General features: G+C 28.0%; 53 protein-coding genes (2 of these 53 cut by a window edge). 36 read left to right on the top strand and 17 right to left on the bottom strand.

What is annotated here, in order from left to right; genetic code table 11:
- Nucleotides 1-71, top strand: partial view of a hypothetical protein gene (locus tag MPF13_RS06295; protein WP_249981491.1) — the 3' end only. It extends 439 nt beyond the left edge of the window; only the last 71 of its 510 coding nucleotides appear in the window; its start codon lies off the left edge, out of view; it ends in the stop codon at nt 69-71.
- On the opposite strand, the gene MPF13_RS06290 is transcribed toward MPF13_RS06295, so the two are convergent.
- Together MPF13_RS06290 and MPF13_RS06285 are read right to left on the bottom strand one after the other, a co-directional pair.
- Nucleotides 68-1,087, bottom strand: coding sequence for a threonine aldolase family protein (locus MPF13_RS06290; protein ID WP_249981490.1), 1,020 nt, complete (start codon nt 1,085-1,087; stop codon nt 68-70). The genes MPF13_RS06295 and MPF13_RS06290 overlap by 4 nt on opposite strands.
- A gap of 14 nt (nt 1,088-1,101) precedes the next feature.
- Nucleotides 1,102-3,513, bottom strand: a complete 2,412-nt coding sequence (locus MPF13_RS06285; RefSeq protein ID WP_249981488.1) for a zinc-dependent metalloprotease — start codon at nt 3,511-3,513, stop codon at nt 1,102-1,104.
- A gap of 86 nt (nt 3,514-3,599) precedes the next feature.
- Between MPF13_RS06285 and prfB the strand changes: the two genes are divergently transcribed.
- From prfB to MPF13_RS06270, 3 genes are all read left to right on the top strand, one after another.
- Entirely contained in the window at nt 3,600-4,691 is a 1,092-nt protein-coding gene (gene prfB / locus MPF13_RS06280; RefSeq protein ID WP_249981487.1) for a peptide chain release factor 2, read from the top strand.
- Nucleotides 4,692-4,802: 111 nt separating this feature from the next.
- Complete coding sequence (gene arsC / locus MPF13_RS06275; RefSeq protein ID WP_249981486.1) at nt 4,803-5,144, top strand: arsenate reductase (glutaredoxin); 342 nt, start codon at nt 4,803-4,805, stop codon at nt 5,142-5,144.
- 96 nt (nt 5,145-5,240) lie between these two features.
- The gene (locus tag MPF13_RS06270; protein ID WP_249981485.1) at nt 5,241-7,703 is read left to right on the top strand and encodes a TonB-dependent receptor; all 2,463 of its coding nucleotides are present in this window, start codon (nt 5,241-5,243) and stop codon (nt 7,701-7,703) included.
- A 162-nt stretch (nt 7,704-7,865) separates the two neighbouring features.
- Here the strand turns inward: MPF13_RS06270 and MPF13_RS06265 are convergent, their stop codons facing one another.
- Nucleotides 7,866-8,039, bottom strand: a complete 174-nt coding sequence (locus tag MPF13_RS06265; protein ID WP_036821348.1) for a hypothetical protein — start codon at nt 8,037-8,039, stop codon at nt 7,866-7,868.
- A 161-nt stretch (nt 8,040-8,200) separates the two neighbouring features.
- Between MPF13_RS06265 and fumC the strand changes: the two genes are divergently transcribed.
- Together fumC and MPF13_RS06255 are read left to right on the top strand one after the other, a co-directional pair.
- Nucleotides 8,201-9,598: a class II fumarate hydratase gene (fumC, locus tag MPF13_RS06260; RefSeq protein WP_249981484.1), complete on the top strand. Its 1,398-nt coding sequence runs from the start codon at nt 8,201-8,203 to the stop codon at nt 9,596-9,598.
- A 90-nt stretch (nt 9,599-9,688) separates the two neighbouring features.
- Nucleotides 9,689-10,162: a nucleoside deaminase gene (locus MPF13_RS06255; RefSeq protein ID WP_249981608.1), complete on the top strand. Its 474-nt coding sequence runs from the start codon at nt 9,689-9,691 to the stop codon at nt 10,160-10,162.
- A 162-nt stretch (nt 10,163-10,324) separates the two neighbouring features.
- Here the strand turns inward: MPF13_RS06255 and MPF13_RS06250 are convergent, their stop codons facing one another.
- Both MPF13_RS06250 and MPF13_RS06245 read right to left on the bottom strand, forming a co-directional pair.
- Nucleotides 10,325-12,802 (bottom strand): polysaccharide biosynthesis tyrosine autokinase, encoded by a 2,478-nt coding sequence (locus MPF13_RS06250; protein ID WP_249981483.1) that lies wholly within the window; start codon nt 12,800-12,802, stop codon nt 10,325-10,327.
- A gap of 5 nt (nt 12,803-12,807) precedes the next feature.
- Nucleotides 12,808-13,602, bottom strand: coding sequence for a polysaccharide biosynthesis/export family protein (locus MPF13_RS06245; RefSeq protein WP_249981482.1), 795 nt, complete (start codon nt 13,600-13,602; stop codon nt 12,808-12,810).
- An 85-nt stretch (nt 13,603-13,687) separates the two neighbouring features.
- Between MPF13_RS06245 and MPF13_RS06240 the strand changes: the two genes are divergently transcribed.
- The 4 genes from MPF13_RS06240 (at nt 13,688) to secA (ending at nt 18,969) form a co-directional block, all read left to right on the top strand.
- The gene (locus MPF13_RS06240) at nt 13,688-14,464 is read left to right on the top strand and encodes an O-methyltransferase (RefSeq protein ID WP_249981481.1); all 777 of its coding nucleotides are present in this window, start codon (nt 13,688-13,690) and stop codon (nt 14,462-14,464) included.
- A gap of 50 nt (nt 14,465-14,514) precedes the next feature.
- The gene (locus tag MPF13_RS06235; RefSeq protein WP_249981479.1) at nt 14,515-15,087 is read left to right on the top strand and encodes a cob(I)yrinic acid a,c-diamide adenosyltransferase; all 573 of its coding nucleotides are present in this window, start codon (nt 14,515-14,517) and stop codon (nt 15,085-15,087) included.
- Between the two features lie 170 nt (nt 15,088-15,257).
- Nucleotides 15,258-15,479 (top strand): DUF2795 domain-containing protein, encoded by a 222-nt coding sequence (locus tag MPF13_RS06230; protein WP_015479930.1) that lies wholly within the window; start codon nt 15,258-15,260, stop codon nt 15,477-15,479.
- Nucleotides 15,480-15,627: 148 nt separating this feature from the next.
- The gene (gene secA, locus MPF13_RS06225) at nt 15,628-18,969 is read left to right on the top strand and encodes a preprotein translocase subunit SecA (RefSeq protein WP_249981477.1); all 3,342 of its coding nucleotides are present in this window, start codon (nt 15,628-15,630) and stop codon (nt 18,967-18,969) included.
- Nucleotides 18,970-19,096: 127 nt separating this feature from the next.
- On the opposite strand, the gene MPF13_RS06220 is transcribed toward secA, so the two are convergent.
- From MPF13_RS06220 to nadC, 9 genes are all read right to left on the bottom strand, one after another.
- Nucleotides 19,097-19,375, bottom strand: coding sequence for an STAS domain-containing protein (locus MPF13_RS06220; protein WP_249981475.1), 279 nt, complete (start codon nt 19,373-19,375; stop codon nt 19,097-19,099).
- A 186-nt stretch (nt 19,376-19,561) separates the two neighbouring features.
- Entirely contained in the window at nt 19,562-19,732 is a 171-nt protein-coding gene (locus MPF13_RS06215) for a hypothetical protein (protein ID WP_249981473.1), read from the bottom strand.
- Between the two features lie 26 nt (nt 19,733-19,758).
- Nucleotides 19,759-22,821, bottom strand: coding sequence for a DUF8693 domain-containing protein (locus MPF13_RS06210; RefSeq protein WP_249981471.1), 3,063 nt, complete (start codon nt 22,819-22,821; stop codon nt 19,759-19,761).
- Nucleotides 22,822-23,049: 228 nt separating this feature from the next.
- Complete coding sequence (gene folE, locus MPF13_RS06205; protein ID WP_502924168.1) at nt 23,050-23,739, bottom strand: GTP cyclohydrolase I FolE; 690 nt, start codon at nt 23,737-23,739, stop codon at nt 23,050-23,052.
- Nucleotides 23,740-23,815: 76 nt separating this feature from the next.
- A complete protein-coding gene (hisS, locus tag MPF13_RS06200) occupies nt 23,816-25,180 on the bottom strand; it encodes a histidine--tRNA ligase (protein WP_249981468.1) in 1,365 nt (454 codons plus the stop codon).
- A gap of 98 nt (nt 25,181-25,278) precedes the next feature.
- Nucleotides 25,279-26,217: a YihY/virulence factor BrkB family protein gene (locus MPF13_RS06195; protein WP_249981466.1), complete on the bottom strand. Its 939-nt coding sequence runs from the start codon at nt 26,215-26,217 to the stop codon at nt 25,279-25,281.
- Nucleotides 26,218-26,270: 53 nt separating this feature from the next.
- A complete protein-coding gene (locus MPF13_RS06190; protein ID WP_249981464.1) occupies nt 26,271-26,633 on the bottom strand; it encodes a four helix bundle protein in 363 nt (120 codons plus the stop codon).
- Nucleotides 26,634-26,734: 101 nt separating this feature from the next.
- Nucleotides 26,735-27,307 (bottom strand): pentapeptide repeat-containing protein, encoded by a 573-nt coding sequence (locus MPF13_RS06185; protein WP_249981463.1) that lies wholly within the window; start codon nt 27,305-27,307, stop codon nt 26,735-26,737.
- Entirely contained in the window at nt 27,308-28,168 is an 861-nt protein-coding gene (gene nadC, locus MPF13_RS06180; protein WP_249981462.1) for a carboxylating nicotinate-nucleotide diphosphorylase, read from the bottom strand.
- Between the two features lie 61 nt (nt 28,169-28,229).
- Here nadC and rlmH point away from each other — a divergent pair, with 61 nt between their 5' ends.
- From rlmH to MPF13_RS06115, 13 genes are all read left to right on the top strand, one after another.
- Complete coding sequence (gene rlmH, locus MPF13_RS06175; protein ID WP_249981461.1) at nt 28,230-28,703, top strand: 23S rRNA (pseudouridine(1915)-N(3))-methyltransferase RlmH; 474 nt, start codon at nt 28,230-28,232, stop codon at nt 28,701-28,703.
- A 58-nt stretch (nt 28,704-28,761) separates the two neighbouring features.
- A complete protein-coding gene (locus MPF13_RS06170; protein WP_249981460.1) occupies nt 28,762-29,343 on the top strand; it encodes a non-canonical purine NTP diphosphatase in 582 nt (193 codons plus the stop codon).
- Nucleotides 29,344-29,367: 24 nt separating this feature from the next.
- Entirely contained in the window at nt 29,368-30,396 is a 1,029-nt protein-coding gene (locus tag MPF13_RS06165) for a FecCD family ABC transporter permease (RefSeq protein ID WP_249981459.1), read from the top strand.
- Nucleotides 30,397-31,194, top strand: coding sequence for an ABC transporter ATP-binding protein (locus MPF13_RS06160; RefSeq protein WP_249981458.1), 798 nt, complete (start codon nt 30,397-30,399; stop codon nt 31,192-31,194). It abuts the gene before it with no gap.
- A 56-nt stretch (nt 31,195-31,250) separates the two neighbouring features.
- Nucleotides 31,251-32,285 carry a M28 family metallopeptidase gene (locus MPF13_RS06155; RefSeq protein WP_249981457.1) on the top strand — a complete coding sequence of 345 codons (1,035 nt, stop codon included), beginning with the start codon at nt 31,251-31,253 and terminating at the stop codon, nt 32,283-32,285.
- 236 nt (nt 32,286-32,521) lie between these two features.
- Nucleotides 32,522-33,502 carry a hypothetical protein gene (locus MPF13_RS06150; protein WP_249981456.1) on the top strand — a complete coding sequence of 327 codons (981 nt, stop codon included), beginning with the start codon at nt 32,522-32,524 and terminating at the stop codon, nt 33,500-33,502.
- Between the two features lie 473 nt (nt 33,503-33,975).
- Nucleotides 33,976-34,572, top strand: a complete 597-nt coding sequence (locus MPF13_RS06145) for a hypothetical protein (protein WP_249981455.1) — start codon at nt 33,976-33,978, stop codon at nt 34,570-34,572.
- 107 nt (nt 34,573-34,679) lie between these two features.
- Complete coding sequence (locus MPF13_RS06140) at nt 34,680-35,963, top strand: T9SS type A sorting domain-containing protein (RefSeq protein WP_249981454.1); 1,284 nt, start codon at nt 34,680-34,682, stop codon at nt 35,961-35,963.
- A 181-nt stretch (nt 35,964-36,144) separates the two neighbouring features.
- The gene (locus tag MPF13_RS06135; RefSeq protein ID WP_249981453.1) at nt 36,145-36,594 is read left to right on the top strand and encodes a DinB family protein; all 450 of its coding nucleotides are present in this window, start codon (nt 36,145-36,147) and stop codon (nt 36,592-36,594) included.
- A 282-nt stretch (nt 36,595-36,876) separates the two neighbouring features.
- The gene (locus tag MPF13_RS06130) at nt 36,877-38,427 is read left to right on the top strand and encodes a hypothetical protein (protein ID WP_249981452.1); all 1,551 of its coding nucleotides are present in this window, start codon (nt 36,877-36,879) and stop codon (nt 38,425-38,427) included.
- A gap of 329 nt (nt 38,428-38,756) precedes the next feature.
- Complete coding sequence (locus MPF13_RS06125) at nt 38,757-40,838, top strand: NACHT domain-containing protein (RefSeq protein ID WP_249981451.1); 2,082 nt, start codon at nt 38,757-38,759, stop codon at nt 40,836-40,838.
- Nucleotides 40,839-40,842: 4 nt separating this feature from the next.
- Nucleotides 40,843-41,715: a RelA/SpoT-related domain-containing protein gene (locus MPF13_RS06120; protein WP_249981450.1), complete on the top strand. Its 873-nt coding sequence runs from the start codon at nt 40,843-40,845 to the stop codon at nt 41,713-41,715.
- Nucleotides 41,716-42,034: 319 nt separating this feature from the next.
- On the top strand, nt 42,035-42,586 hold the full coding sequence (locus tag MPF13_RS06115) for a heme-binding beta-barrel domain-containing protein (protein ID WP_249981449.1): 552 nt from the start codon (nt 42,035-42,037) through the stop codon (nt 42,584-42,586).
- Here the strand turns inward: MPF13_RS06115 and msrA are convergent.
- A complete protein-coding gene (msrA, locus tag MPF13_RS06110; RefSeq protein WP_249981448.1) occupies nt 42,583-43,230 on the bottom strand; it encodes a peptide-methionine (S)-S-oxide reductase MsrA in 648 nt (215 codons plus the stop codon). The genes MPF13_RS06115 and msrA overlap by 4 nt on opposite strands.
- A 292-nt stretch (nt 43,231-43,522) precedes the next feature.
- Here msrA and dnaX point away from each other — a divergent pair, with 292 nt between their 5' ends.
- A complete protein-coding gene (dnaX, locus tag MPF13_RS06105) occupies nt 43,523-45,208 on the top strand; it encodes a DNA polymerase III subunit gamma/tau (RefSeq protein ID WP_249981447.1) in 1,686 nt (561 codons plus the stop codon).
- Nucleotides 45,209-45,213: 5 nt separating this feature from the next.
- Here dnaX and MPF13_RS06100 read toward each other — a convergent pair whose 3' ends face one another.
- A complete protein-coding gene (locus MPF13_RS06100) occupies nt 45,214-47,028 on the bottom strand; it encodes a cation:proton antiporter (protein WP_249981446.1) in 1,815 nt (604 codons plus the stop codon).
- 126 nt (nt 47,029-47,154) lie between these two features.
- Here MPF13_RS06100 and MPF13_RS06095 point away from each other — a divergent pair, with 126 nt between their 5' ends.
- The 4 genes from MPF13_RS06095 to MPF13_RS06080 all read left to right on the top strand — a co-directional run bounded on the left by MPF13_RS06095 (nt 47,155) and on the right by MPF13_RS06080 (nt 51,298).
- Entirely contained in the window at nt 47,155-47,988 is an 834-nt protein-coding gene (locus MPF13_RS06095; RefSeq protein ID WP_249981445.1) for a universal stress protein, read from the top strand.
- Nucleotides 47,989-50,178 (top strand): SulP family inorganic anion transporter, encoded by a 2,190-nt coding sequence (locus MPF13_RS06090; protein ID WP_249981444.1) that lies wholly within the window; start codon nt 47,989-47,991, stop codon nt 50,176-50,178.
- Nucleotides 50,179-50,181: 3 nt separating this feature from the next.
- Nucleotides 50,182-50,763 carry a MiaE family protein gene (locus MPF13_RS06085; protein WP_249981443.1) on the top strand — a complete coding sequence of 194 codons (582 nt, stop codon included), beginning with the start codon at nt 50,182-50,184 and terminating at the stop codon, nt 50,761-50,763.
- A gap of 103 nt (nt 50,764-50,866) precedes the next feature.
- A complete protein-coding gene (locus MPF13_RS06080; protein WP_249981442.1) occupies nt 50,867-51,298 on the top strand; it encodes a DUF4268 domain-containing protein in 432 nt (143 codons plus the stop codon).
- 213 nt (nt 51,299-51,511) lie between these two features.
- Here MPF13_RS06080 and MPF13_RS06075 read toward each other — a convergent pair whose 3' ends face one another.
- A complete protein-coding gene (locus MPF13_RS06075) occupies nt 51,512-51,850 on the bottom strand; it encodes a DUF4870 domain-containing protein (RefSeq protein WP_249981441.1) in 339 nt (112 codons plus the stop codon).
- Nucleotides 51,851-51,952: 102 nt separating this feature from the next.
- Between MPF13_RS06075 and mnmE the strand changes: the two genes are divergently transcribed.
- The 8 genes from mnmE to MPF13_RS06035 all read left to right on the top strand — a co-directional run.
- On the top strand, nt 51,953-53,347 hold the full coding sequence (gene mnmE, locus MPF13_RS06070) for a tRNA uridine-5-carboxymethylaminomethyl(34) synthesis GTPase MnmE (protein WP_249981440.1): 1,395 nt from the start codon (nt 51,953-51,955) through the stop codon (nt 53,345-53,347).
- A 221-nt stretch (nt 53,348-53,568) separates the two neighbouring features.
- Entirely contained in the window at nt 53,569-53,934 is a 366-nt protein-coding gene (locus MPF13_RS06065) for a helix-turn-helix domain-containing protein (RefSeq protein WP_249981439.1), read from the top strand.
- Nucleotides 53,935-53,937: 3 nt separating this feature from the next.
- Nucleotides 53,938-55,032, top strand: a complete 1,095-nt coding sequence (locus MPF13_RS06060) for a site-specific integrase (protein ID WP_249981438.1) — start codon at nt 53,938-53,940, stop codon at nt 55,030-55,032.
- Entirely contained in the window at nt 55,032-55,982 is a 951-nt protein-coding gene (locus tag MPF13_RS06055; RefSeq protein ID WP_249981437.1) for a DUF6617 family protein, read from the top strand. Before MPF13_RS06060 ends, MPF13_RS06055 begins: the two co-directional genes overlap by 1 nt.
- Before the next feature lie 157 nt (nt 55,983-56,139).
- A complete protein-coding gene (locus MPF13_RS06050; RefSeq protein ID WP_249981436.1) occupies nt 56,140-56,442 on the top strand; it encodes a helix-turn-helix domain-containing protein in 303 nt (100 codons plus the stop codon).
- Nucleotides 56,439-56,732 (top strand): helix-turn-helix domain-containing protein, encoded by a 294-nt coding sequence (locus MPF13_RS06045; protein WP_249981435.1) that lies wholly within the window; start codon nt 56,439-56,441, stop codon nt 56,730-56,732. The genes MPF13_RS06050 and MPF13_RS06045 overlap by 4 nt, the downstream gene beginning before the upstream one ends.
- Entirely contained in the window at nt 56,719-57,627 is a 909-nt protein-coding gene (locus MPF13_RS06040) for a BT4734/BF3469 family protein (protein ID WP_249981434.1), read from the top strand. Before MPF13_RS06045 ends, MPF13_RS06040 begins: the two co-directional genes overlap by 14 nt.
- A protein-coding gene (locus MPF13_RS06035; protein WP_249981433.1) for a DUF3987 domain-containing protein crosses the window boundary here: on the top strand, nt 57,624-57,671 show its start. 1,722 nt of this gene lie beyond the right edge of the window; only the first 48 of its 1,770 coding nucleotides appear in the window; it begins with the start codon at nt 57,624-57,626; its stop codon lies beyond the right edge, outside the window. The genes MPF13_RS06040 and MPF13_RS06035 overlap by 4 nt, the downstream gene beginning before the upstream one ends.

Below are 57,671 nucleotides of genomic sequence, written 5' to 3'. Positions count from 1 at the left end.
ATGTACTTTATGATGAAAATAAAAGTGTTTATGCATCTGCTTTTTCACCAATTGTAAGATTCTATTTTTAAAAGTTTTTCAATTCTTTTAATAACACTTCATGCATTTCATTTGTATAATCTAAATGTGTAACAATTCTTATTTTACCTTCTCCCATAGGTGTTAGTAAAATATTTTTTTCTTCCATTTTTTTTATAAAATTAGAATCACCTATTTTCTCATCAACATAAAAAATTACAATGTTTGTTTCTATAGGTTCAATTTTAGTTACATAAGGTAGCGATTCTAAAACAGCACCAATTTCTTTAGCTTTTAAATGATCTTCTGCTAATCTTTCTACATGTTTATCTAAAGCATAAATTCCTGCTGAAGCTAAATATCCAACTTGCCTCATTGCTCCTCCAAATAATTTTCTAATCCTTAAAGCCTTTGCAATATGCTCTTTAGATCCTAATAAAATAGATCCTATTGGAGCTCCCAAACCTTTAGATAAACAGATAGAAATAGTATCAAACAAAGATCCATATTGTTTTGGAGATTCATTTTTTGCTACTAAAGCATTAAATAAACGAGCTCCATCTAAATGAAATGCTAAGTTATTTTCTTTCGCAATTTTTTGTAGTTTTTCTAATTCTGAAAAATCCCAACAAGCTCCACCTCCTTTATTTGTAGTATTTTCTATACAAACTAAACTAGTAAAAGGTACATGAATATCATTTCTACCAGCAATAGCTTCTTCTAACTGTTCTGTAGTAAACATACCTCTATTACCATCAATTAATTTACAGGTTACACCTGCATTAAAAGCAGCTCCTCCTCCTTCATAATTATAAACGTGAGCAAATTTGTCACAAATTAATTTATCTCCTGGTTGTGTATGCAATTTAATAGCAGTTTGATTTGCCATGGTTCCTGAAGGAAAAAATAAAGCATCTTCCATACCAAACATTTTTGCTGCTTTTTCTTGCAGTTCTGTTGTTGTAGGGTCCATTTTAAAAACATCATCTCCTACTTTTGCATTCATCATTGCATCCAACATTCCTTTTGTTGGTTTTGTTACTGTATCTGAGATTAAGTCAATTATCATGTTTATTTCTTTTTTTAATGAGATCCTATTGGAGAACCATCAGGAATCTGAGGTGCTTTAGATTTTTTAAATGATGATGGTTTTTTAATAAAATCATCAATCATTTTCACCATTGCAATATCATATATTTTTTGAATCCCTGTCGATTTTTTATTTTTTAAAATCGATTTTATTTCTTCTAGTTTATAAAAAACAATTGCATTTACTTGTTTATACTGATTTTTATAAGCTCCTAAATAAAATAATTGTTCTAAAACCTTAGTATTTATTACATTTTGTAATTCTTGATAATAAGCATCCTTATGTATTTTTTTGATAGATTTTACAACTAACTCGTCAATCAATTCAACCAAACCAAGTTGCCTTTTATTTAAACTTTTATGTGAGATTAATCTTGAAGCTCTTTGAGGATTTAATAATAAATTCAACGTCAATTCACTTGAAGTTTCTACTGCTCCAAAAGGATCAAACTCAACACCTAAATCACTTTTAAAAGACTCTCTACTCCTTCCATAACCAATTGCTCTTGGTGGAAATAAGTTTAATTTATCTTTAGGAATTGCAATTTCATTTACAGCAATAGTTTGTAAAACTGCTTGTAAAGCAATTCTTTCTATAGAACCATCTACTCGTTTTACAACTGTTTGGTTTCCTCCTTTTACTGCATAATTATACTCTAAACCACCAATTAATTTAACTGTTGCTTCTGTTTGAAATCTATGTAAAAAATACAAAGGAACAAATACATCTTCTAAAACAGAATAAGGTTGACCTGTTTTAATATTATCTAAAGAAAAATTTGTAATTGCAGTTTTTCTGATTTTTAAAATATTATACAATTCATCATAAATATTAGCTCCATTATCCCATAAATGCGCAGAAATACTTGCACTTCCTTGAGACCTTGCATCAGCATCTGATAAATATTTTAATCCATTTGCAAAGGCGTTATCTAAAATTTTATTCAATTCAATTTCTTCATCCTTTAAAAAATCTTGATAAAAATAAGCGACAGTTACCTTATCCCAAACTCCAATTTTGGTATCATATGCATTAGAAAAATCAATTTTATTATTCTTTAAACTAAATTTTGGATGAGGATAATCCATTACTGAAGCTCTACCATTTGTGCTTGCAGCAAAATTATGTGCAAACCCTAATGTATGACCAATTTCGTGAGCAGATAATTGTCTGATTCTTGCAATTGCCATTTGAAGTGCAAATTCATCATTAACAGTGTTATTCTTATATGGAGCTTGTAATGCTTGTGCAATTAAAAAATCTTGACGAATTCTTAAACTTCCTAAACTAACATGCCCTTTAATTATTTCTCCTGTTCTTGGGTCAGAAATACTTCCTCCATAACTCCAACCTCTTGTAGAACGATGCACCCACTGCACCATATTGTAACGAATATCTAAAGGATCTGCTCCTTCTGGCAACATTTTCATTTGAAAAGCATCTTTGTAACCTATGGCTTCAAAAGCTTGGTTCCACCAACGTCCACCTTCTAATAATGCAGAACGAACTGGTTCTGGTGTTCCTCTATCTAAATAATAGATTATTGGTTCTTTTGCTTCAGAAACTTTTGCTTTTGGATTTTTCTTTTCTAAACGATGTCTATAAATAAAACGCTTTTTAATTGGTTGGTTTACTGGTGTTGCATAATCTAAATAAGACATTGGGTAACCTCCAGAACGTGGATCGAATTTTCTTGGTTTATAATTATTATCTGGTAACTCTACAAAAGAATGATGCTGATGAACAGTTACCAAACTTCCATCAGGAGTTACACTCCTAATATTATAACCTTTAGGTGAACCTTTAAATGTTAAAAGCACATCAAACTCTACGTTTTTGGGAAATGCTTTGGTTCTTTCAATATTAAAAGCAGATTTACTTTTATCTAAATTATAACTACCTTGTTTGTTTCTGGCTAAAGACCTAGAAACTCCATGTGCATCTCTTATAAAAAATGAAGTAGCATCTATTAAATAACTTCCTTTTTTGGTTTCTTTAATAACAAAACCATGCAAAACAGATTTTGCAAAAGCCTCTTTTACAGATTGTTTTTCTTCTTTGTTATTGGTAATTGCTCTAAAATTTTGATTTGGCTGAATTAATAATAACTTATTACCAGCTTTTTTAAAATACACTACCACTCCACCTCCTAATTGCCCTCTATCTAAACCAATATCATTAGAACCAATTCCTTCTGATAAAGAGCGTACATATAGAAATTCTTTGTTTACATCATCTATTTGTAAAAATATTTTGTCTTTTGTTGCATCATAGTAAAAAGTAAAATAGCCTTCGTATTTTGTAATTCCTTTATGCAATTTTTTTCCAGATTTTTCTAAAAAGAATTGTGAAAATCCATCAAATGAAACAGCTATTAAAAACAGAATTAGTAGTAATTTTTTCATGATTGTTATATTTTGTATAAATCTATGAAATAAGCATAGGTTTTAAAACACAAAATATTAAAAATTCGGTTATTTTTGTTCAACTTATGATTACACAAGACCAACTTAAAGATATTGCTAAGAGAATTGAAAAATTAAAATCTTATTTAGAAATAGATAAAAAATTAATTGAGATAGCTAATGAAGAAGAAAAAACTGCAAATCCAGATTTTTGGAACAATCCTAAAGAAGCAGAAGTAGTCTTAAAAGAATTACGTTTTAAAAAGAAATGGGTAGAAGACTATAATAAAACTATTACTTTAAATGAAGATGTAAACGTACTCTACGAATTTTATAAAGAAGGTGAAGTTGATGAAGCAGAGGTTGTTGAACAGTTTGAAATTACAAGTACTTTTTTAGAAGATTTAGAATTTAGAAATATGCTTTCTGAAGAAGGAGATTCTTTGTCTGCAACCATACAAATTACTGCAGGTGCTGGAGGTACAGAAAGTTGTGATTGGGTAGAAATGCTTTCTAGAATGTACACAATGTGGGCAGAAAAACAAGGTTTTAAACTTAAAACTCTTAATTATCAAGCAGGAGATGTTGTTGGAATTAAAACAATTACAATAGAAATTGATGGCGATTATGCTTTTGGATGGTTAAAAGGAGAAAATGGTGTGCATAGATTGGTGCGTATTTCACCTTTCGATTCTAATGCTAAACGTCATACAACTTTTGGTTCTGTTTATGTTTTTCCTGTAGCAGACGATTCTATTGAAATAGATGTAAATCCTGCAGATATTGAAATTGTAACTGCTAGATCTAGTGGTGCTGGTGGACAAAATGTAAATAAAGTAGAAACAAAAGTTCAGTTAACTCATAAGCCTACAGGAATACAAATTTCTTGTTCTAATTCTCGTTCTCAACATGATAATAGAGCTACAGCAATGAAAATGTTAAAATCTCAATTGTATGAAATTGAGTTACAAAAACAACAAGCTGCAAGAGATGATATTGAAGCAAGTAAATTAAAAAATGAATGGGGAAGTCAAATTAGAAATTATGTGATGCATCCTTATAAATTGGTAAAAGATGTTAGAACTGCCCATGAAACAGGTAATGTAGATGCTGTTATGAATGGAGATCTTAACCCTTTTTTAAAATCTTATTTAATGTTGAATGGTCAAAAAAAATAAATTAGTTTGCAAATAAGTTTAGCCCTGATTGAAATGGCATCCTTTTTTAATTTTTCTTTAAAAAAGATATAATGAAAAGCAGGAAATAGCTACAAATAAATAATATTAAAAATGATAAAAATATACCACAATCCACGTTGTTCTAAATCTAGACAAGGAGTTGCAATTTTAGAAGCATCTAAAAAAGAATTCGAAATTGTTAAATATTTAGAAGAAGTTCCAACAGAAAAAGAGCTTTTAGAAATTATTAAAATGTTAGGCATCTCTCCTATTCAATTGGTTAGAAAAACAGAAAAAATTTGGAAAGAAGAGTTTAAAGGAAAAGAATTATCTGATTCAGAAATTGTTAAAATTATGATTGAGAATCCTAAATTAATTGAAAGACCAATTGTAATTAACAACAAAAAAGCTGTTATAGGAAGACCTCCAGAAAATATAGCAACTATTATTTAAAAAAAAATCTTTTTTTCTTTAACTTTTATTTAACTAATCCTTCTTAAACTTAACAAGAAATTTGCAGTCTTAATTGAATAACCATTCAAAGACAGCATGAAGAAAATTACACTATTATTATTTTGTTTTTTAACATCAACTTTTTTACTAGCTCAAAAACCTGGTAATAAACCAGGAATTACTATTTCTGGAAAGGTAGTAGATGCTAAAACCAATCAACCTTTAGAATATGCAACAATTGTTCTAAAAAACACCAAAACCCAAAAAATATCTGGAGGTATTACCAATGAAAAAGGTACATTTAGTTTACAAATTCAAAAAGGTAATTATGAAATTAGTGTAGAATTTATTTCTTTTAAAACTATAAAACTTCCTACTCAAAGTATTACATCAAATAAAAATTTAGGAACTATAAAACTAGAAGAAGATGCTAGTAGTTTAGATGAAGTTGTAGTTATTGCAGAAAAATCTACAGTAGATATTAGATTAGATAAAAAGATTTACAATGTAGGTAAAGATATGACTGTTAAAGGTGGTACAGCATCTGATGTTTTAGATAATGTACCTTCTGTAGATGTAGATGCTGAAGGAACTGTAAGTTTACGTGGAAGCGAAAATGTACGTATATTAATAGATGGAAAACCATCTGCTTTAGTTGGTTTGTCTGGTACAGACGCTTTAAGACAATTACCTTCTGATGCTATTGAAAGAGTTGAAGTAATTACTTCTCCATCTGCAAGATATGATTCTGAAGGAACTGCAGGTATTTTAAACATTATTTTAAGAAAAGGAAAAGCATCTGGTTTTAATGGTTCTGTTAATGTAACAGTTGGTGATCCTAAAAACTATCAAGGAGCTGTAAACTTAAACTTAAGAACCAAAAAAGTAAACATTTTCTCTAATTTTGGATATAGTGACAGAGGTGGCCCAGGAGTTTGGAACTCTGATGTTACTTATTTATCTAATGGTATAATTGATAGTACTAGAATTGAAAATAGAGATAATGATAGATTTAGAAAAGGTTTTAACGGAAGTTTTGGGTTAGAATATTTTTTAAATAAAAAAAGTTCTATTACTGGTACTGTTTTTTTAAGAGATACTAATGGTAATAACATTTCTACAAATAATATAAGTTCTTATAATCCTTCTAATGTTAACTTATACAATTCTACTCGTATTCAAGATGAAGGAGAAGTTGATAAAACGTTTCAGTTTTCTTTAAATTACACCAATAATTTTAATAAAGACGGACATAAATTAACTTTAGATTTTCAACACAGTTCTAGTAAAGAAAACGAAGATGCAGATATTATAGATATAAATCCTGAAACAAATTCTACAGATGAACATTCTTTAAGAAATTTATTTCAAGCAGATTACATATTACCTATTGGAAAAAACTCTCAGTTTGAAGCTGGTTATCGTGGTAATTTCGAAGATTTAACTTCAGATTATTTAGTAATTGCAGCAAATTTAGACCCAAGATACAACCCATCTAACAACCTAGAATTTACTCAAAATGTAAATGCATTTTACACTCAATTTGGAAGTAAAATTAACAAGTTTTCATACCTTTTAGGTTTAAGAACAGAAATTACTGATATAGATATTAAGCTATTAAATACAAATGAAGATTACACAAAAAAATATACAAACCTATTTCCAACAGTAAATTTTGGCTACGAACTAACAGAAGATCAAAGCTTTACATTAGGATACAGTAAAAGATTAAGAAGACCACGTTCTAGATATCTAAATCCTTTTGAAAATAGAACTAGTGAAACTATAATATCTAAAGGAAACGTAGATTTAGACCCTACTTATACAAATTCATTCGATTTAGGGTATTTAAATAAATGGGGCAAATTCACATTAAACTCTTCAATTTACTACCAACATTCAACAAATAATATTGCAAGAGTTAATAGTCAAGAAGTAAGATTAGTTAATGGAAAAGAAACTAACATTTTAGTAAGACAACCCATTAATTTATCATCAGAAGACAGATCTGGATTTGAATTTACTGCAAATTATAATGTAAGCAGAAAAGTTCGTTTTTCTGGAAGCTTTAATTTTTATCAGTTTGAAACACAAGGAGAGTACACTTATAATGTAACAGATCCAACAACAAATGTAGTAACTCCAATTACTCAAAATTTTGACACTAAAAACAATTCTTGGTTTACACGTTTCGATGCTAAAATTACACTTCCTTGGGATATTCAATCTCAAACTAGAATATTTTATAGAGGTCCAAAAAGCGATGCTCAAAGTGATGTAAAAGGAATTTTATCTGCAAATTTAGCATTCAGTAAAGATATTTTAAAAGACAAAGCAACACTTGTTTTAAATGTAAGTGATGTATTTAATTCTAGAAAATATCAAGTTTTAAGCTATGCTCCAAGTAGAGAAAACCCTACAAATATTACAGATCAAACATTTCAAAGAAGAATACGTCAAGTATCTTTAAACTTTTCATATAGATTTAACCAAAAGAAAAATCAAAGAAAGAGAAATACAGGTCCTAGAGAAGATACAGGTGGAGATGGAGATTTTTAAACCTTAAATAATTTGGGCGTTTAAACGGGCTTTTCAATACAATCTTTTGTTCATTCTTCACAAAAGGATTTCCATTACAATCCCTAACGCATCCAATCAAACTCACAAAAAAACTCGTTCAATACTATTGAACGAGTTTTTTATAAAAATATATTTTTAAAACTACTTACCTTCAGCAGCTTTTCTTGCTTCTTTTTTTAATTTCATATTTTCCCAAATAGTTCCACCAATCCAATAAGGAACTACAAATGTTAATAAGAATATTAACAACCAAAATCCAGCTGTAAAAATAAACATAAATAAAACTAATCCTGAAAATTCTGAAAAATCTAACATTTGTATATATTGAAAAATTATATTGCAAAAATAATACTTATTTTGAAAAATAAAGCATCAAAAAAATATTTTTTTTAGTAAACTAAAAATGATATATATCAACTTTATGTAAACATAGTTTTTTGTAAATTTGTTTCTTCAAAAATTTACACAATTATATCATGAAATACAGAATTGAAAAAGACACAATGGGGCAAGTAAATGTACCTGCAGATAAGTATTGGGGTGCTCAAACAGAACGCTCTAGAAACAACTTTAAAATTGGTGCATCTGGGTCTATGCCTTTAGAAATAGTTTATGGTTTTGCATATCTAAAAAAAGCAGCTGCTTATACAAATGCAGAATTAGGTGTTTTAACAACAGAAAAAAGAGATTTAATTGCACAAGTTTGTGATGAAATTTTAGAAGGAAAGTTAGATGATCAATTTCCATTAGTAATTTGGCAAACAGGTTCTGGAACTCAATCTAACATGAATGTAAATGAAGTTATAGCTAACAGAGCTCATGAAATTGCAGGAAAAGTAATTGGTGAAGGAGAAAAAACTATACAACCAAATGATGATGTAAATAAATCTCAATCATCTAATGATACATTCCCTACAGGTATGCATATTGCTGCTTATAAAAAAATTGTAGAAAATACAATTCCTGGAATTACACAGTTAAGAGATACTTTAAAAGCAAAATCAGAAGCTTTTAATGATGTTGTAAAAATTGGTAGAACCCATTTAATGGATGCTACTCCACTTACATTAGGTCAAGAATTTTCTGGATATGTTGCACAATTAAACTTTGGTTTAAAAGCTTTAAATAACACTTTAGAGCATTTATCTCAATTAGCTTTAGGTGGTACAGCTGTTGGTACAGGGTTAAACACTCCTGCAGGTTATGATGTTTTAGTTGCTAAATATATTGCAGATTTTACTGAAATGCCTTTTGTAACTGCAGAAAACAAATTTGAAGCCTTAGCAGCTCATGATGCTTTAGTAGAAACTCATGGAGCTTTAAAACAAATTGCAGTTTCTTTAAATAAAATTGCAAATGACATTCGTTTAATGGCTTCAGGACCAAGATCTGGAATTGGAGAAATAATTATTCCTGCAAACGAACCTGGTTCTTCTATTATGCCTGGTAAAGTAAACCCAACTCAATGTGAAGCTATGACAATGGTTTGTGCACAAGTTATGGGTAATGATGTTGCTGTTACTGTTGGTGGTGCTCAAGGCCATTATGAATTAAACGTTTTTAAACCAGTTATGGCTGCTAACGTTTTACAATCTGCTCAATTAATTGGAGATGCTTGTAAATCTTTTGATGAAAATTGTGCTGTTGGAATAGAACCAAATCAAGTAAGAATTACAGAATTGGTAAACAATTCGTTAATGCTTGTTACCGCTTTAAATACTAAAATTGGATATTATAAAGCTGCAGAAATAGCTAATACTGCTCACCAAAATGGAACAACTTTAAAAGAAGAAGCTGTACGTTTAGGATATGTTACTCCAGAACAATATGATGAATGGGTAAAACCAGAAGAAATGACTGGTAGTTTAAAATAAAATTAATAACTTTATATAACTTTTAAAAGCTGCATAATTTATGCAGCTTTTTTTGGCTAAAGTAAATAATCATAAAACTAGAAAATGAATATGAATAAACACGAAAAGTTTATGAGTGAAGCTGTAAAAGCAGCTCTAAGAGGAATGAATAATAATGAAGGTGGACCTTTTGGTTGTATAGTTGTTAAAAATGGAGAAATAATTGGAAGAGGAAATAACAAAGTAACTTCTACAAACGACCCTACAGCTCATGCAGAAGTAACTGCAATTAGAGATGCATGCAAAAATATTGGTTCTTTTCAATTAGATGGTTGTATTATTTATACCTCTTGTGAGCCTTGTCCTATGTGTTTAGGAGCAATTTATTGGGCAAGACCAGATAAAGTATATTATGGTAGCAACCAACAAGATGCTGCAAATATTGGGTTTGATGATGAATTTATTTACAAAGAAATCCCTTTGCCTTATGATAAAAGAAGTATCCCTTTTGAACAAATTGGCAGGCAAATTGCTTTAGAGCCATTTAATAATTGGTCTAAAAAAGAAGATAAAACTGAGTATTAAAGCTAAGTAATAACCTTAAATACATCTTTATTTATTAAAATAATAATGATTTTAACTTTAATAAAGTACTTTTAAACAACATCAAAAGTTATATTTTAAGTCGAAAAAATTTAATTTAAACAAATTAAAAAAGCATCAAATTAATGATGCTTTTTTTTTGTTCTATTTTGAAGTAAAAAATCTTTTTATTTTAGATAAAATACCACTATCCTCTTCATTTTCATGATAACCATATCCATATTTTCCATAACCATAGCCATAACCATAGCCATATCCATAACCATAGCCATATCCATAACCGTATTTATTAGTTATTGAAAAATCATTTAAAACGTAGCTAATATTAGTTACTTCTTTATTTTTATATTTATCATCAATCATTTTCATCATTCCACGTTCAGAATAATTTTGACGAATTACATATATAATAGCATCTCCATATTTAAACAACTCTAATGCATCAGAAACTAAACCAACAGGAGGTGTGTCTATAATAACATAATCATATCTTTCTTTAAGACTTTTAATCATATTATCTGCAGTCTCATTTAAAAGAAGTTCAGATGGATTAGGTGGAATTGGTCCTGATAAAATTAAATCTAAGTTTGGTATTTTAGTTGGTAAGATTATTTCATCTAGTGTTTTTTGATTAATTAAGTGATTTACAACACCAACATCATTTGTTAAATCAAAATCATCATAAATTTTAGGTTTTCTTAAATCCAAACCAATAAGTACCGTTTTTTTACCACTTAAAGCAAAAACTGTAGCCATATTAATGGAAACCATCGTTTTTCCTTCACCACTAACAGATGAAGTTAAAATTAAAGTTTTAGATTCTTTCTCATTATGAGCATTTTTAAACAAAAATTGAATATTGGATCTTAAAGCTCTAAAAGACTCTGATACTGATGATTTAGGTCTATCAAAAACTGCTAAATTATTTTTACCTTGATTTCTACCTACAACTCCAAGTACTGGTATTGCATAATTATTTTGAATTTCTTCTGCAGTGTGAATTTTATTATCTAAAATTTCTCTTACAATTATATAGAATAATGGAAAAACAATTCCCATCATTAACCCAACTAAATAATTAAACTGTGGTTTAGGATAATTTGGTCCTTCTCCTAAATCTTTAGCTTCGTCAATTATTTTTACATCTGAAACATTAGCTGCTATTGCAGTACCTGCTTCATAACTTTTTTGTTTTAAATAATTATAATTAGCTTCTGAAATTTCAAAATTTCTTTGAAATTTCATTAAACCTTGTTCTCTAGAAGGAAACTTTTTTAATTTAGAATTTGCTACAGAGAGCCTTTTTTTAATTTTACTAATCTTATCGTTATTAATAATTTTTAAATTGGCTATGTTTTCAAATAAATTATTTTTTGCTATTATTATTTCATTATTAAGCCTTTTTAACTCAGGATAACTCTCTGTTACCCTATCTTTTAAAGCTTCTCTTAAAGTTGACTTTTGAATAAGTATACCTATTTCTTCAGCAATCTTAGGATCTTGAATATTAATTAAAGCAGGAACAGGAATTCCTTCTGAATACTGGTTATGCGTTAAAATATAAGTTCTTAATTTATTTAAATAATCATTAAACTCCAATAATTCTTTTTTCCCTTTTTCTAATTCTAAAATTTCTTGATAGACTTGAGTTCCTTCTATTGATAAATCATAAATATTATTTTCTTCTTTATAAACTCCTAATTCTTTTTCAATTCTATTTAAACTATCTTGTTCTTTAACAAATAATTCATCAATATAACTTTTTGTCTTTTTAGCATATAAAATTTTCTGTTCTTTTTTATCTTCTTCTAAAACTTGTACAGTAGCATTTAAATATTTTACTATTCTATTCTTATTAGGACCACTCATTGACAAGCTTAAAAGAGAAGCTGCATCTGTTAATGTTCTAACACTTACTCCTCTGTATGCTCCAACAGTCCCATCAAAACTTGCAAACCTTATAAAATAAATTTCTCCAATATTAAATTTTCCAATTTTTTCTAAAGAAAAATTTAAAAATGGCGTTTCAATGAAATCGTTAGCTTTATATTCTTTTGAGAAATTCATGTCATTAGAAGAATAATGACTAATAGAATTATTAGAATAAGTAATCAGTTGATTTGACCCTAAACTATTAAAGTCAAAAGATAACCTCACTTTATCTTCATCTATAATTTCTAATTTTATAAGTTTATTATATAATTGAGGTTTATCAGTTTTTAGGTTTATAGAAAAAGGAGTATGGCCATAAACATCTTCCATTCTATACCTACCTTCTTTTAGGTAATTAATATAAAAATTTAATTTTTTAACTACCTTTTCATTATGTGATCTAGACCCAATTATTACTTTTATTGTTTCAATTTCATCACTAGCTCCACCCCAATTAAAAGCAATATTTGTTCCTGTAGAAAATAGAGGGTTATTTTCTTCTTTTACAGAAATTACAGTACTTAAACTAAATCTTTTTTGTTTGTAGCCATTCATGAATTTTGCAATAATTAATGCAATTACAATGGTTACAAAAAAAAGTTTCCAATAAGACAAGACCTTAAAAACATAGCTTTTTAAATCTATATTGCTTTGAATTTCTGAAGTATTAAAATTTATTTTATTATTCATAAATATTATAAATTTCTAGCTAAGACAAAAGTTGAAGTTAATAATGTAAAAACTGATATAATTGTAGTAAAAGTTTGTAAACCTGTTGTACCTGTACCCCAAGCTTTTTGCTTTAAAGGAATAATATTAATAATATCATTAGATTTTATATAAAAAACTTCAGACTGAAAGGCATCAATATTTGTTAAATCGATTAAAAATTTTTCGGTTCCAGTTATAGAATTCCTTATAACTTCTACTTTTTTTCTATTCCCAACTAAAGTAATATCCCCAGAATTAGCAATAGCATCTATTATAGAAACTTTGTTTTGAAAAATAACTTTAGGCCCTGGATTATTTATTTCGCCAATAATAGTATACTTAATTCCTGAGAGCTTAACAGATACAAAAATATCGTCTTTGCTCTTTATAAATTTTTTTAATTCGTTTTCTATTTTTTTTCTTACTTCTAAAGTAGAATATCCCAAAACATTAATTTCACCTAAAGTAGGCATTCGAATATTTCCATAACTATCTATACTGTAATCTGAAAAATATCCTCCTCCTGAACCAAAATTTTGACCTGTATTAGAACTTGAACCTCCATTTGATTCTTTTTTAAAAATGGCAACTAAATCTTCATCATTAGATTTTATATCGATATTTAACATGTCATCAACTTGTAACTTGTAAGGGATATTATTAATTCTTTTAATATCCTTTTTTACAATGGGATCACCTTGTAAATAAATTAAATCTTTATTAGGAACACAAGAAAATAGAAAAGTTAAAGTTAAGAGTAATAAAAAGTGTTTTTTCATTTTAATTTAATCAACAATTAATACAAATATACTTTTAAAAAGTGATTTGCTATAATTTTATTTTACTTTCGTTTTTTTATTTATAATGATTTATATACTAATAGAATATTTTAAATTTATACTCAAATCGTCCAATCAACATGGAGTTCACTCTCCTTTTGTTTATAATTTACTAACTAAATGTTTTTATCAAAAAAATGATACTGTTTTTTGGAATAAATTTAAAAACATAAAACAACAATTGTTAGACAACAATGACTATATAAAAGTCACCGATTTTGGATCAGGCTCAAAAGTTTTTAAAACTAATAATCGTAAAATTGCTAAAATTGCTAAAGTTGCTGGTCTATCTAATAAAAAAGCAAAACTTTTAATAAAACTTAATAATTATTTTAAACCTAAAAACATTTTAGAAATTGGAACTTCATTAGGTTTAGGAACTTCAGCAATGAAAATTGGAAATCAAAATTCATCTATATTAACATTAGAAGGTTGTAAAAATACTAGTAATGTTGCACAAAACTTATTTAAAAAAAACAACCTAACATCTATAGAAATTAAAACTGGAGATTTTAAAGAAACATTACCAAAAGCAATAAATAATAAAATATACGATTTTATCTATTTTGATGGAAATCACACAAAAAAAGATACCCTAAATTATTTTAACTCTTGTTTAAATACAATACATAATGATAGTTTTTGGATTTTTGATGATATTTATTGGAGTAATGAAATGAAAGAAGCTTGGAATGAAATTAAAAACCACCCAAAAGTAAAAGTAACTGTAGATGTTTTTCATTGGGGAATTGTATTTTTTAGAAAAGAACAAGAAAAAGAACACTTTAAAATTAGAGTTTAATAAAATATATTTACTAGTAACTTTACTACTTAAAAACACAAAAATTATAAATGAAAATATATACAAAAACTGGAGATGATGGTACTACAGCACTTTATGGAGGTACAAGAGTAAAAAAGTATAATTTACGTATAGAAAGTTATGGTACTGTTGATGAATTAAACTCATATATAGGTTTAATTAAGGATCAAAAAATAGATAAAAACATTAAAAATACGCTATTAAAAATTCAAAATGAATTATTTACTTTAGGATCAATGCTAGCTACTCCAATTGAAAAAGAGATTCTTAAAAACGGAAAAGAAAGATTAAACATTCCAAAAATTAATAATGACCCAATTTTATTTTTAGAAAATGAAATTGATAAAATGGATGCAGAATTACCTCAAATGACCCATTTTATACTTCCAGGAGGACATCAAACTGTGTCATTTTGTCACATAGCAAGATGTATTTGTAGACGTGCAGAAAGACTTTCTGTTGAATTAAATGACCTAGAAACAATAAATATTGACATTATAAAATACTTAAACAGACTTTCTGACTTCCTTTTTACGTTGGCACGAAAATTGTCGAAAGACTTATCAGTAGAGGAAATCAAATGGATTCCTGAAAAAAAATAACAAGTTCTTTATTTTTCGATTTGAATAAATAATTAAATTTCACAAACCACATAAACAACTGATTTATAAGTGATAATAAAATTTAATATTTAGTTCATAGTAAATTTCTTAAAAAAGACTTGCATAATTGCGTAAAAAAATTATTTTTGCACAAAATTAAACGATAAGAAATGTATTGGACATTAGAATTAGCATCTTATTTAGCAGATGCACCTTGGCCAGCAACCAAAGATGAGTTAATAGATTATGCTATTAGAACTGGAGCTCCTTTAGAAGTAGTTGAAAATCTACAAGACATAGAAGATGAAGGTGATGCATATGACTCAATTATTGAGATTTGGCCTGATTATCCGACAGAAGATGATTATCTTTGGAATGAGGATGAATACTAAAACTAAATAAAAAACATAAAGTCTCTAAAGAGGCTTTTTTTTTGTTTTTTTTTAATCGGAAAAATGTTTTTTTTTCAGGTTAGAATAACTTGACTCCTAATTGAAATAACACAGTTACATAAGTAGCTGAAAAACATACATATATAAAATGAATATTTTAAATTCAGTAATTAAACTTTTTGTTGGTGATAAACAACAGAAAGATTTAAAAGGATTACAACCCGTAGTTGAAGATGTAAAAAAATTCGAAATTGCTTTTTCTAAACTATCTCATGATGAGTTAAGAGCAAAAACAATAGAATTTAAGAACAGAATTAAAGAGGCTACTAAAGAGTTTAATGATAAAATTATTGCTCTAGAAGAAGAAGCTAAATCTGCAGAAATTGATCGTCAAGAAGATATTTATACAGAAATTGACACTTTAAATGATGAAGCATATAAAGTTTCTGAAGAAACTTTAAAACAAATTATGCCAGAAGCTTTTGCAGTTGTTAAAGAAACTGCAAAACGTTTTGTAGAAAATGAAGAAATTGAAGTTACTGCTACTCCATATGACAGAGAATTATCTGCAAATAGAGACAATGTAACTTTAGAAGATGATAAAGCTTTTTGGGCAAATTCTTGGGATGCAGCAGGTAAACCAGTTACTTGGGATATGATTCATTATGATGTACAGTTAATTGGTGGTTCTGTTTTACATCAAGGTAAAGTTGCAGAAATGATGACTGGAGAAGGAAAAACATTAGTTTCTACTCTACCAGTTTATTTAAATGCATTAACAGGTAAAGGGGTTCACCTTGTAACTGTAAATGACTATTTAGCAAAACGTGATAAAGCGTGGATGGCTCCAATTTTTGAGTTCCATGGTTTTACTACAGATTGTATAGATTATCATCAACCAAATTCTGATGAAAGAAGAAAAGCATACAATGCTGATATTACTTACGGAACAAATAACGAATTTGGATTCGATTATTTACGTGATAATATGGCTAACTCTAAAGATGATTTAGTACAAAGAGCTCCAAATTACGCTATTATTGATGAAGTAGATTCTGTTTTAATTGATGATGCTAGAACACCTTTAATTATATCTGGTGCTGTTCCTCAAGGAGATAGACATGAGTTTAATGAATTAAAACCTTTAGTTGCAGATTTAGTAACTCTTCAAAAAAATCATTTAGTTAGTGTTTTAGCTGAAGCTAAAAAATTAATTAAAGAAGGTAATGATAAAGATGGAGGATTCTTATTATTAAGAGTGTACAGAGGTTTACCAAAAAACAAAGCATTAATTAAGTTTTTATCGCAAGAAGGTGTTAAGCAAATCTTGCAAAAAACTGAAAATTATTACATGCAAGATAACAACAAACTAATGCCAGAAGTAGATGAAGACTTATGGTTTGTTGTTGAAGAAAAAAATAATCAAATTGATTTAACTGATAAAGGAATTGCAGATTTATCTAAGAAAACTGATAATGAAAGTTTCTTTGTTTTACCAGATATAGGTGTAAAAATTGGAGAAATTGATGCTTCTGATACTACTTCTGAAGAAAAAGCTTCTCAAAAAGAAGAACTTTATAAAGATTTTAGTGTAAAGAGCGAACGTATTCATACAATGAATCAACTTTTAAAAGCTTATACTGTTTTTGAAAAAGATGTTGAGTATGTTGTTATGGATAATAAAGTAATGATTGTAGACGAACAAACTGGACGTATTATGGACGGTCGTCGTTATTCTGATGGATTACACCAAGCAATTGAAGCAAAAGAAAACGTAAAAATTGAAGACGCTACTCAAACTTTTGCTACAGTAACACTTCAAAATTACTTTAGAATGTATCGTAAACTGTCTGGAATGACAGGTACTGCAATTACAGAAGCTGGAGAATTATGGGAAATTTACAAATTAGATGTTGTAGAAATTCCTACTAATAGACCAATTCAAAGAGATGATAAAGAAGATTTAATTTACAAAACTGCTCGTGAAAAATACAATGCAGTTATTGAAGATATTGTAAAATTGGTAGAACAAAAAAGACCAGTTTTAGTGGGTACAACTTCTGTAGAAATATCTGAATTGTTAGGTAGAATGTTACAAATGCGTAAAATTCCTCATAACATTTTAAATGCAAAATTACACAAACGTGAAGCTGATGTTGTAGCTGAAGCAGGTAAACCTGGAGTTGTAACTATTGCAACAAATATGGCTGGTCGTGGAACAGATATTAAATTATCTGATGCTGTTAAAGATGCAGGTGGTTTAGCTATTATTGGTACAGAACGTCATGATTCTAGACGTGTAGATAGACAATTAAGAGGTCGTGCAGGAAGACAAGGTGATGTTGGTTCTTCTCAATTTTATGTTGCTTTAGATGATAATTTAATGCGTCTTTTTGGTTCTGATAGAATTGCTAAAATGATGGATAGAATGGGATTAAAAGAAGGCGAAGTAATTCAACATTCTATGATTACCAAATCTATTGAAAGAGCGCAAAAGAAAGTTGAAGAAAATAACTTTGGTATTCGTAAACGTTTGTTAGAATACGATGATATTATGAATTCTCAACGTGAGTTTGTTTACAAAAGAAGACGTCATGCATTAGATGGAAAACGTTTACAAGTAGATATTGCAAACATGATTTATGATACTTGTGAATCTATTATTAATGCAAATAAACTTGCAAAAGATTTTCAAAATTTTGAATTTGAATTAATTCGTTTTTCTTCAATGACTTCTCCTTTTTCTGAAGAAGAATTCAATAAACAAACAGAAAAAGAATTAACAGATAAATTATACGATATTGTAACAGAACATTACAAAAACAAAATTGAAAGAAATGCTATTTTAGCTTTTCCAGTAATTAAAGATGTTTTTGAAAATGAAGGAGATCGCTATGAACGAATTGTTGTTCCTTTTACAGATGGAATAAAATCTTTACAAGTTGTTACCAATTTAAAAGATGCCTATGAAAGTGAAGGAAAATCTTTAATTACAGATTTTGAGAAAAATATCACTTTAGCCATTATTGATGAAAATTGGAAAGATCATTTACGTAAAATGGATGATTTAAAACAATCTGTTCAAAATGCTTCTTACGAGCAAAAAGATCCTTTGTTAATTTACAAGTTTGAAGCTTTTGAATTGTTTAAACAAACAGTTGATAACATTAACAAAGAGGTATTATCTTTCTTATTTAAAGGAGAATTGCCTAACCAAGATTCAAATCAAATATCTGAAGCTCGTCAACAAAAAAGAGAACAATTAAGTACTAGTAAAGCAGATGTTCAAAATACAACTGAACAGGCTATATCTAATTCTAGACAGCAATCTCAAGAACCTGTTGAAACAATTGTTAGAGAACAACCAAAAATTGGTAGAAACGAAAGAGTTACAATTAAAAATGTAATGAGTGGAGAAGAAAAGGTTGTTAAATTTAAACAAGCAATTCCTTTAATTGAAAAAGGAGAATGGGTATTAATTAATAATTAAACTCATTTTTAATAAAACATAAAAACCGTTTAGAAATTCTAAACGGTTTTTTTATTTTATATATTTTAATATTAAATGAATAAAATTTTACAATTAATAGGTTGATTTTTAATTATCTTAATAGTTATTAAGCTACATTAAAATAATTAAAGTGATCATATATATCTCTGGCTCCTCTTCCTATTATAGAAAACTTTTTATTGTACTTAAGTGCAAAATTTCTTAAGTTTTTTATAGCTTCTATTCCAAATTTATCTATTTCATTTAAATTATCAATATTGATTATAATATTGTTTTGGTTGCCAATATTATATTCAAACCTATCAATAAAAGATTCTGTAGTTTGAGAATTAAGTTCTCCTGTTAAATAAAACTTATTAGATTCTTGTGTTATTTGTAAAGACATAGCATAAAATTTTAGGGTTAATATTAACTAAATATTAAAAATAAAATTCAAAAAAATCGTTAATAGTCGTCGAAAAACCAATAAGTTAAGTCGAATGATATACTTCTATAGTTAAAAGAATATTTTACGACATAAAAAACCGTTTAAAATTTCTTTTAAACGGTTTTTATTAAAAATAATATTTAATTAAAATCCTTCTCCAGGGGCTTCAATACTTTGAGCCTGTGCCTTTTGTGGATTTAATATCATATATGTACCTAATGCAGTTAATGCTGCGTATTTACCGTAATTACCAATTTTTTTAATAGCTTCTTTACGAGTAATTTCTTCTTTATTTGATTCTATTTGTTTTTTCATAATGTCTTGTATTTAAATTCTCGTATTTATTCTAAAATAATTTTCTTATTCAATTTACCTGCTTCAGTTTCTAACTGAATTACATAAATACCTTTTGCTGTATTTGGTATAGCAATATCTTTTACTCCAATTGATTCAAATGAAGAATTCATAATTTGTTTACCTAGAATATTAAATATTTTAACATTTGTTTTACCTTGTTGTAACCCTACTATTCTTAAAGTAGATTTATTTGTTTTATAAATACTTACTCCTTCTAAAGATAAATCTTTACCAACACTTAAAACACTACTTGCAGTATGTAAATAAAACCTTCCTATTCCGTCTATAGATTCAGTTAAAGTAATTTTATATTCAGAATTATCTACATTTAGTTGAGTAAATGTGTTAGTTAATCTATCTTCTAAGAAAACATTAATTTCTTTAGGCAAGTTTAATTCATCAACAGTAAATGTTAACTCTTTTCCTGAAGAAGCTCGTAAACCAATTGGAACAATTGTTGATTCCATGTCTGCTAAAGGTAGAGATTGTACTTGATAGTTTTTCCCTTGGTTGTCTTGCACTAATTGAGTAAAAACATCTAAACTATTATTTATTCCTCCAAAAACTTCTCCTTCCCAACCTGCATCAAAACCTTTAGTAACATTATTTTCATAATATAACTTTGCAAAACGATTAGTTACTCCATCATTCATTAACAGTTTAACTTGTGTTCTAGAAGATTTTTTAAAAGTATCTGTATTTGCAGTTTGATTAGATTTAGAAAAATTAACTGTAGTACCTGAATTTGCTTTTACAAAAAACCCTTGTCCAGGAGCCAAAATAAAATTATCTGCTTTAGCTGTCATAGTAATGAAATTACCTCCAGTAACACCTTGTTCCCATACCCAAATTTGAGTTTGGTCTAAATTTGTATTTTCATCCAAAAATGTTTGACTACTTATAAAAGAAGTATAAGGTACTCCTAATAAATTAAAACCATTTCCTGCAGTAGAAACAGTAACACCATTTACATCAGCTGTATTTAGAGTACCAGTAAAAGCAATTGAACCTGTACTAGCTCTTTTTACAGAATAACCAATACCAGAAGTAAATGTTCCTGCATTACTATCGTCATTTAACAAATATGTGTATTTTAATCCTGCAGCATTTGCATCATTATATGTAGCTAAACCTCTTTTTGATCCACTTGTTGCTAAATCATTATCACTAGCATATGTATTATTGTATGCTTGACCAATTACTGGAGAAGCCACCAAGTGCCATCCATTAGCATTACCAGCAACATAATTTAGAGTTCTATTATATGTAACATTACCAGTAACTGTAGAATTAGCAATAAAAGAAGTACCAGATGCCATAGTTATACTATTAGTAGTAACTGCAGAATTAGCAGTAGGATAGTTAGATAAACCTGATGGTATAGTAACATCTGTTGTAGCAGTAGGTACAATAGTGCTCCAGTTAGATGCTTTTGTCCAATCAGTATCAGTATTACCTGTCCATGTACTATTTATATCTGTAACTACAATTTTTACTTCACTTGTATTGCTTGAGTAATCTATTGTATAAATTATATCTGCATTAGAGTTAGTTACAGAAGCAAAAGTTCCACTTACTGGTCCTGATCCATCTACTATTTTAAATGTATCACCAACAGTAGGCGTATAAGATCCCCAATCTAAATGTAATTTTGCATTTGTTATAGTAAGTGTACTAGTAATTCCTGTTCCATTAGCATTTAAGATTTGATCAAATTCTGTTCCTGGAGTTAATCCATTAATTTCAAATGTGGCTGTAGAAGATCCTAAATCAAATACATTTCTGATTTCAAGATCACCTGGACTAGATCCTGGAGCAAAAGTTGCATTAGCAGTGTTTGTGAAAGTTCCAGTTAAATTTACTTCTATATCTTCTGACCCTGAACCGTCAATTCTAATATTACCATCATTATTAAAAGTTCCAGTTGTAACTCTTATACCATCATCAGTATTGTTAACACCCGTTAATGTTCCACCACTTAAGTTATTAAATGTCCCTAAAAGTTCCATTCCATGATCTCCTGAAGTAGTTAAAACAATATCTCCACTATTAGTAAAAACTGTATTAGCTTCCCCATCAATTTGTATTGCTTCATCTCCTGCATTTGTAATGTTTATTGTTCCACCAACATTATTTATAACTGAACCACCTCTGCGTACTCTAATACCATCATTACTTGTGTTTGAAACTGAAATAGTACCTGAATTAGTAAGAGTTGCTCTATTTGATGCATCATCAGTACCATCAACTTGAATAGCATAATCAGGAGAACCAACAATAGTCAAAACCCCAGAAGCACCATTTGAAAACTGTGAAGCTTGAAGTGGTGCAGTAGCTTGATCTGTTATATGCAATGCCATGTCTCCAGTACCATTGGATAAATCAATATTTAAAGTAGCATTATTATTAAAAACAGAGCCGTCGTTTATATACACTCCATCATCACCTGTAGTTAATGTAACAGTAATTGAACCTCCATTATTATTAATAGTACCTGGAGTTCCACTGTTATCATCTATTGCAATTCCATCACGATTTGTATTAGCTTCACCAAATGTTTCTATAGTAATTGTCCCTAAATTAGTAAGTGTACCTTCTTGAACATATAAACCATATTCACCTGTATTTGATATATTTACTATACCAGTAGCTGCATTATCAAATGTACCTTTAACATACAGTCCATCTGCTTCTGCTCCAGTAATATTAGAAATCGCTATTGTACCATTGTTAGTAACTGAAGCTGAACCTTGTATTTCTAAACCATCATCACCACCAGCAAAACCATCAATTGTTAATGTTACTCCTGAATTAATAGTTAAGTTTGAACTACCTCCAGCATAGACCCTTTGAACTGTTGTATTAGCTGATAGAACAACTGTTTTACCATCTAAGTCAACGTCATTACCAGCTCCAGGTAAAACATCACCAACCCAGTTTGTGGCTGTATTCCAATCACTGTCTGTCTCTCCATCAAAAACAATGGTTTGAGCATTTAATTGAAAGCAAGTTGCCATCAAAATAAATAATAGTAAAATTTTTCTCATAATAAATTGATTTGTTAATTGTTAAATAACTGGATTTAATTGGTAAACCAGTTTGGTTGACCAATGTAACAAATAAAATCAATTTATCAAAATATTAACACTTAAATTAGTTAATTATCAATAATTTGAGTAATAAAATAAATTATATACATTAAAAAAATATGTAGATATAAAAAAACCTGTTTAGTATAACTAAACAGGTTTATATATTTAATAATTTTTAAATTATCAATCGAAATCTGTATCCATTTTTAAATAATCTAAAAACTCTCTTTTAGTATCTTTGTTTTTAAATTTACCACCAAATTCAGCAGTTACAGTAGAACTTTCTATGTCTTTAATTCCTCTAGAATTTACACATAAATGTTTAGCATCAATAACACAAGCAACATCTTGTGTCCCTAATGCTTCTTGCATTGCTTGTACAACTTGCATTGTTAAACGCTCTTGCACTTGAGGCCTTTTAGAGAAATATTCTACAATTCTATTCATTTTAGAAAGTCCAATTACTTTTCCATCAGAAATATAAGCAACATGAGCTCTACCAACAATTGGTAATAAATGATGCTCGCAAGTAGAATAAACCACAATATTTTTTTCTACCAACATTTCTCCATAATTATAATTATTGTCAAATGTTGATGCTTTTGGTTTATTTTTAGGATCTAACCCCATAAATATCTCATTTACAAAAGATTTTGCTACTCTTTTAGGAGTTCCTTGTAAACTATCATCTGTTAAATCCATTCCTAAAGTGTTTAAAATATCTTTTACACTTTCTTGGATTCTTGCTATTTTTTCCTCGTCAGAAATATCAAAAGCATCTGCTCTTAATGGAGTTTTGGCAGAAGTACCAACATGGTTCTCACCTATTTCTTCTATTCTTTCGTCATTCATTTTGCTGTTCAATTCAAACATTTCAATCTTAATTTGGGTGCAAATTTACGTGTTTGCAACGTATTAAAATAGTTTTGTTATAAATTCTAACTATAAACTATTTTATTTTATTTATTAGTTCTGATAAAGAACAACTTTCTTGTTCTCCTGAAATCATATTTTTTAAAGTAAAAACTTCATTTTCTACCTTAGAAACTACAAATTCTATTTCTCTATTAGTTACATACTTCCATTGTCGTTTTTGAGCCTTATTACTTTCACCCAAATCAGGATAAAATTCAGATTTTACTCCATTTTCTCTTAAACTTTTAATAGCTTTCATTTTGATTATATCTGTTGATGCATCAAAATTTAAGAAAATAACTTTTGGTTTTGGTAAATCTACAGTTTTAAACAATCCTAATTCTTCTAAAACTAAATAAATTCTATCTAATCCAAAAGAGATACCTACACCAGAAACATCTTTTAATCCAAAAATACCAGTTAAATCATCATATCTTCCACCACCACCAATAGAACCCATTTTTACTTCTTTTGGTGCTGCAACTTCAAAAATGGCTCCTGTATAATAATTTAAACCTCTAGCTAAAGTTACATCTATTTCTAAATTAGCAGATTCTAACCCTAATTCAGTTATTGAATTTATTACAAAACGAAGCTCTTCTACTCCACTTTTACCTTCTTCAGAAGTAGATAACATACTTTCTAATGAAGCTAAATTTTCTAAATTAGAACCGTTAAAACTAAACAATGGTTGTACTTTTTTTATTGCTTCTTCAGTAATTCCTTTAGATAACATTTCTGCCTCTACTTTTTCTTGCCCAATTTTATCTAACTTATCTAAAGCTACAGTAAAATCTATTAATTTATCTTGAGCACCAATAACTTCTGCAATTCCAGAAAGAATTTTTCTGTTATTCATTTTAATAGTTGTGCCTTCTAAACCAAGTTTGGTAAAAACAGCATCGTACAATTGTACAAATTCTACTTCTTGCCAAAGAGACTTACTACCTACAACATCTGCATCACATTGAAAAAACTCTCTAAATCTTCCTTTTTGTGGTCTGTCTGCTCTCCAAACAGGTTGCACTTGGTATCTTTTAAAAGGAAACGTTATATCATTTTGGTGTTGTACAACATACCTTGCAAAAGGCACTGTTAAATCATAACGTAAAGCTTTTTCGGATATTTGAGAAGTGACTTTTACACTTTCTTTTTCTGATAATAATTTTTCATCTGCTTTTTTAAGAAAATCACCAGAGTTTAAAATCTTAAAAATAAGTCTATCTCCTTCTTCTCCATACTTTCCCATTAAAGTTGATGAATTTTCAAAACTTGGTGTTTCAATAGGTTGAAATCCAAATGTTTCAAAAGCAGTTTTAATCGTATTCATAATATACGTTCTATTGGCTACTTCTGTTGGCGAAAAATCTCTTGTTCCTTTTGGGATGCTTGGTTTCATAATATCAGTTATCATTCTTCAATTATCAGTTATCAAAGATTTCTGTTAATTGATTATTGTTAATTGCGAGCGCAAATATCGTGAAAAACTTATAAAAGTTAAGAAGATGAACAATTTTTATTTTGAAGTCTTAACACGTGTAAAGATGCATTTAATTCGAAACCTAAAAGTAGTATAATAGCATTTAACCAAACAAATAACATTAAGATTAACAATGTACCAATAGAACCATATAATTGATTGTATTGTGCAAATTTAACTACATAAATTCCGAATAAATAAAAAGTACATAAAGAAACCACTGTTGTTAATAAAGCACCTGCAGAAAAAAACTTTGTGTCTTTACCTTGCTTTGTTCCATACCTAAAAAGAAGTGAAACAATTGTAAATATCATAACCAAGAAAAGTGCATTTTTACCAATATAAAACAGGTTTAAATCGCTTGTATTTAACCAGCCTTGTTCATCTATTTTAGACAATGCTACCTGATATAATATAAGTGAAGTAATTGTTACAATTAAAAATAATGACATTAATAAAGAAACTCCTAACGAAATAAAATACGTTCTAAATACATTTCTAATATCAGTTACATGATACGAATATTCAAAACCACTAAAAATGGCATTTACACCATTTGTCATTAAAAATATTGATAATAAAAAACCAAAAGAAAGTAAACCTCCATATTGATTATTAATAATATCGCCAATTACCAAATTAACAGCATCAAAGGTTTGTGGTGGTAAAATTTCTTGAATAAATGAGAATAATCCGTCTTGAAAACCTTCTATTGGTATGTAGGGAATTAAGGTTAAAATGAATAACATAAAAGGAAAAACCGCCATAAAAAAACTAAAAGCAATACCTCCTGCTCTTGTTGTTAAAGCTCCTTCTACAATACCAATAATATACATTTCTAATACATCATATAATGACATACCTTCTAAACCTGGTACTTTAATTTTTTTCCCAAATCTAACCAAAAGATTTACTATCGGTATTTTATCTAGTTTGTCTTCAATTTCTTTTGACATTTTTTGTGGTAAAGTTTCAAAGTAGCAAAGCTACAGAGTTAAAAGTTTTAGAGTTATTTTCTTTTTGATTTTATACTTCTAATAAAACTTGATAACATTCTTTCAATTTCTCTTGATGATTCATACAAAGTATCAAAATCTTCTTTTTTAATGTATTTTAAATTAAACGCGATTTCTAATTGTGTTTGTAACTCAAAAAGTGATGCTATAGCAATATTTAGAAAACGAAGATAATCATTCACTCCTTCTCTACCATATCCTTCAGAAATATTACTTGGAATTGAAACTGCACTTCTTCTAATTTGAGAGTTTAAACCAAAAGTTTCTTCTTTAGGAAACGATTTAGATTCTGCATAAATCTCAGTTACAAAACTCATCGACTTTTGCCAAACTAATAAATCTCTAAACGTTTTCATTTTCTTTTTCTTTTTTAGAGTTACAAAGTTAAAAGTAGTTATAAAGTTGCATAATTCTTCCCTCTCCTTTTTCCTTGCAACTTTGTCACTTTGCAACTTTGTTACTTAATGATAATCCCAAACTTAACTAAAAGTCCATCAATAGAACTTCTACTAAACTTAGCTCCTTTTATCTTATTTTCTTCAGGATTAATTTCAAAATTAAACGAAGTTTCAAAATCTGATTTCTCAATATTTGTTCTACTAAAATTTGCTCTTTTTAAATCACAATTATCAAAAATTGAGTTTGACAAATTACTTTCTGTAAAATCTGCTTCTTGCAAATTACAATTAACAAATTTTGTTTTAGGCGTTTTTAATTTATAAAATGAAGAAAAATTTAATTGGCAATCTGTAAAAGAAAGTTGTAATAAAAAAGGATCGCATTCATTAAATTTTACTCCTATCATTTTACATTTAATAAAATTTACACCTTTAAAGGCAGTATTTTTTATAATTGTATTGCTAAAATTACAATCTATAAACTCACATTCTATAAATTCAATATTAGAAGCATGTATGCTTTCAAAATTGCAGTTTAAAAAAGTACAATTATCATATTCTCCTTTTATAAATTCTGTTTTGGTAAAATCTATTTTAGAATATTCTTTGCTTTCAAAATAATTATCTAGCATTTAATCTATAGCTTTTAAACTTAAATCCATGTTATAAACAGAATGTGTTAAAGCACCAGATGAAATATAATTTACACCACATTCTGCATATTTTCTAATAGTGTCTTCATTAATTCCTCCAGAAGATTCTGTTAAACAAGTATCACCAATTAAAGCAACAGCTTTACGTGTATCTTCGTAATTAAAATTATCAATTAAAATTCTGTAAACACCCTCTACAGACAAAATTTCTTTAATTTCTTCTAAACTTCTAGCTTCAACAATTATTTTTATATCAATTTTATTATCGGCTAAATATTTTTTTGTTTTTGTAATTGCTTGTGTAATTCCTCCAGCAAAATCTATATGATTATCTTTAATCATAACCATATCATACAAAGCAAACCTGTGGTTTTCTCCTCCACCAATTTTTACAGCCCATTTTTCTAATGCTCTAATTCCTGGTGTAGTTTTTCTAGTATCTAAAACTTTAGTTTTTGTGCCTTCTAATAAATTTGCAAAAAAAGCAGTTTTAGTAGCAATTGCACTCATTCTTTGCATTGCGTTTAAAACCAAACGTTCTGCCATTAAAATAGATTGCGATTTACCAGAAACATGAAAAACAACGTCTCCATATTTTACTTTTGTTCCATCTTCTATAAACGTTTCTACTTCTAAATCTGCGTCCACATATTTAAAAACTTGTTTTGCAAAATCAACTCCAGCTATAATTCCATCATCTTTTACCAACAATTTTGCTTTTCCTTTTGCATCTGCAGGAATACAAGAAAGAGAGGTATGATCTCCATCACCAATATCTTCTCTAATAGCATTTTTTATAATTAAATCTAATTCGTTTTTAAATTGTGCTTCTGTAATCATCTTTAAATTTTATTCTGATGTAAAAATATGAAACAAACTACATAATTTGTAATTTTGAAGCATGAAAATTAAACTTCTTGCCATAGGAAAAACCGATAACAAACAATTAATTATGTTAATTGATGAATATCAAAAAAGGTTAAAGCATTATATTAAGTTTGAGTTAGAAATAATTCCTGATATTAAAAATGTTAAGAATTTAAGTGAAATTCAACAAAAAGAAAAAGAAGGTCAATTAATACTTTCTAAACTTCAAAACACAGATCAATTAGTTTTGTTAGATGATAAAGGAAAACATTTTACATCTATTGAGTTTTCTCAATATTTGCAAAAGAAAATGAATTCTGGCATTAAGCAATTGGTTTTGGTAATTGGTGGTCCTTATGGTTTTTCTGAAGCTGTTTATAAAAAATCTGTTGGTAAGATTTCTTTGTCAAAAATGACATTTTCTCACCAAATGATTCGTCTTTTTATTGTAGAACAATTGTACAGAGGTTTTACAATTTTAAAGAATGAACCTTATCATCATGAGTAATTTCTCTGTGATTTTAAGTATTTATATTTACTGACCTTAAATTGATTATTTTAGCATTATGAAACTAGTATTTGCTACCAACAACCTTAATAAACTAAAAGAAGTTCAAGACATGCTTCCTAACTCAATAGAATTATTGAGTTTAAAAGACATTAATTGTTTTGATGAAATAGACGAAACAGAAACTACCTTAGAAGGAAATGCAAAATTAAAAGCAGATTATATTACAAATAAGTTTGGTTACAATTGTTTTGCTGATGATACTGGTTTAGAAGTTGATTGTTTAGATGGAAAACCAGGTGTATATTCTGCTAGATTTGCAGGAGAACCTAGTAATTCTGAAAACAATATGCATAAATTACTAGTAAATCTTGAGCATAAAGAAAACAGGAAAGCACAATTTAGAACCGCAGTTTCATTAAATATTAATGATAAAAAATTTCTATTTGAAGGAATTTGTAAAGGTGAAATTTTACGAAAAAAACAAGGTGAAAAAGGTTTTGGTTATGATCCTGTTTTTAAACCAAATGGATTTCATCAATCATTTGCAGAAATGAGTTCTGAAGAAAAAAATGCCATTTCACATAGAGGTATTGCCATTCAAAAATTAGTCGCATTTTTAAAAGATTATAAATCTTAAATGTAGTTGACTAGAAATTAACAAATGGAAAACAAATCGTACAAAAAACAATTTATTTTACTATCAGTTTTACTGGTAGTTTTATTCTTTTTAAACATAAGTTTAGGTTCGGTTTCTATTCCTTTTCAAGATATTTTTACCACTTTAACAGGTGGCATTCCATCTAAAGACAGTTGGCAAACAATTATTTTTAATTTTAGATTGCCTAAAGCAATAACAGCTATTTTAGTAGGTTCTGGTTTGTCTATTTGTGGTTTATTAATGCAAACTTTATTTAGAAATCCGTTAGCAGGTCCTTTTGTATTGGGTATTTCTTCTGGAGCAAGTTTAGGTGTGGCTATTTTAATTTTAGGATCTTCTGTTTTTGGAGGGTTCTTACTTACAAATTCAATTTCAAACTGGTCTTTACCAATAGCTGCAAGTTTAGGTGCTTTTTTAGTTTTATCTGCAGTTATTATTGCAGCAAACAAAGTTAGAAACACCATGTCTATTTTAATAATTGGTTTAATGTTTGGTTCTTTAACTTCAGCAGTAATAAGTGTTTTAGCTTATTTTTCTGAAGCAGATCAAATACAACAATATTTATTTTGGAGTTTTGGTAGTTTGGGTAATTTATCTTGGAATGAAATTAGTGTTTTCTCAATTATTTATGCAATTGGTATTTTAGGAACCATTGCAGTAATTAAACCTTTAAATAGTTTTCTTTTAGGAGAAAATTACGCTAAAAGTTTAGGGATAAATGTAAAACGCAGTAGAAATATAATTTTATTAATAACAAGTATTTTAACTGGTGTAATTACTGCTTTTTCTGGTCCTATTGCCTTTGTTGGTTTAGCAGTTCCGCATATTGCAAGAATGTTATTTTCTACCTCTAATCATAAAATATTAATTCCATCTACAGCAATTTTAGGGGCTATAGTTTTATTAATTTGCGATAGTATTGCTCAATTACCAACAAGCGAATTTACGCTACCTATAAACGCAATTACCTCATTATTTGGTGCTCCTATTGTTATTTGGCTGCTAATTAGAAAAAAAAGAATTTTTGTTTAAATGAATGTGTTTAAAAAAAATAGCATCCTTAAAACTGAAAACCTATCTATAGGTTATCAGCAAAAAAAGAACATTAAAACAGTTGCTTCAAATATTAACCTTTCTTTTGAAAAAGGAAAATTAATTACAGTTTTAGGTAAAAACGGAATTGGAAAATCTACCCTTTTAAGAACACTTTCTAAAGTACAAAAACCAATTTCTGGTTCAGTTTTTATCCATCAAAAAAATATTGAGGAACTTACTGAAAAACAACTCTCTACAAAGTTGAGTTTAGTCTTAACAGAACGTTTACCAGAAAGCCAACTAACCGTTTTTGAACTCATTGCCTTAGGAAGACAACCTTACACAAATTGGATAGATAAATTATCTGAAACTGATATTGAAAAAGTAAATAAAGCCATCCATCAAACAGAAATAGAACATCTTAAAAACAATCGTTTTTATGAGTTAAGTGATGGTCAGCTACAAAGAGTTTTAATAGCTAGAGCTTTGGCACAAGACACAGAAATTATCATTTTAGATGAACCTACAGCGCATTTAGACATGCATCATACTATCAAGATTTTTTCGTTATTAAAGAAACTTGTAAAGGAAACTGAAAAAACTGTTATTATTTCTTCTCATGAAGTAAATTTATCCATTCAAATTGCTGATGAAATTGTACTTATTACAGATAATTCTATAATATCTGGCACTCCAAATCAATTAATTGATGCTAATGCTTTTGACAATCTTTTTCCTAAAGAAATTGTTAATTTTAACAAAACTTTGCAGCAATTTATCATAAACAAAGGGTAAATTTGATTTTAATCTGGCATAATTGTCATTTATTCAACAAAAATTAAACTAACTTAATGAAAAAATTAATCTACTTTGTAGGATTAGTCCTTTTAGCATCTTGTAGTTCTAGCAAAAAAGCTTCTAAAGAAGATAAAAACATAGATTTTGCAGCTAAATATGCAGCGTCAATTACTTCAGAAAATTTAAAAACACACCTATATATTTTTGCTTCAGATGAGTTTGAAGGAAGAGATACAGGAGAACCTGGACAAAAAAAAGCCATTAAATACTTAAAGGATTTTTATGTAAATCAAGAAATTATTTCTCCAATAGGTGGTAATGATTACTATCAAGAAATTTCTGCAGAATGGTTAAATAAAAATGCAAGAAGAGGTACTTTAAAAGACTCTGAAAATGTGTTAGCTTTTATTGAAGGAACAGAAAAACCAAACGAAATTGTTGTTATTTCTGCTCACCTAGATCATGTGGGTATTGAAGATGGTAAAATTTATAATGGTGCAGACGATGATGGTTCTGGTTCAATGGCAATTTTAGAAATTGCAGAAGCATTTAAAAAAGCTGTAAAAGATGGTAAAGGACCTAAAAGATCTATCTTATTTTTACATGTTACAGGAGAAGAAAAAGGATTGTTAGGTTCTAAATTCTATACAGAAAACCCTATTTTCCCTTTAGCAAACACTGTTTGTAATTTAAATATTGATATGATTGGTAGAGTTGATGATTTACATAAAAAAGACTCTAATTACGTGTATTTAATTGGTGCAGATAAATTAAGTACAGATTTGCATAATATCTCTGAAAATGCAAATACAAAATACACAAATATAAATTTAGATTATAAATATAATGATGAAAATGATCCTAATCGTTTTTATTATAGATCTGATCATTACAATTTTGCAAAACATAATATTCCTGTTATTTTTTATTTTAATGGTACACATGAAGATTACCATAAACATACAGATACACCAGATAAAATTGAATACAATTTACTTGAAAAAAGAACGCGTTTAATTTTTTATACTGCTTGGGAAATTGCCAACAGAAAAGAAAGAATTGTTGTAGATAAAGCAACCACAGAATAAATTTTTTAATAATTTAAAAACCTAAAAAGCCACACAAATTTGTGTGGCTTTTTTTGTGCTATAATTATAAAAAGTTCTTTTTTAATTAAGATTAGTTCTAAATATTTTAAACTTTAATTTTATGACAATAGTCATCTTATTCACTAATACAAATCAATAATTTTATTCGGTTCATTGTTCCCCTTCTTTGACAAATTATTTTAAACTCTTATTAAAAACTAATTAAAAAAAAGAAAATGAAAAAATTAATTGTTGTGCTTTTAGTAGCCTTTATAGGGCAAACCCTATCTTCTCAAAACCTATCTACAGGAAAAATACATTTAGATTGTAAAATAAATGTAAATCTATCTAAAGGAAATACTTTTTCTGGAGTCTTTTACTTAGAAAACGAACAGTTTTTATTCTCTTACAACTCATTTACAGGACTTTCTCAAATATGGAACTTAAAAAGAGGTGGCTTACCTGTTTATCAAAAAAAATGGACTACTGGTTGGAGCAATTTTAATTTCTATGAATATAAAGGAGAAAATTATTTTTTCTTACAGAAAAGCTCTGAAGGTACAGCTAGAATTATAAAATTAGATTATCAAAAAATTATGACTTCTAAGTCATTAGGAGCACAAGTGTATAACAAAAAATGGAGCTCTGGTTGGACAAGCACAAAATTCTTTGTGCATAATAATTTAATTTATTTTCTTCATTACAAAAAAGGGACAGGACTTATTCGTTTAAATGCCATTACTAAAGGAGGCACTGTAGGTTCTGTTATTTATGAAAAAAAATGGAGTAAAGGTTATACCAATTTTGCAATGACAGCTACATCAAATAAGTTTTTTATTCTTTCTCAAAAAGAAAAAGATGGTCTATGTGTAATTAACAGAGTAGATGTTCCTAAACTAGAGCAAGCTGCAAAACTTGGGTTTATATCTCCTAATTTAGGTACAGAAATTTATAGAAAAAAATGGTCTTCTGGTTGGAGCAATTTTGAGTTTTTTAAGCTAAAAGGTAAAACATATTTGTTTTTTAACAAGAATAAAGGTGGTACTGTTAGAATTGAAGAATTTCTTTCTAATGGTTACTTAAGCAAACGTGTTTACGATAATAAATGGTCTAATGGTTGGTCTGAAATTGATATTTTTGATATAAATGGAAAACCGCAATTATTTCATCAAAAGAAAAGTACAGGTCAAACTAAAATTTGCGAATTAAAAATATAAAAACATTTCCCCTAACTTAATAAAAACCTCACTTTCTACTAGTTAGATTTGTGAGGTTTTTTCTTTGTTTTTACTGCAAAAAAAAATATTATTTTATGATAATAGTCAGGTAAAATATTTTAATAAACCAATACTTTTATAAAACGAAAAAATGTAATTACTTATAATCCCCCAATTAATATATAAGGAAAACCATTTTTAGTAATTTAATTATTTTACTACTAAAAAAACATTTACAATAGTAAAACAAGAATTTTTAAGAAGACAAAGTAATCATATAAGTACTTGTTTTAATAGTAAGTAGTTTTAAAAGCTTCACAATTTAGTGAAGCTTTTTTTATGAAATAAATTACAATAAATATCTGATTAACATGACAATAGTCATCTTTATCATAAGCCTAAAAATTTATTTTTAAAAATTAATAGAATTTCAGAAATAAAAACAATCTCAGTATTACAAAAAAAATTAAGCTATGAAAATTTTACACAAAACATTATTAATTCTTTTAACATTAGTAACTTTAAATTCTTGCAACAAAACTAAAGTTAGCAAAACAACAGAACCTTCAAAAAAAGAAGCATTACTTTTTAGTATAGACAACAAAAATGCGGGTCAATTTACCATTAGTAAAAAAGTACCAAAAAATTTAGAAAACAAAATATCAACAGAATTTAAAACAAGAAGTAAATCTGAAGAAGGTACAACTTGGACAGAAAACTATATAGAAGTTTCTGAAAACAAAAACGAACTATTAAGCTGTTTTATAACAGATAATGACAGTACAATTGTAAGTATAATCATAAAATCTAGTAAATTTAAAACAGCCAATAACATTGGTGTAAATTCTAGCATTACCGCATTTACAGAAGCTTACCCAGAATATGCTATTTGGTACAGCTATGTTGGAGATGTTTTTGTTATTGAAAGTAAATCATTAAATATTCAGTTTGTTTTAAATAAGGAAGACTTTATTGGTAACAAAAAAGCATTAAATACGAGTGATTTAGTTAGCTTAAAAAAAGCTGATTTTAAACCAAATGCTAAAATAAAATCTATCAATTTATTTTAAAAAAATAGGGCTTTTTCTTATTGTTTTTAACACTAAAAATGGGCAACTTGCTTAGACGTAAATCGTATAAGCATTGTACAAACGTGTAAAATCTAAAACAATAAAGCATGAAAAAAGTTACTTTTTATTTAATGATACTGCTTTTTGTAAACACATCTTTATTGTTTTCGCAAACAAATGTAAATGGAGGTATTTTTAAAGATACTATTTGGAGTTTAAGCAACAGCCCTTATATAGTAACTTCTAATATTGCACTTTATCCTGGTAATACATTAACAATAGAACCAGGTGTAATGGTTAAATTTAATCCAGAAACAAAATTAATTGTTAGAGGTAAATTAATTGCAAATGCAACTTCTGGAAATGAAATAATTTTTACGTCTAATTCTTCTTTCCCTAAAAAAGGAAGTTGGTTAGGAATTGAAATAGAAAATAATCAGAATGGTAAATTAATTGCTTCACATATTAAAGGTGAATTTGCAGATAAATTTATTCAAATAAAAGGTTCTACTTATAAAGATGAAGTAATTAAAATAGATAATTCTGAAATAGAAAACTGTAACTATGCTTTTTATGGCTACAAACAGCCACAAAATAACTTACCAAATAGAAATAAAGTTATACTAGATAACTTAAACGTAAACAACAATACATATGCCTTTATTTATGCAGAAAATTTTACAATTACAAATAGTATTTTTTCTGATGGAGAAAAAGGAATTAGTGGTGTAAACTCTTCTGCTGCAACACCAAGCATAACCAATTCAGATTTTTTTAACTTTAGTGATTGGGCTATAGATATTAATAGTGGAGAAATTACAGATTCTCACATTCATCATAATGAATTGGGTTTAAGTTTAGGGCAAAATTTAAAAGTAACCAATACAACTATTGAGTTGAATAAGATTGGTGTAAAAGTTAGTTTCGAAAATGAATATTCAAACATTTTTTCTAACAATAAAATTTGTAATAACTCTCAATATAATTTTGAGCATCAAAACAATTACCCAATTAATATTGCTGGTAATTTTTGGTGTTCTAATATAGAAACCGACATTTCTAAAACCATTTTTGATGCTTATAATGATGTATCTAGAGGCATAGTAAACTTTACTCCTATTGCAAATAATTTTTCGGTTTTAAAAACTGAAGCTTTAGCAAATACAAATGAAGAATTAACCTTCTTCCCTAACCCTGCAAAAAATGAAATATTTTTTTCGAGTAAAACCTTAAAAAGTTTCGAAATCTATTCTCTAATTGGTGCAATTGTTAAAAAAGGAGTAATAAATGACAAATTAAATATTTCAGATTTAAACAAAGGCGCATATTTAATAAGAATATTTGATGCAAAAAAAGAAGTATATTCAATAAAAAAACTAATTAAAAGTTAGTCATTTATTTAATTTTAGGTAGCTAAAACCTCACAGTATTGTGAGGTTTTTCTGTTTTAAAAACGTATTTTAAAGTATTGATTTATAAAAACAAAAAAACTAACTTCGCTCTAAGATTTAAATCATTTTATTAAAATATGTTACAAAAGTTCCTTGTACATATTAAAATACAGCATAAAAAATGAGCATAACAGAAATTATTACTTTTTACGAAAGAGATTTAAACAAAGTAATCTCTGAAATAGAACTTTATAAAAACGAAAAACAAATTTGGAAAGTAGAAAAAGAAGTTTCTAATTCAGCAGGAAATTTAGTACTTCATTTAATAGGAAACTTGCACACATTTATTGGCAAAGAATTAGGAAAAACAAACTATGTTAGAAATAGAGAACTAGAATTTTCTCAAGAAAACATATCAAAAAAAGAACTAATTAATGGTATTAAAGAAACAATAACCATGATTAAAAAGTCGCTAAATTCTCTAACAGATGATGAAATAAAAAAAGACTATCCAATTTTAAAATTTGAAAAAAAAGAATCTACAGAATTTTTATTAGTGCATTTAGCCATACATTTATCTTATCACCTAGGGCAAATTAACTATCATAGAAGACTTTTAGATGATAAATAAGCCAATAAAAAAATAATATTTCTTACCATAAATTTCATAAAAGACCTCGCATTTATTGTGAGGTTTTTCTGTTTACACCTACTTTTTTAAACATCTACTTATCTAATCACACAAAAACACCTTCCATTTAAACAATTAAAAAACAAGTATTTACACGCATTTATAAAACATCATTTAAATCTAAATTTGCTAAACACAGTTAAAACCAAAATTGTGTAAAAACCATTTAACCAAATTAGAACAAGTAAAAACTTTACTTGCTTCCCTAAAAAACTAAGAATTATGAAAAACCAAATTATCTACGCAAGTTTAGTGCTTTTACTTTTTTCTTGTAGCCCTAAAAAAAGTAAAAAAGAAGAAAAAAAAGTTAGTTATACATCTTTTACAGCAGTACCAATGCCATCATTATTAGCTTCTGGTTTAAAGTTTCCTACAGATGCAAGACGTATTAATGACTGGGTAAAAAATAGTACAGTAGTTAACAACCTAGAAACCAATGCAGATATTATTACTCATGGATGGGATCTTTGGGATGCTCTAACTTCGTTTACTAATCAAACAAATAATGGTCAAAAATTAAGAAGATTCGAAACTTGGTACACACCAGCAGACATTAAAACTGCTTTAAGAACTCAAAATACAAACAGTACTTTTAAATTACAAGATTTAAACAGATCTCATACAGGACATTTAAAAATTCCACATCAAAATACACATGGAATTTCCGAGAATAGTGCAGATGTTGTTGGTTTTGTAAAATGCGATCCTACTTCTGCAAATCATATTTACAACAATCAATTATACTATTTTGAAGTATTAAAAAGTATGATTAAACCTGGTAAAATTGCTAACATACCTGCTTTTCCTGCTTCTAGTGTTTTAATAAAACCTGTTTTTCAAGTTTTAACAGATTCTTCTTCAGTTAAAATTTCTGAAGGAAAATACAAACTTCCTGTGTGGCCTGGGTATCATAACCAAATACCAATGGAACAAGTTATTAGCAAAGGTTTTGGAACAAGTGAATGGAATAACGATATTACCATTACAACAACTGGTACAACAGATGCTGCAAATAAAGTATTTTCTGTAAATGACTTTATTCATTTTAAAATAAATGAAGCACAAGCAGAAGCTTTAAAAGGTACAAACTTTGTAACTGGTGGAACTCCAAAAGCAGGACAATATGCAATTTTAATAGGAATGCATGTAAACACAAGAGAAAATAAAAGATGGACTTGGCAAACATTTTGGTGGTCAGAAAATCCTATTGCACCACAAAGTCCTAGTTCTTCATTAATTGCTAGCAAACAACCTAGTAGTTTAGATACTGCAGCAAAACATTATGCAATGGGAGTTGCTTATAGTATGATTAGTCCTTCTCAACCAAATACTGGTGGTTCTAATGCCATTAACAGAGGAGAAACACAAAAAGAATCTATTTATGCTTTTAATCCTTATTTAGAAGCTGGTTTTAGCGAAGACACCTTTAACCTTTCTCCTTCTCCTAAAAACAGTACAACTAGAAATTATTCTGGCGCCAATGATACCATTAGAAAATATTATTCTGAAGGATACCAAAAAGTTGGTGCTTATAGAGCAACAGAAAATAAGTATGTTGGAGGTAAACTAAATAGAGCTGGTATAGAAACCAATTGTATGAGTTGCCATGGACAAGCAAGAATGTATGATGTAGCAGTAAAAGAAGATGCTTTTCAGTATTATGCTGCAGACCAATATTATGATATGGAAGCTCCTTATTTTAAAAATACAGTAGTATTAGATTTTGCTTGGAGTATTCAAGGTAATTTAATAAATAAAGAAGATAACAAGTAAAAGCACAATACTTCTAAAAATATTAAGCGCTGTTTTAGATTTTAAAACAGCGTTTTTTTTAGTTGACTAACTAAGGGAAATTGTTTTTAAAAAATTTATGACAATCATCACTTACCACTTTGTAATATTTGTTTATTTTTATAAAAAATTGCATCAATTACAGAAACACGTAATTAAGTTTACAACTTTTATTAGAGTTTTAAATTTAAAAAAACAGGTGTTTTTTCCTATTGATATTAATAAAACATAAACCAAAATACGATCACGACTGATATAATATATCAGTGTTAGTTGAGTGTATACAAAAAAACATTACAATAACATTAAAGATGAAAATACAATCGTTCGATACACTTTATTTAAGATATGGTTATACATTAAATAAAAAACTTTCTAATAATTTCTTAAGAGTTTACACTTTAAACAAAGGAGTTTATTTTGGAGCAGATATCGTCGTAAATGATAATAATACTGAATGTCAACACATCGTAAAACAATTATCAGATGCAGGATTTGCGTGTAGATTAAAAGTTTTTCAATCAATAAAAGAAGCTGAATTATTTCTATTCGAATCATTTTTTCATTCGACTCAATTAACTGAAAGGCTTCAAAAAAGATATCACAATTTTGCAAAAAATCAATCGGATATTCTAAAGGTAAAATATGAATATATCCCAGTATCATATTTATTGGAAAACGAAGACTTTAAGTCTAAAAAAAATATTATAGATAGTGTTACATCAAAATTAACTAAAGAAGGAGCACAATTAATAATTATTGAGGCAGCAGCAGGGTATGGAAAGACATGTACCTCATATGAAATAATTAATAACGTTTCATTAAACATAAAAACCCTCTCTCCTATTTTTACAGAATTATCTAGAGATCGACGAGCAGCAATATTCAAACACATATTACAAGATGTAATAGTTAACGAATTTCATTCACTTCTTGATGAAGAACTGGTAATACATGAAATACAAAATGGAAAAATCCCACTAATTATTGATGGTTTTGATGAACTTTTAAGTAAGGAGCAAGACAAGGCTAATTCAGAATTTGCACAAGTAGAAACAATGCTTTCTACAATTGGAGACTTGCTCGTAAGTAATGCAAAAATTATCATTACAGGTAGGAAAACTGCAATTTTTTCGGGAGATTCATTTAATAACTGGATAGATTCAAATCCTAATAAATTTGAAGTCAGTAGATATTTACTAAACCCTCCAAAAATTGAAGATTGGCTTGATGAATATAAGCTCAAAAAAATAAATGAAAAAGAAATTCCAATTAATCAAATATCAAACCCGGTACTTTTAGCTTTTTTACGAAGTCTTGAACAAAACATTTTTGATTCAATAGTAAAAGAACCTAATCAAATTGTTGATAGGTATTTTGATACTATATTAGATAGAGAACAAGAAAGACAACAACTTAACATTGAAGCGAAAAACCAACTTAATATTTTTAGAAAATTAACTGATGGCATGATCGAGTTTGATATTACATCAGATTCTAAAGCATGGATTAGAGAGTTAATTCTAGATAGAAATTATGAATTGCTCGAACAGATAAGAAAATCTTATTCGATAGCTCAAAGACCTAGTATGGATGAGTTAACCAATACACTCAGTAACCATGCTCTTCTTGACCGAAAAGGAAATAAAGATAACATAGGATTCATAAATGATTTTATTTTTGGAACATTTATAGGAGAAAATATAATACAACCTAATTTTAATGTCAATAAAGTTTTATCCAAACATATGATTGAATTGGCAACAACAGCATTTCAGTTTCAATCCAGAATAAATAAAGATAAACTTTATGGAATTATTTTGGGATTGAGTATTTTCAAAAAACAAGATAAATTAATTACAGAATATCTATTAAAAGGTGAAATTTCTCAAAACTTTGAAAATGCAACTTTTAACGATTTTTCAATTTCAAAAATCAATATAGGAAAAAAAGAACAATTTAAAAGATGTGTATTTGCAAATTGTTCATTTGAATTAGTTAATTTTCATAACAATGCTTTTCTAGAAACTTCTTTTGTTAATTGTGTTTTTAGTAAATGTACTTTTACTAATAATGAAACTAACGCTAATATATATCTTCTTAACTGTAATGACTATGGTTGTGGGTTTATTAACTCTATAGATAATGTCAATATTTCAATTGATGATAATAACACAAATATAGAAGAAGAAATTTTAAGAAAATTTATGGATATTGCAAAAAGACCTAGACACAGAAAAATTTCGATGATAATTAATGAAGCTATTCCCGAACAAAGAACTTCGGTTTCTAAAACTATAGACCAATTAAAATCTGAAAAATGGATTAAAGTAAATGGAGATAATGCATTTTTAACAGAAATAGGTATCCAACATGCAATTCAAATAGTTTAATTCAATGAGAGATATATTAGGTTTTGAAACCATTACAAACAAAATAGAAAAATCAATTAAATTAGAACTTGATAAATGTGGAATAATGTACCGTCTTTTTTCACGTGTAAAAAGCTATGAATCAACTAATAATAAAATTAATCAAAAGGAATACCGTAAACATCAAAAGAAAATTACTGATATTATTGGAATTAGAATAACACTTTATTTTAAGGATGATGTGGATATAGTCTATAGAATTCTAAAAGATAAACCGAATTTTGATCACGAATCAACCGACTCGCATACTGTTGATGAATTTAAACCAATAAGATGTAATCTTACGTTTAATCTAAATGAAGAGTATTTAAGCGAAGCAAAAACCATTATTGCTGAAGATTTAGATGTGATTGATACAAAATATGAAATCCAAATCAGGACTGTGCTGTCTGAAGGATGGCATGAAATTGAACATGATTTACGTTATAAATGTAAAGAAGATTGGAAAGGACATGATGACTTAAACAGAAATTTAAACGGAATTTTTGCCACACTTGAAACAAGTGAGTTCTCAATGCTTCAAATGTTTGAAAACTTGTCTTATAGACATTATAAAGAAGATAAGTTAATTCCATTAATAAAAACTAAATACCGAATAAGGTTAAAAAATGAAATCCTAAACAAAGACTTAGAATCAATAATTATAAAAGATAAAGAACTATTAAAAAAAATATTTCGAGTTAATAGGAGAAAATTTCTCACTAAGTTTTTAAATAGTAAGATTATTATTCCATTAACTCTAGAAAATTTAATAATTCTTATTAATCACTTCGAAATTAATGACGATAGAATTAGAAAGTTTGAAACTAATTTTATTAAAGGTGAGTTTGAATTATAATAGTTGTGCCAGTAACCAACAATATATAAAAAATAGAAATTTAGTCGCTTAAACAAAAAAGAAAATGAATAAATTATAGGTCAATTATAATAAGAAAAGTTAGTACTTAAAAATCCGCTACTTTTCATAAGACAAACTCATTAGCGAACTACTATAAAAACATACTCTTAAAACTATAAATAACCTCATAGAAAAAATGAGGTTTTTTTATTTTTAAAAAAGATACAAAGCATGACAATAATCACTAAAACTATGCTATAAAAAATAATACATTTACCACTTTATAAAGAAATTTCATCAACATATAATTGTTTTAAAAATGAGTAATACAATAGAAAATCCGTTAGTTAAAATAATTGGTACATGGCAAGGAAAAATGGGTGTAGATATTGCTCCAAAACCAGATGAAGATGAAAACAACCCTTATTATGAAACATTAATTATAGAACCTGTAGATTCTGAAATTGAAAATGCAGAAGAACAAGAATTATTGGCAGTTAGATACCACCAAGTAATTAGAGAAATTGCCAACGACAAAATTTCTCATAGTGAAACTGGTTATTGGTTGTGGGATAAAAATGAAAATACCATAATGAATTCCTTTTCAATACCAAGAGGTGTTGCTGTTTTAGCAGGAGGAAAAGCTACTATAGAAAACAATAAATTAAAACTAAATGTTGCTGTAACAGAAAATGACACAAAATGGGGCATTGTACAATCTCCTTTTATGCTTAAAAAAGCAAAAACATTGGCTTTTAAAAGAGAGTTTATACTATTAAACAATCAATTAAGTTACACCCAAGAAATGCTATTAGACATTTATGGCAAAACCTTTGCACATACAGACGCTAATGTACTTACTAAAGTTTAGTGTTTAAGTAACTCTGGAAACTTAGCTTTAAATCTATTTAATCTTGGTATAGAAACTGCTTTCACATAACCTTGGTTTGGGTTTCTGCGCTCAAAATCTTGGTGGTATTCTTCTGCTTTGTAAAACTTTGTATGTTTAGTTACTTCTGTAACAATATTACCATTGTAAACTTCTTTGTTTAATTTAGAAATCATGGTTTCTATAATTTTCTTTTCTGCTTCATTGCTATAAAAAGCAATAGATCTGTATTGGGTTCCATAATCTGGATGTTGCCCATTAACAGTTGTTGGGTCATGAGATCCAAAAAATACTTTAACCAAAGTTTTAAAAGAAACTTTATTTGGGTTGTAATACACAGCAACAGTTTCTGCATGTCCTGTTTTTCCTGTTCCAATAGAATTATAAGTTGGGTTTAAAGTATGGCCACCTGCATAACCAGAAACAGCTTCTTCTACTCCACTTACACTTTCAAAAACAGCTTCTACACACCAAAAACAACCACTTGCAAAATAAGCTACTTTTGTGTTTTTATTTTGTAATAATAGTTTGCTTTCTTGTTGTTTATCAATCTTTTTAGAAAAACCAAAACAAGCAATTAATACTAAAGATACACCTAAGGTTGCAGCAAATTTTAAAACTTTCATTTATAATCAATTTAATTTTTTAAATAGAAAATTGCACTAAGAATAATCAACCAAATCCTCAGCACAATTTTCAGAACTCTAATTCAAAATTATACATATAGTCGCAATAAAGTGCTACTATTTACAAGTTGTTTACAACTTTAGCATTTTGTTAAGAAACCTGCTTGTAAAAAAAGAAGCAGTTAGTTACTTTTGTTAACCAAATTAACAAACAATAAACCTTGTCTTTAAACGCAGTTAAAAGGTTTATAAAGAATTTTAAACTGCATTTTAACAGGCAAAAAAAAGATAAATGGAGCATTTTATAGTTTCTGCACGTAAATACAGACCTCAAAATTTTGAGGATGTTGTTGGGCAACAAGCCATTACAAATACGTTAGAAAATGCTATAAAAAACAATCATTTAGCACAAGCTTTATTATTTACAGGTCCTAGAGGTGTTGGTAAAACATCTTGTGCACGTATTTTAGCTAAAAAAATAAATCAGCAAGATGCAGAAGTTGCTGCAGATGAAGATTTTGCTTTTAATATTTTTGAATTAGATGCTGCTTCTAACAACTCTGTAGATGACATAAGAAGTTTAACAGACCAAGTTAGAATTCCTCCACAAACAGGAAAATACAAAGTATATATTATAGATGAGGTACACATGTTATCTCAAGCAGCTTTTAATGCTTTTTTAAAGACTTTAGAAGAACCACCTGCACATGCTATTTTTATTTTAGCAACTACAGAGAAGCATAAAATAATACCTACTATATTATCTCGTTGTCAAATTTTCGATTTTAAAAGAATTGGTGTTTTAGATGCAAAAAATTACTTAAAAGTAATTTGCGAAAAAGAAAACATTACTGCAGATGATGATGCTTTGCATATTATTGCTCAAAAAGCAGATGGTGCAATGCGTGATGCATTGTCTATTTTTGATAGAGTTGTAAGTTTTTCTGGAACCAATTTAACACGAGAAGCAGTTACAGAAAACTTAAATGTTTTAGATTACGATACGTATTTTAATATGACAGATTTAATGCTGACTAACAAAATACCACAAGTTTTAAATGCATTTAATACTGTTTTAGCAAAAGGTTTTGAAGGGCATCATTTTATAAATGGTTTAGCAAGTCATTTTAGAGATTTATTAGTTGCAAAAGACAAAGCTACTTTAGAGTTGTTAGAAGTTGGAGATTCAGCAAAAAAGAAATATTTAGAGCAAGCAACAAAGGCAAGTATTCCGTTTTTAATGCAAGCTATTAATAAAGCAAATGATTGCGATTTAAACTACAGAGCTAGTAAAAATCAACGATTGTTAGTGGAATTAACCATTATGCAAATTGCCTCTATCACTTTTGATGGAGAAAAAAAAAAGTCAGCTAATTACATAATTCCTGCTACTTTTTTTCAGGCACTTTCTCCTGCTGTTAAAGAAATTGTAAAACCAATACAACAAAAACCTGCAACTCCTCAACCAAAGGTTGAAACTCCTAAACCTAAGTTAGCAAAACCCGTTTTAAAGAATATACAAAGAAGAAATTCTTCTTTGTCTTTAAAAAGTATTCATCAGAAAAAAGTAGTTAAAAAAATTGATGAAGAAGAAAATTTTGACAATCACCCAAAAGACCCTTTTACAGAAGAAATATTACAAACTTATTGGAAAGAATATAGTACGCTATTAATTTCTAAAGGAGAACGTAGTATGGCTTCTATTGTTAGTACAGATTTACCAAAATTAGGAGATAATTTTAAAATTACCTTTACAGTTCCTAATAAACTAATGGAAGATCAGTTTAGAAAAGGAAGACCCAAATTATTAAGCTTTTTAAGAGAAAAACTTAACAATTATGGTATTGATATTGTTGTTATTTTAAATGAAAAAGTAGAAAAAAAGTTTGCTTATACTCCACAAGAAAAATACAACAAGATGAAAGAAATAAATCCTCTTTTAGACAAGTTGCGTAAAACTTTTGAGTTAGACTTATAAATCTGTTAAATATTATCTCCTAAATAAACTAGAGAACATTTTTCTTTTTTTCCTTCTAACTTTTCAAATTCAGATATCAAGTATATATTTTTACCTTTTTTAACAAAAAGTAAAACTGATTTTAATTCATTAAAATCTTTAGAAACCATTGCTTTATATTCTTCTTCGGTTTCAATTTTAACTTCATAAATTTTAGGATTGTCTCTAAAAGCTTCACTTAAATTTAGATAGTCATCATTAGGTATTAAAAAGTTACTTTTTTGTGTATCTTTTGTATTATTAATTTCTTCTGATGTTGCCAATCTATAAGAACCATGTTCTCCAAAAGATTCAGAAAAACTACTTATAGCATATTTGTTTACAGCATCACTACCTGTCATTGCTAATAAATATCCAACATCATTTAACTCTATATTATCAGTTAAATCTTCATTATAAATATCTATTCTAAAGGCTTCTAAATCTGAATTAGCTGCTTTATTTACATTTTCTTTATTAGAGTCTATTAAAATTACTCTCTTACCATTATCTTTTAAATATTTAGCAATTAACCTTGCAGGACTAGATGCTCCTATAATTAATATAGAATTGGAAGTTTTTAAGAAAACGCCAACCATTTTAGCAAATAATCTTGCAGTGGTTGCATTGAATAAAACTGTTCCTAACACAATCATAAAAACTAAAGGAGTTATATATTCTGCACCCTCTACTCCTTGTTTCATTAATTTACTTCCAAATAAAGAAGCAATACCAGCAGCAACTATACCTCTTGGTCCTACCCAACTAATAAATAATTTTTCATTAAATTTTAGTTTAGAATTTCTTGTACTTGCAAATACTGCTAATGGTCTTATTACAAACACTACAGATGCAAAAAGAGCTGCAGTTTTCCAAGTATATAACAACATTAAATCTTCAATATTTATGTTTGCTGCTAAGAGTATAAATAATATAGAAATTAGTAATACACTTAAAGATTCTTTAAAATATAAAAGCTCTTTTAAGTTGTTTAATTTTCCATTTCCTAAAACCATACCCATTACTACAACTGCTAATAAACCAGATTCATGAGCAAATATTTCTGATAGTACAAAAACTAATAATACTGCAGATAATGAAAACACATTTAATAAATAATGAGGAATCAGTTTTTTATTTATTGAAAAAGCCATAGCATGAGCAAAAGTAAACCCGAAAGTTGTACCAAAAAGTAAAATTTTACCAAACTCCATTAAAGCTGTTTTAGTAAAACCACTTCCACCACCAACACTTATAAACTCAAAAACCAATACAGCTACAAGAGCTCCAATTGGATCTATTAAAATTCCTTCCCATTTTAAAACTGTAGAAATATCCTTTTTTAAAGGAATGTTTCTTAAAATTGGTGTAATTACAGTTGGTCCTGTTACAATTATCAATCCAGAAAAAAGAAAAGAAAGATTCCAACTTAAATTAAAAATATAGTGAGCAATTATACCTGCTCCAAAAAATGTAATTGCAGAACCAAGTGTAATTAATTTTGTAATTACAGGTCCTACATTTTTAATTTCACTACGTTTTAACGTTAAGCCACCTTCAAAAAGAATAATACTAATAGCCAATGAAACAAAATAATATAAGTATTCTCCTGGAAAAAGACCTTTTTTACCATTCCAAATAGGTTCTATCCATTTACTTCCATCTTCGCTTAAAAACTCTGCAGCAATTGGACCTACAAGTAAACCAATTAAAATTAAAGGTAAAATAGCTGGAATTTTAAATTTCCATGCAAACCATTGTGCTAATATTCCTAAAATGACGATTCCTGCTAATTCTAACATATTTTATAATTGGTTGGTTTGTAAATTTAAGAATGTTTAGTGTTCATCAAAATAATTTTTAATGTTTTTTTCTTTCTTATAAACTTTCCTATCTTGCAATCTTTTTTTAACTACTAAACTTTTTATTTGCAAGAAACTCAAAAAATCCTAATTGGTATTGCATTTTCCCCAAACTTAAAAGCAAATATTTTTGAAGCTGTAAGGCTAGCTAATATGTTTGAAGCTGAATTAGTTGGTGTACATGTTGGTCCAAAATCTGAAGAAAAAAAATCGGATTTAAATATAATTTTATCTAAAGCAGAACCCTTAAAAAAACCATTTAAAAGTATTTGGAAAGAAGGAAAACCTGTAGATGTAATTTTAGAAACTTGCACACAAGAAAACATAGATTTACTTATTTTAGGAGCTATCCAAAAAGAGAATCTCTATAAATATTATGTAGGTTCTATTGCCAGAAAAATTACTAGAAAAGCACCTTGTTCTGTATTACTTTTAATAAAACCTTCTGTAGAAAGAATTCCTTGTAAACACATAGTTGTTAACGGTTTAAAAGATGATAAAACAGAAGATACAATTAAAACTGCATTTGATTTATCTAATAAATTAAACTGCAATAAATTAACAATTGTAGAAGAAGTGAGTCAAGAAGAATTACACGTAAAAGTTAATGATGACAAATCTTTACGTAAAGCTAATATTGTAAAAGAGAGGTTAAGAACTAGAGAAGATCAGCGTGTAAAACATATTTTAGAAGATATTGAAAATAAAAACATTACAGTTAATACACAACCTATTTTTGGAAAAAGAGGATACTCAATAGGTCATTATGCAAAAGTAAAAAGAGCTGACTTGCTTGTTATGAATGCTCCAAATAAATTAAGGCTTTTAGATAGAATTTTTCCTCATGATATTGAGTACATTTTATCTGAATTACCAACAGACGTTTTAATTGTAAAATAAATGGGAAAGAAAAATACTGTTAAAACGTTTATAAGCGATATTCCTCAAAACCTATTTTCTGGTTTTGTAGTTTCTTTAATTGCACTTCCTTTAGGTTTAGGGTTGGCTTTGGCTTCTGGTGCACCTCCTATTTCTGGAATTATTGCAGCCATTATTGGTGGAACTGTAGTTGCTATTATTGGTGGTTCTAATGTTACAATTACGGGTCCTGGAAATGGATTAGTAGTAGTTATTTTAGCTGCCATAACTACTTTGGGTCAAGGAGATATGCAGCAAGGTTTTTTATACACACTTGCAGCAATTGTAATCTCTGGAGTAATAATGATTATTCTAGGTTTTTTAAGAATGGGCTCTTTAGGAGACTTTTTTCCTGCATCTGCAATACAAGGTATGTTAGCTGCAATTGGAATAGGAATTTTTGCCAAACAAATTCATGTAATGTTTGGTAATTTAAATGCAAAAGGAAGTATTGTAGAACTTCTTTTTCAGGTTCCAGAAGGAATTATAAATTTAATAAAAACAGAAAATTCTAGCATGTTTTATGCAGGGTTAGTTGGTATAGGAAGTCTTTTAATCATGATTTTTTATGGTAAAATTAGAAATAGATATTTTCAGTTAATTCCAGCTCCTATGTGGATTGTGGTTTTAAGTGTAGGTCTTTATTACTACTTTGATTTGGTTTCTGCATCAGAATATCCAATAGATAAAAGTTTATTAATTGCTTTACCAGATGATATTTTATCAAACTTTACCTTTCCAGATTTTTCTATTGTTTATCAAGGTAACTTTATAAATGCAGTAATAGCCATAACTTTAATTGCAAGTATAGAAAGTTTATTAAGCATAAAAGCTGTTGATAAATTAGATCCTTTAAAAAGAAGATCTAACGTTAATAAAGATATTAGAGCCTTAGGTTTGGCAACTGTAATTAGTGGTTTTTTAGGAGGTTTAAATGTAGTTACTGTAATTGCAAGAAGTTCTGTAAATGTTAACAACAAAGGTTCTAACAGGTCTGCAAACTTTTTTCATGCTGCCTTTTTAGTAGCATTTATCTTATTATTTGCCACAGAATTACGTAAAATTCCATTGTCTGCTTTGGCTGCTATTTTAGTTTTTACAGGGTATAAATTAGCATCTCCAGAAAATATTAAAAAAGTATTTAGTATTGGTTCAGAGCAATTAATTATATTCTTAATTACGCTTTTAACAACTATTACAACTAGTTTAATTACAGGTATTATAGTTGGTATTTTGGTTACTTTCATTATTCACATCATAATTAATAAAGATGTATTTTTATTTATTAAAAATGTTTTAAAACCAAATGTTTTAATGTTTAAAGAAGATGGAAAGTATTATGTGAGTGTTAAAAACTTTTCGAGCTTTTTAAATTATACAAAACTAAAAGGAAAGTTAGATCAAATACCAGAAAACGAAGAGGCTATTATAGATTTTTCTTTATGTGATTTTGTAGACCATTCTGTAATGGAAAACATGAGTAATTATGCAGAATCTTTTACTAGAAAAGGTGGTCATTTTGAAGTTATAGGTTTAGATGATTCTAAATCTGGTAGTGAACACCCTTTTGCATTGCGTAAAATTTTACCAAAACAAATAGTTCCTAAAGAAGGAGTTTTAACCAGAAGACAAAAATCGATACAAAGTATTAGTGAAGAAATGCATTGGAAATATTATGCTTTTTCTGCTCAAGAAATGGAAGAGTTACCAACTTTTGGATATTTTAAAACTCGTAAAATAGACAAAGTTTCTAATGTACTTTCTAACGAAGATTGTACCATTTTTGATGTACAGTTTTCTGAAGGAGAAATGATTGCAAAGCAAGTTATTAAAGCAACAATGTTGCATATTCATACACTAAAACCTGTTCCTAATTTTACATTAGATAGAGAAGGTATTTTTGAATATATATTAGAATTTGCAGGGTATAATGATATAGATATCTACAATCATCCAGATTTTAGCAAACGTTTTTATTTATCTGGAAAAAATGACGAAAAAATTAGAGAGTTTTTTACAGATGAATTAATTTTGTTTTTTGAAAGTAACAAGCAATATCATATAGAAGCTACAGAAAACGGATTGTTAATTATTGGTAACGAACGTTTATCTAGTGTAAAAGAAATTAAAGCGTTGGCTTATTTTGGTATGGGGCTGCAAAAAACAATATAACAAATGTTAGGTTTACAATTTGAAACAGAAACTTCTTGGGCAGAAATTGCAAAAGACAACTTACAACAAATATTGACAGATCATGCTTTTTTAGAGCAAAAAGCAGCTTCTAACGCTGTTTCTATTATCATTAATTATTCTGAAGAAACTGAACTTGTAAAAGAAATGAGCAATATTGCCATTGAAGAAATGCAACACTTTAAAATGGTGCATTTATTAATGGTTAAAAGAGGTATGGTTTTAGGACGTGAACAAAAAAACGATTATGCTGTTAGATTGCAAAAATTCTTTCCAAAAACAAAAGACAGAACAGATGCCTTAATTCAACGTTTGTTAGTTGCTGCCTTAATTGAAGCTAGAAGTTGTGAGCGTTTTAAAGTGTTTTCTGAAAACATGGAAGATGAAGAATTGTCTAAATTCTATAACAATTTAATGATTTCTGAAGCAAACCATTATACTACTTTTTTACAATTTGCAAGAGAATACCAAGACAGAGAAATTGTTGATAAAAAATGGAATGCTTTATTAGAGTTTGAAGCTGAGTTAATGCGTGAACGTGGAAAACTAGCTAAAATTCATGGGTAATTTAGTTAGCAGTTAGCAAAAAATAAAATATTTGATAGAGTGTCATTTCTAAGTGAGCTTTTTTAAGCGTTTGAGAAATTTCAACTTTAAAACTAATAATAAAATGTTCTCAAAAGACGAAGCAGCTTTAATGCGCAAAGAGTTTTGGACTAGTTTTGGAAAATCTTTTCCAAGAAAATGGTTGCTATATAACACCAAAATAAAAGGGTTCTCTTTTAAGTTTGTTGGAGAAAGAAAGCATGCAATGGTTTGTTTGGATATTGAAAATCCAGATGAATTGGTTAACCTACTCTATTATGACCAAATGCTATCTTTAAAAACATTATTAGAAAATGAATTACCAGAAGTAATTTTTGATGATGATTATTTATTAGAAAGTGGTAAAACAATTCATAGAATTTATGTTCCTTTTGCAAAGAAGTTTAGTATTTACAACAAAAATTCTTGGAGAGATTGTTTTGAATTTTATTATGAAACAATGGAAAAATTTGAGCTTTTTTTCTACGAATATGAAGAGGTTATTAAAAATATATAAACCTTCTTTTATAGCCTTTTGTTTATTGATAAGCTTGCGTTAATGATTGCAGTGGAAATCCTTTTAATGTCAGTTTGAGTGAATTTATGAAGGATGAATAAATTTGAATCGAGAACAAATTAAAAGATTGCAACGTAAAGCCTGACCTGAAAGGAAACGCCATAAAAAAAATCGCCCTTAAAGAGCGATTTTAAATATTACTATTTTCTTTTTCTATTTTATAAAATTGATACTAAAAGGATAGCTTGGTGCTTCATTATTACTTACTTTTATTGCATTAATAATAGGAAATATTAAGTAAAAAAATACGATTGCAATGATACCTAAAATTCCTAATCCTAATAATAAAATTAACGGTATACATATTAAAATGTAGATAAACATTGAGATTCTAAAGTTTAGAATTGCTTTTCCATGTTGATCCATACCAAAGACTTCATCTTTCTTAGTAAGCCACAGAATTAATGGAACTATAAAACCTCCAATACCAGTTACAAAATCTAATAATTGGCTTAAATGTGTAAATACTAATAATTGTTTGTCTTCTTTCATTTTTATATTTAAGTTTTTGAGTTATACTTATTTGACGCTCACTTTGTTAATTTGTTACAAAAATATTTAAATCACATTAATTAAGCTACGTATATTTGCAGTATGATTAAAAACGATACTATTATTGCTTTGGCTACTCCATCTGGAGTTGGAGCTATTTCTGTAATTAGACTTTCTGGTGAAAAAGCTATTGAAATTGTTGATGCTTTTTTTAAGTCTGTAAAAAAAGGAAAGACTTTAAAAAACCAAAAATCGCACACCATTCATTTAGGGCATATTGTAAAAGATGAAATTCTTTTAGATGAAGTTTTAGTTTCTGTTTTTAAAAACCCAAATTCTTATACTGGTGAGAATGTGGTTGAAATATCTTGTCATGGTTCTAGTTTTATTCAGCAAGAAATTATACAGTTATTTTTGCAAAATGGTTGTAGAATGGCAGATAATGGTGAGTTTACAATGCGAGCTTTTTTAAATGGAAAGATGGATTTGTCTCAAGCAGAAGCTGTTGCAGATGTTATTGCTTCTAACTCAGCTGCTAGTCATCAAATGGCAATTCAGCAAATGCGTGGAGGAATTACCAACGAATTAAAAGAGTTACGAGTTCAGTTATTAGATTTTGCTGCTTTAATAGAATTAGAATTAGATTTTTCTGGAGAAGATGTAGAATTTGCAGACAGAACAAAGTTTAAAGAATTGGTTGCAAAAATTACAGCAGTTTTAAAACGATTAATCGATTCTTTTTCTTTTGGAAATGCCATGAAATATGGAATTCCGGTTGCAATTATTGGTGAGCCAAATGTTGGAAAATCTACCCTTTTAAATGCACTTTTAAACGAAGAAAAAGCAATTGTATCTGATATTGCTGGTACAACTAGAGATGCCATTGAAGATGAAATGATAATTGGTGGAGTTGCTTTTAAATTTATTGATACTGCAGGAATTAGAGAAACAGAAGATGTTATAGAAAGTATTGGAATTAAAAAGGCGTATGAAAAAGCAGAAAATGCGCAGTTAATAATTTTCTTAATAGATTCTAACAAGTTTTCTTATGCTAAAGAAGACTTTTTATCTGAAATTGAAACAATTAAAGAGCGTTTTCCAAACAAACGTTTACTAGTAATTGCTAATAAAATTGATACTTTATCATGTCATGATTCATCAATATTACAATCTGAAATTGAGAATTTAATTTTACTTTCTGCAAAGCAAAAAACAGGAATAGATGAATTAAAAACAGAATTAACTTCTTTGGTAAATATTGGTGCTTTAAGTAATAATGAAACCATTGTTACCAACTCTCGTCATTTTGAAGCTTTAAATAACGCTTTAACAGCTATAACTTCTGTTCAGCAAGGAATTGACTTAGAAATTTCTACAGATTTATTTTCTATAGATATTAGAGAATGTTTACGTCATTTAGGTAATATTACTGGAGAGTATGATGTTGATAAAGATATTTTAGGTCATATTTTTGGTAATTTTTGTATCGGAAAGTAACCACCTTTCTTTTATTACATAACTACTTGTTTTTCTTTAATTTAACTAAATATATCTTCCTTTATTTGTTGCTTATTAGCTCTTTTTTGATTAAATTCGTTGTATAATCGTTGCCTTATTTCATTATTTGTTGCCCAAATAGATAAATAAAAACATATAGGAAATATTATGCACCATAATGCTACCTATTGACCCATAAGGCTACTTAACGCACCAAAAGGATGAGTAGTAACATATATCTTTTAAAAAATTGTCAGCAATGTAATAAGACATTTACAGCGCGAACAACTGTAACTAAGTATTGTAGTAATTCTTGTGGCAAGAAAGCTTGGAAACTAAGAAAAAGACAAGAAAAAATAAATGCTGCTATTACTGAAACTGAAATAAAAAAAGAAACAATCAATAATGCTAATACAGTTCTTAATACAAATAAAGAATACTTAAGTATTACAGAAGCTTCTCAACTTATTGGTGTTAGTAGATGGACAATTCAAAGAATGGTTCAAAATGGACGTTTAAAAGCTGTACCTTTTGGAAGGAAAAGAATTGTATCAAAAAAACAAATTGAAAATTTATTTAATGAATAAGCTATGAAAGTAACGCTAAGAAAAAGAAAGAAGAATAAAAATATTAGTTTATACCTCGACTATTATCATAAAGGCAAAAGAAAAACTGAGTATTTAAGGTTGTACCTCACTCCTAACCCTAAAACCTCTAAAGAAAGAGAGGTTAATAAAAAAACCTTACAACTAGCTGAAACCATTTGCGCACAAAGACAGATTGAATTACAAAATGGTATTTATGGCTTTGATAATATTGAAAAATTAAAGGGTAGTTTTATTAGCTATATTAAAACATTAGCAGAAACCAAAAACAATAGTACTGGTAATTATGGTAATTGGAATAGTATGTTAAAGCATCTTGATAAATTTTGTCCAAATGACATTAGTTTTAAAGATGTTGATAAAATGTTTGTTGAGAATTTCAAAAACTATTTAGATAAAGATGCCATTGGTAGAGCAGGTAAAAAACTATCTCAAAACTCAAAGCATTCTTATTTTGGTAAATTTATGGCTGCACTAAAACAAGCTGTAAAAGATGATATCCTAAAAATTAATCCTGGGCAAAATGTAAAGCATTTTAAACAAGGTGAACCTCAACGTGAATTTCTAACCTTAGATGAATTACAAGCAGCAGCAAAAACAGAATGTGAAATTCCTATTTTAAAAACCGCTTTTATATTTTCAACTTTAACAGGTTTAAGATGGTCAGATATAGAAAAACTGAAATGGTCAGAAATTCAACATTCTAAAGAAATGGGGTATTACATCAGATTCACTCAAAAGAAAACAAAAGGAGCACAAACCCTTCCTATATCAAACCAAGCAAGAAAATTATTAGGTGAAGAAGATAAACAAGAAAACCAAATTTTTAAAGGTTTGAATTATAGTGCTTGGTCAAATTTAAAATTACAACAATGGATGATGAAAGCAGGAATAACAAAAACAATAACTTTCCATTGTGCAAGACACACCTATGCTACACTTCAATTAACACTAGGAACAGATATTTATACAGTTTCAAAACTATTAGGTCATAAAGAATTAAGAACTACTCAAATTTATGCTAAAGTTATTGATGACAAAAAGAGAGAAGCAGCTAACAAAATAAATTTAGACTTATAATGATTAAAGATATATTTTCACGCTTAACATCAATAACAAGTGGCCTACATAAAGATAAAAGAACTGATAATGAGTTTCAATTATTACTATCAGAAATAAAAAAACATCAAAAAGCTTCAAATACAATTTTTGAAATAAAATTTAAAAGACCATTAAATTACAAGAAAGAATATTATAGAAACTTAATTTATTATGAAGTAGAAAAAACCATTTCATCTTTTAGAGAAGAATTTCCAAACAACGCTACTCTACACGAAAATAGCTACACCTACACATTTCTAATCAATAAATATGATAAGTATTTACAAGATATTGCTAAATACATAATCCAAAAAGAAATAACAACAAATCTAAACGAAGACATAAATTATATCATAAACTACTTAAAAGTATCATTAATAAGATTATATACAGAACTTCAAGAGCAGTATGGTCATTATTCAGACAATCATTTGTACACAATTTCAGAAATAGCAGAAAAATATTTTAATGACATTTCTTTTGACAATTCATTAATTGAAAAAATACAAGAACCTCAACAAGTAGTGATTCAAAAAACATCAAAGCCAAAAAGAAAACTCAAAACCTCATTTGGTTTTAAAGACAGAGACCACTCTAAATTATTATCCGTTTTAAAAAATCTTCAATTCAGAGTAGATTTATTACAAAACAGAACTACTGTAGAAGAATTACACAAACTTTTAATTGCTAATGATTTTACACAAATTAACATTCAAATTCACCTTCAATGTGAAACCACTCAATTTAGTTATATTGTATCAAAACTAAAACCTTACTTTAATGGGCTTACCCCTACTTCAATTGAATTTTCTGACTCATTTAAAACGAAAACAGGAACAACATTAAAAGCTAACAACCTTTATAAAAACAAAGTCCACAACCCAAAAGAAAAGGAAGAAATAGACAACATTATCAATCAACTACAATAAAAAACAGTAAGAATAGTAAGAAATCTTACTGTTACCTTACCCTTACTTTACACTCTTACTAAAATCATCTTACTAATTTTAAACCTTTGTATTGTTCTTGAGCACCAAGAATGACATTTGGCCAAGTGTCCTTATTTATTTTTTAAACAATAAAGAAATGGACAATAACATAATTGATAAATTAAACAACATTGAAAAACTCTTATTAGAGCAACAATCTTTACAAAAGCAAGTGTTAAATTTTAATGAAACTTGCAAATACTTAGAATTATCGCAATCGCATTTGTATAAACTTACAAGTACGTGTAACATTCCACACTATAAACCAAATGGTAAGAAAATCTATTTTAATAGAACAGAATTAGACCAATGGTTGTTGCGTAATAAAATTGAATCGCAAGACGAAATCGACCAGCAAGCTGCAAATTTCTTAATCAATAAAGGAAGTATAAAATTATGATTGAGATTATCGATTTATTAATGTCATTATCACAAGAAGTGAAAGACATAAAAGCGCATTTAGAAGATTTAAAAAACTCTAATTCAAAATTAAAAGATACTTGGTTAGACAATCAAGATGTAATGCAAACATTGCATATAAGCAAACGTACTTTACAAACTTTTAGAACAAATGGCATAATACCATTTAGTAAAATACAAGGCAAGTTTTACTATAAAGAAGCAGATATTATACAAATTCTGCAAGACAACTACTATAACCATAATTTTAAAAAAAATGGAAATAAGTAGAACAGCTATTCTTAATAAAACACATTATGGCATCAATATTTATACCTACGTGTTAAGACAGTTTTATCCTAATCAAACAGTTCTTTCCTTAACAGGAAAGAACTCTAGGATAACAAAGAACCCATTTAATGATAATAAAGAATCTTTAAAAATTAGTATCGTAAATAACATTGCTATACATAAAGACATCTATTTAAATGAATTTAAAGGAGATGTATTTGATTTTGCGCAATTGTATTTTAAAACTTCAAACAATTATGATTTACTTCTTAAAATAAATCAAACACTTAATTTAAACTTAAAAATTAAAGTTAAAGATCATTTAGAATGCAATTATAACGATAAAAATACCTGGTATGCTAGATGTAGCTTTTTTAAAGCACCTATCAGAAATGTATTTCCAACAGAAACAATGTGGCTACATCAAATTTACACGCTTATAACTAGCAACAAATACAAAAGCATCACAAACACTTTTAGAACGCTTAAAAACACTAAAGAAGCTCGTAAATACAAAGCCAATAATTTCGATTACGTAACATTTTCAGGCATTTTTAAAAAAAGAAGTGATAAAGAATTAATTAAACATTCTAACCTTTTAACTATTGATTTTGACCATCTAGAAAATGTAAAAGAATTAAAAGACAAATTACTATCTGACCAATACTTTGAAACAGAATTATTATTCACATCGCCTTCTGGTAAAGGAATAAAATGGATAATAAGAATAGACATTTCAGAGATTACGCACGCAGAATATTTTAAAGCAGTTACAAACTATATTAAACATACTTATAACATAGAAGTAGACCATTCAGGTAAAGACATTTCCAGAGCTTGTTTTTTATCACATGATCCTTCTGCATTTATTAATAAAAGACACCAAATAGCATGAAAAAAGAATTCAACCCAAAAGAGTGGCTAACAAATCCTGTTAAT

It is taken from the genome of Polaribacter sp. Z022 (genome assembly GCF_023555495.1).
In the GTDB taxonomy this organism is placed as follows: domain Bacteria; phylum Bacteroidota; class Bacteroidia; order Flavobacteriales; family Flavobacteriaceae; genus Polaribacter.
Note: the sequence above shows the minus strand (reverse complement) of the source record. Positions and strands in the feature narration are given on the sequence as shown.

Excerpts from the sequence above, each read along its gene's own strand:
- MPF13_RS06125 (WP_249981451.1), top strand. The coding sequence starts at position 38,757 with ATGAAAATACAATCGTTCGATACACTTTATTTAAGATATGGTTATACA.
- MPF13_RS06100 (WP_249981446.1), bottom strand. The coding sequence starts at position 47,028 with ATGTTAGAATTAGCAGGAATCGTCATTTTAGGAATATTAGCACAATGG.
- MPF13_RS06060 (WP_249981438.1), top strand. The coding sequence starts at position 53,938 with ATGAAAGTAACGCTAAGAAAAAGAAAGAAGAATAAAAATATTAGTTTA.
- MPF13_RS06065 (WP_249981439.1), top strand. The coding sequence starts at position 53,569 with ATGAGTAGTAACATATATCTTTTAAAAAATTGTCAGCAATGTAATAAG.
- MPF13_RS06130 (WP_249981452.1), top strand. The coding sequence starts at position 36,877 with ATGAAAAACCAAATTATCTACGCAAGTTTAGTGCTTTTACTTTTTTCT.
- MPF13_RS06215 (WP_249981473.1), bottom strand. The coding sequence starts at position 19,732 with ATGAAAAAACAAATAGAATCAAATAAAGAAGAAATTACTCGTAAAGAA.
- hisS (WP_249981468.1), bottom strand. The coding sequence starts at position 25,180 with ATGAAACCAAGCATCCCAAAAGGAACAAGAGATTTTTCGCCAACAGAA.
- MPF13_RS06235 (WP_249981479.1), top strand. The coding sequence starts at position 14,515 with ATGAAAATATATACAAAAACTGGAGATGATGGTACTACAGCACTTTAT.
- MPF13_RS06195 (WP_249981466.1), bottom strand. The coding sequence starts at position 26,217 with ATGTCAAAAGAAATTGAAGACAAACTAGATAAAATACCGATAGTAAAT.
- MPF13_RS06080 (WP_249981442.1), top strand. The coding sequence starts at position 50,867 with ATGTTCTCAAAAGACGAAGCAGCTTTAATGCGCAAAGAGTTTTGGACT.
- MPF13_RS06155 (WP_249981457.1), top strand. The coding sequence starts at position 31,251 with ATGAAAAAATTAATCTACTTTGTAGGATTAGTCCTTTTAGCATCTTGT.
- MPF13_RS06190 (WP_249981464.1), bottom strand. The coding sequence starts at position 26,633 with ATGAAAACGTTTAGAGATTTATTAGTTTGGCAAAAGTCGATGAGTTTT.
- MPF13_RS06285 (WP_249981488.1), bottom strand. The coding sequence starts at position 3,513 with ATGAAAAAATTACTACTAATTCTGTTTTTAATAGCTGTTTCATTTGAT.
- MPF13_RS06290 (WP_249981490.1), bottom strand. The coding sequence starts at position 1,087 with ATGATAATTGACTTAATCTCAGATACAGTAACAAAACCAACAAAAGGA.
- rlmH (WP_249981461.1), top strand. The coding sequence starts at position 28,230 with ATGAAAATTAAACTTCTTGCCATAGGAAAAACCGATAACAAACAATTA.
- MPF13_RS06250 (WP_249981483.1), bottom strand. The coding sequence starts at position 12,802 with ATGAATAATAAAATAAATTTTAATACTTCAGAAATTCAAAGCAATATA.
- MPF13_RS06255 (WP_249981608.1), top strand. The coding sequence starts at position 9,689 with ATGAATAAACACGAAAAGTTTATGAGTGAAGCTGTAAAAGCAGCTCTA.
- MPF13_RS06220 (WP_249981475.1), bottom strand. The coding sequence starts at position 19,375 with ATGTCTTTACAAATAACACAAGAATCTAATAAGTTTTATTTAACAGGA.
- folE (WP_502924168.1), bottom strand. The coding sequence starts at position 23,739 with ATGTTTGAATTGAACAGCAAAATGAATGACGAAAGAATAGAAGAAATA.
- MPF13_RS06170 (WP_249981460.1), top strand. The coding sequence starts at position 28,762 with ATGAAACTAGTATTTGCTACCAACAACCTTAATAAACTAAAAGAAGTT.
- msrA (WP_249981448.1), bottom strand. The coding sequence starts at position 43,230 with ATGAAAGTTTTAAAATTTGCTGCAACCTTAGGTGTATCTTTAGTATTA.
- MPF13_RS06090 (WP_249981444.1), top strand. The coding sequence starts at position 47,989 with ATGGGAAAGAAAAATACTGTTAAAACGTTTATAAGCGATATTCCTCAA.
- MPF13_RS06165 (WP_249981459.1), top strand. The coding sequence starts at position 29,368 with ATGGAAAACAAATCGTACAAAAAACAATTTATTTTACTATCAGTTTTA.
- MPF13_RS06050 (WP_249981436.1), top strand. The coding sequence starts at position 56,140 with ATGGACAATAACATAATTGATAAATTAAACAACATTGAAAAACTCTTA.
- dnaX (WP_249981447.1), top strand. The coding sequence starts at position 43,523 with ATGGAGCATTTTATAGTTTCTGCACGTAAATACAGACCTCAAAATTTT.
- MPF13_RS06150 (WP_249981456.1), top strand. The coding sequence starts at position 32,522 with ATGAAAAAATTAATTGTTGTGCTTTTAGTAGCCTTTATAGGGCAAACC.
- MPF13_RS06230 (WP_015479930.1), top strand. The coding sequence starts at position 15,258 with ATGTATTGGACATTAGAATTAGCATCTTATTTAGCAGATGCACCTTGG.
- MPF13_RS06145 (WP_249981455.1), top strand. The coding sequence starts at position 33,976 with ATGAAAATTTTACACAAAACATTATTAATTCTTTTAACATTAGTAACT.
- MPF13_RS06160 (WP_249981458.1), top strand. The coding sequence starts at position 30,397 with ATGAATGTGTTTAAAAAAAATAGCATCCTTAAAACTGAAAACCTATCT.
- MPF13_RS06240 (WP_249981481.1), top strand. The coding sequence starts at position 13,688 with ATGATTTATATACTAATAGAATATTTTAAATTTATACTCAAATCGTCC.
- MPF13_RS06135 (WP_249981453.1), top strand. The coding sequence starts at position 36,145 with ATGAGCATAACAGAAATTATTACTTTTTACGAAAGAGATTTAAACAAA.
- MPF13_RS06245 (WP_249981482.1), bottom strand. The coding sequence starts at position 13,602 with ATGAAAAAACACTTTTTATTACTCTTAACTTTAACTTTTCTATTTTCT.
- MPF13_RS06185 (WP_249981463.1), bottom strand. The coding sequence starts at position 27,307 with ATGCTAGATAATTATTTTGAAAGCAAAGAATATTCTAAAATAGATTTT.
- MPF13_RS06115 (WP_249981449.1), top strand. The coding sequence starts at position 42,035 with ATGAGTAATACAATAGAAAATCCGTTAGTTAAAATAATTGGTACATGG.
- fumC (WP_249981484.1), top strand. The coding sequence starts at position 8,201 with ATGAAATACAGAATTGAAAAAGACACAATGGGGCAAGTAAATGTACCT.
- mnmE (WP_249981440.1), top strand. The coding sequence starts at position 51,953 with ATGATTAAAAACGATACTATTATTGCTTTGGCTACTCCATCTGGAGTT.
- arsC (WP_249981486.1), top strand. The coding sequence starts at position 4,803 with ATGATAAAAATATACCACAATCCACGTTGTTCTAAATCTAGACAAGGA.
- nadC (WP_249981462.1), bottom strand. The coding sequence starts at position 28,168 with ATGATTACAGAAGCACAATTTAAAAACGAATTAGATTTAATTATAAAA.
- MPF13_RS06055 (WP_249981437.1), top strand. The coding sequence starts at position 55,032 with ATGATTAAAGATATATTTTCACGCTTAACATCAATAACAAGTGGCCTA.
- MPF13_RS06075 (WP_249981441.1), bottom strand. The coding sequence starts at position 51,850 with ATGAAAGAAGACAAACAATTATTAGTATTTACACATTTAAGCCAATTA.
- MPF13_RS06040 (WP_249981434.1), top strand. The coding sequence starts at position 56,719 with ATGGAAATAAGTAGAACAGCTATTCTTAATAAAACACATTATGGCATC.
- prfB (WP_249981487.1), top strand. The coding sequence starts at position 3,600 with ATGATTACACAAGACCAACTTAAAGATATTGCTAAGAGAATTGAAAAA.
- MPF13_RS06085 (WP_249981443.1), top strand. The coding sequence starts at position 50,182 with ATGTTAGGTTTACAATTTGAAACAGAAACTTCTTGGGCAGAAATTGCA.
- MPF13_RS06210 (WP_249981471.1), bottom strand. The coding sequence starts at position 22,821 with ATGAGAAAAATTTTACTATTATTTATTTTGATGGCAACTTGCTTTCAA.
- MPF13_RS06045 (WP_249981435.1), top strand. The coding sequence starts at position 56,439 with ATGATTGAGATTATCGATTTATTAATGTCATTATCACAAGAAGTGAAA.
- MPF13_RS06140 (WP_249981454.1), top strand. The coding sequence starts at position 34,680 with ATGAAAAAAGTTACTTTTTATTTAATGATACTGCTTTTTGTAAACACA.
- secA (WP_249981477.1), top strand. The coding sequence starts at position 15,628 with ATGAATATTTTAAATTCAGTAATTAAACTTTTTGTTGGTGATAAACAA.
- MPF13_RS06120 (WP_249981450.1), top strand. The coding sequence starts at position 40,843 with ATGAGAGATATATTAGGTTTTGAAACCATTACAAACAAAATAGAAAAA.
- MPF13_RS06265 (WP_036821348.1), bottom strand. The coding sequence starts at position 8,039 with ATGTTAGATTTTTCAGAATTTTCAGGATTAGTTTTATTTATGTTTATT.
- MPF13_RS06270 (WP_249981485.1), top strand. The coding sequence starts at position 5,241 with ATGAAGAAAATTACACTATTATTATTTTGTTTTTTAACATCAACTTTT.